General features: G+C 64.0%; 59 protein-coding genes (2 of these 59 running past the window's edge). 23 read left to right on the forward strand and 36 right to left on the reverse strand.

Going from position 1 to position 55782, the window contains the following annotated elements:
* On the forward strand, nt 1-782 hold the end of the coding sequence (locus tag ACSQ3Q_RS21375) for an ATP-binding cassette domain-containing protein (protein ID WP_436136329.1). It extends 1117 nt beyond the left edge of the window; 782 of the gene's 1899 nt are visible here — the last part of the coding sequence; its start codon lies beyond the left edge, outside the window; it ends in the stop codon at nt 780-782.
* A gap of 102 nt (nt 783-884) precedes the next feature.
* Here the strand turns inward: ACSQ3Q_RS21375 and ACSQ3Q_RS21380 are convergent, their stop codons facing one another.
* The 7 genes from ACSQ3Q_RS21380 to ACSQ3Q_RS21410 all read right to left on the reverse strand — a co-directional run bounded on the left by ACSQ3Q_RS21380 (nt 885) and on the right by ACSQ3Q_RS21410 (nt 7343).
* Nucleotides 885-1985 (reverse strand): protein-glutamate methylesterase/protein-glutamine glutaminase, encoded by a 1101-nt coding sequence (locus ACSQ3Q_RS21380; RefSeq protein WP_436136330.1) that lies wholly within the window; start codon nt 1983-1985, stop codon nt 885-887.
* Between the two features lie 15 nt (nt 1986-2000).
* Nucleotides 2001-2750: a chemoreceptor glutamine deamidase CheD gene (cheD, locus tag ACSQ3Q_RS21385; RefSeq protein ID WP_436136331.1), complete on the reverse strand. Its 750-nt coding sequence runs from the start codon at nt 2748-2750 to the stop codon at nt 2001-2003.
* A gap of 29 nt (nt 2751-2779) precedes the next feature.
* Nucleotides 2780-3679: a CheR family methyltransferase gene (locus tag ACSQ3Q_RS21390; RefSeq protein WP_436137049.1), complete on the reverse strand. Its 900-nt coding sequence runs from the start codon at nt 3677-3679 to the stop codon at nt 2780-2782.
* Between the two features lie 103 nt (nt 3680-3782).
* A complete protein-coding gene (locus tag ACSQ3Q_RS21395) occupies nt 3783-4271 on the reverse strand; it encodes a chemotaxis protein CheW (RefSeq protein WP_436136332.1) in 489 nt (162 codons plus the stop codon).
* A gap of 53 nt (nt 4272-4324) precedes the next feature.
* Nucleotides 4325-6445, reverse strand: coding sequence for a chemotaxis protein CheW (locus ACSQ3Q_RS21400; RefSeq protein ID WP_436136333.1), 2121 nt, complete (start codon nt 6443-6445; stop codon nt 4325-4327).
* A 39-nt stretch (nt 6446-6484) separates the two neighbouring features.
* The gene (locus tag ACSQ3Q_RS21405; protein ID WP_436136334.1) at nt 6485-6847 is read right to left on the reverse strand and encodes a response regulator; all 363 of its coding nucleotides are present in this window, start codon (nt 6845-6847) and stop codon (nt 6485-6487) included.
* Nucleotides 6848-6896: 49 nt separating this feature from the next.
* Nucleotides 6897-7343 carry a hypothetical protein gene (locus ACSQ3Q_RS21410; RefSeq protein WP_436136335.1) on the reverse strand — a complete coding sequence of 149 codons (447 nt, stop codon included), beginning with the start codon at nt 7341-7343 and terminating at the stop codon, nt 6897-6899.
* Nucleotides 7344-7529: 186 nt separating this feature from the next.
* Between ACSQ3Q_RS21410 and ACSQ3Q_RS21415 the strand changes: the two genes are divergently transcribed.
* Nucleotides 7530-8636, forward strand: coding sequence for an ATP-binding protein (locus tag ACSQ3Q_RS21415; protein ID WP_436136336.1), 1107 nt, complete (start codon nt 7530-7532; stop codon nt 8634-8636).
* Entirely contained in the window at nt 8633-9262 is a 630-nt protein-coding gene (locus ACSQ3Q_RS21420; RefSeq protein WP_436136337.1) for a response regulator, read from the forward strand. The genes ACSQ3Q_RS21415 and ACSQ3Q_RS21420 overlap by 4 nt, the downstream gene beginning before the upstream one ends.
* Before the next feature lie 16 nt (nt 9263-9278).
* On the opposite strand, the gene fliR is transcribed toward ACSQ3Q_RS21420, so the two are convergent.
* From fliR to fliF, 13 genes are all read right to left on the reverse strand, one after another.
* Nucleotides 9279-10049, reverse strand: a complete 771-nt coding sequence (gene fliR, locus ACSQ3Q_RS21425; RefSeq protein ID WP_436136338.1) for a flagellar biosynthetic protein FliR — start codon at nt 10047-10049, stop codon at nt 9279-9281.
* Nucleotides 10050-10124: 75 nt separating this feature from the next.
* The gene (gene fliQ, locus ACSQ3Q_RS21430; protein ID WP_436136339.1) at nt 10125-10394 is read right to left on the reverse strand and encodes a flagellar biosynthesis protein FliQ; all 270 of its coding nucleotides are present in this window, start codon (nt 10392-10394) and stop codon (nt 10125-10127) included.
* Between the two features lie 11 nt (nt 10395-10405).
* Nucleotides 10406-11137, reverse strand: coding sequence for a flagellar type III secretion system pore protein FliP (fliP, locus tag ACSQ3Q_RS21435; RefSeq protein WP_436136340.1), 732 nt, complete (start codon nt 11135-11137; stop codon nt 10406-10408).
* Nucleotides 11138-11174: 37 nt separating this feature from the next.
* A complete protein-coding gene (locus tag ACSQ3Q_RS21440) occupies nt 11175-11534 on the reverse strand; it encodes a FliO/MopB family protein (protein ID WP_436136341.1) in 360 nt (119 codons plus the stop codon).
* A 7-nt stretch (nt 11535-11541) separates the two neighbouring features.
* On the reverse strand, nt 11542-11979 hold the full coding sequence (gene fliN / locus ACSQ3Q_RS21445; protein WP_436136342.1) for a flagellar motor switch protein FliN: 438 nt from the start codon (nt 11977-11979) through the stop codon (nt 11542-11544).
* A complete protein-coding gene (fliM, locus tag ACSQ3Q_RS21450; protein WP_436136343.1) occupies nt 11969-12973 on the reverse strand; it encodes a flagellar motor switch protein FliM in 1005 nt (334 codons plus the stop codon). Before fliM ends, fliN begins: the two co-directional genes overlap by 11 nt.
* Nucleotides 12974-12991: 18 nt before the next feature.
* Nucleotides 12992-13570, reverse strand: coding sequence for a flagellar basal body-associated FliL family protein (locus tag ACSQ3Q_RS21455; RefSeq protein WP_436136344.1), 579 nt, complete (start codon nt 13568-13570; stop codon nt 12992-12994).
* 236 nt (nt 13571-13806) lie between these two features.
* Nucleotides 13807-15096, reverse strand: coding sequence for a flagellar hook-length control protein FliK (locus ACSQ3Q_RS21460; protein ID WP_436136345.1), 1290 nt, complete (start codon nt 15094-15096; stop codon nt 13807-13809).
* 2 nt (nt 15097-15098) lie between these two features.
* Nucleotides 15099-15563 carry a flagellar export protein FliJ gene (gene fliJ, locus ACSQ3Q_RS21465; RefSeq protein ID WP_436136346.1) on the reverse strand — a complete coding sequence of 155 codons (465 nt, stop codon included), beginning with the start codon at nt 15561-15563 and terminating at the stop codon, nt 15099-15101.
* A 20-nt stretch (nt 15564-15583) separates the two neighbouring features.
* On the reverse strand, nt 15584-16978 hold the full coding sequence (gene fliI / locus ACSQ3Q_RS21470; RefSeq protein WP_436136347.1) for a flagellar protein export ATPase FliI: 1395 nt from the start codon (nt 16976-16978) through the stop codon (nt 15584-15586).
* Complete coding sequence (locus ACSQ3Q_RS21475) at nt 16968-17687, reverse strand: FliH/SctL family protein (protein WP_436137050.1); 720 nt, start codon at nt 17685-17687, stop codon at nt 16968-16970. The genes fliI and ACSQ3Q_RS21475 overlap by 11 nt, the downstream gene beginning before the upstream one ends.
* Nucleotides 17674-18669: a flagellar motor switch protein FliG gene (fliG, locus tag ACSQ3Q_RS21480; protein ID WP_436136348.1), complete on the reverse strand. Its 996-nt coding sequence runs from the start codon at nt 18667-18669 to the stop codon at nt 17674-17676. Before fliG ends, ACSQ3Q_RS21475 begins: the two co-directional genes overlap by 14 nt.
* A gap of 74 nt (nt 18670-18743) precedes the next feature.
* Entirely contained in the window at nt 18744-20447 is a 1704-nt protein-coding gene (fliF, locus tag ACSQ3Q_RS21485) for a flagellar basal-body MS-ring/collar protein FliF (RefSeq protein WP_436136349.1), read from the reverse strand.
* 171 nt (nt 20448-20618) lie between these two features.
* Here fliF and fliE point away from each other — a divergent pair, with 171 nt between their 5' ends.
* Nucleotides 20619-20930, forward strand: coding sequence for a flagellar hook-basal body complex protein FliE (gene fliE / locus ACSQ3Q_RS21490; RefSeq protein ID WP_218296968.1), 312 nt, complete (start codon nt 20619-20621; stop codon nt 20928-20930).
* Between the two features lie 411 nt (nt 20931-21341).
* On the opposite strand, the gene ACSQ3Q_RS21495 is transcribed toward fliE, so the two are convergent.
* The 4 genes from ACSQ3Q_RS21495 to ACSQ3Q_RS21510 all read right to left on the reverse strand — a co-directional run bounded on the left by ACSQ3Q_RS21495 (nt 21342) and on the right by ACSQ3Q_RS21510 (nt 25290).
* Nucleotides 21342-21641: a flagellar protein FliT gene (locus tag ACSQ3Q_RS21495; protein WP_436136350.1), complete on the reverse strand. Its 300-nt coding sequence runs from the start codon at nt 21639-21641 to the stop codon at nt 21342-21344.
* Between the two features lie 3 nt (nt 21642-21644).
* A complete protein-coding gene (fliS, locus tag ACSQ3Q_RS21500) occupies nt 21645-22103 on the reverse strand; it encodes a flagellar export chaperone FliS (RefSeq protein ID WP_436136351.1) in 459 nt (152 codons plus the stop codon).
* A gap of 64 nt (nt 22104-22167) precedes the next feature.
* Nucleotides 22168-23601, reverse strand: a complete 1434-nt coding sequence (gene fliD, locus ACSQ3Q_RS21505; protein WP_436136352.1) for a flagellar filament capping protein FliD — start codon at nt 23599-23601, stop codon at nt 22168-22170.
* A 198-nt stretch (nt 23602-23799) separates the two neighbouring features.
* A complete protein-coding gene (locus ACSQ3Q_RS21510; protein WP_436136353.1) occupies nt 23800-25290 on the reverse strand; it encodes a flagellin in 1491 nt (496 codons plus the stop codon).
* Nucleotides 25291-25614: 324 nt separating this feature from the next.
* Here ACSQ3Q_RS21510 and ACSQ3Q_RS21515 point away from each other — a divergent pair, with 324 nt between their 5' ends.
* Complete coding sequence (locus tag ACSQ3Q_RS21515) at nt 25615-27105, forward strand: flagellin (protein ID WP_436136354.1); 1491 nt, start codon at nt 25615-25617, stop codon at nt 27103-27105.
* 116 nt (nt 27106-27221) lie between these two features.
* Nucleotides 27222-29405: an O-linked N-acetylglucosamine transferase family protein gene (locus tag ACSQ3Q_RS21520; protein ID WP_436136355.1), complete on the forward strand. Its 2184-nt coding sequence runs from the start codon at nt 27222-27224 to the stop codon at nt 29403-29405.
* Nucleotides 29406-29454: 49 nt separating this feature from the next.
* Here ACSQ3Q_RS21520 and ACSQ3Q_RS21525 read toward each other — a convergent pair whose 3' ends face one another.
* Genes ACSQ3Q_RS21525 through rfbF form a run of 9 tightly spaced genes read right to left on the reverse strand, consistent with a single transcriptional unit; the run spans nt 29455 to nt 36892 of the window.
* Nucleotides 29455-30243 (reverse strand): TylF/MycF/NovP-related O-methyltransferase, encoded by a 789-nt coding sequence (locus ACSQ3Q_RS21525; protein ID WP_436136356.1) that lies wholly within the window; start codon nt 30241-30243, stop codon nt 29455-29457.
* Nucleotides 30240-31073, reverse strand: coding sequence for a phytanoyl-CoA dioxygenase family protein (locus ACSQ3Q_RS21530; protein WP_436136357.1), 834 nt, complete (start codon nt 31071-31073; stop codon nt 30240-30242). The genes ACSQ3Q_RS21525 and ACSQ3Q_RS21530 overlap by 4 nt, the downstream gene beginning before the upstream one ends.
* Nucleotides 31074-31100: 27 nt before the next feature.
* Nucleotides 31101-31889: a cephalosporin hydroxylase family protein gene (locus ACSQ3Q_RS21535; RefSeq protein WP_436136358.1), complete on the reverse strand. Its 789-nt coding sequence runs from the start codon at nt 31887-31889 to the stop codon at nt 31101-31103.
* Nucleotides 31886-32743, reverse strand: a complete 858-nt coding sequence (locus tag ACSQ3Q_RS21540; RefSeq protein ID WP_436136359.1) for an NAD-dependent epimerase/dehydratase family protein — start codon at nt 32741-32743, stop codon at nt 31886-31888. Before ACSQ3Q_RS21540 ends, ACSQ3Q_RS21535 begins: the two co-directional genes overlap by 4 nt.
* Nucleotides 32744-32745: 2 nt before the next feature.
* Nucleotides 32746-33234, reverse strand: coding sequence for an acyltransferase (locus ACSQ3Q_RS21545; RefSeq protein ID WP_436136360.1), 489 nt, complete (start codon nt 33232-33234; stop codon nt 32746-32748).
* A complete protein-coding gene (locus ACSQ3Q_RS21550) occupies nt 33235-34476 on the reverse strand; it encodes a methyltransferase domain-containing protein (RefSeq protein WP_436136361.1) in 1242 nt (413 codons plus the stop codon).
* Nucleotides 34473-35033 (reverse strand): dTDP-4-dehydrorhamnose 3,5-epimerase family protein, encoded by a 561-nt coding sequence (locus tag ACSQ3Q_RS21555; RefSeq protein ID WP_436136362.1) that lies wholly within the window; start codon nt 35031-35033, stop codon nt 34473-34475. Before ACSQ3Q_RS21555 ends, ACSQ3Q_RS21550 begins: the two co-directional genes overlap by 4 nt.
* A complete protein-coding gene (rfbG, locus tag ACSQ3Q_RS21560) occupies nt 35030-36088 on the reverse strand; it encodes a CDP-glucose 4,6-dehydratase (RefSeq protein ID WP_436136363.1) in 1059 nt (352 codons plus the stop codon). The genes ACSQ3Q_RS21555 and rfbG overlap by 4 nt, the downstream gene beginning before the upstream one ends.
* Nucleotides 36089-36121: 33 nt before the next feature.
* The gene (gene rfbF, locus ACSQ3Q_RS21565; protein WP_436136364.1) at nt 36122-36892 is read right to left on the reverse strand and encodes a glucose-1-phosphate cytidylyltransferase; all 771 of its coding nucleotides are present in this window, start codon (nt 36890-36892) and stop codon (nt 36122-36124) included.
* 473 nt (nt 36893-37365) lie between these two features.
* Between rfbF and motA the strand changes: the two genes are divergently transcribed.
* The 9 genes from motA (at nt 37366) to ACSQ3Q_RS21610 (ending at nt 47053) form a co-directional block, all read left to right on the forward strand.
* Nucleotides 37366-38226: a flagellar motor stator protein MotA gene (gene motA, locus ACSQ3Q_RS21570; RefSeq protein ID WP_436136365.1), complete on the forward strand. Its 861-nt coding sequence runs from the start codon at nt 37366-37368 to the stop codon at nt 38224-38226.
* Nucleotides 38227-38256: 30 nt separating this feature from the next.
* Nucleotides 38257-39189, forward strand: a complete 933-nt coding sequence (gene motB, locus ACSQ3Q_RS21575) for a flagellar motor protein MotB (RefSeq protein WP_436136366.1) — start codon at nt 38257-38259, stop codon at nt 39187-39189.
* A gap of 72 nt (nt 39190-39261) precedes the next feature.
* Nucleotides 39262-39648 carry a chemotaxis response regulator CheY gene (cheY, locus tag ACSQ3Q_RS21580; protein ID WP_010466076.1) on the forward strand — a complete coding sequence of 129 codons (387 nt, stop codon included), beginning with the start codon at nt 39262-39264 and terminating at the stop codon, nt 39646-39648.
* A gap of 4 nt (nt 39649-39652) precedes the next feature.
* Nucleotides 39653-40279, forward strand: coding sequence for a protein phosphatase CheZ (locus ACSQ3Q_RS21585; RefSeq protein ID WP_436136367.1), 627 nt, complete (start codon nt 39653-39655; stop codon nt 40277-40279).
* A gap of 246 nt (nt 40280-40525) precedes the next feature.
* Nucleotides 40526-41680, forward strand: a complete 1155-nt coding sequence (locus ACSQ3Q_RS21590; protein ID WP_436136368.1) for an EscU/YscU/HrcU family type III secretion system export apparatus switch protein — start codon at nt 40526-40528, stop codon at nt 41678-41680.
* On the forward strand, nt 41677-43758 hold the full coding sequence (flhA, locus tag ACSQ3Q_RS21595; protein ID WP_436136369.1) for a flagellar biosynthesis protein FlhA: 2082 nt from the start codon (nt 41677-41679) through the stop codon (nt 43756-43758). Before ACSQ3Q_RS21590 ends, flhA begins: the two co-directional genes overlap by 4 nt.
* Nucleotides 43755-45278: a flagellar biosynthesis protein FlhF gene (gene flhF / locus ACSQ3Q_RS21600; protein WP_436136370.1), complete on the forward strand. Its 1524-nt coding sequence runs from the start codon at nt 43755-43757 to the stop codon at nt 45276-45278. Before flhA ends, flhF begins: the two co-directional genes overlap by 4 nt.
* Nucleotides 45271-46068 carry a hypothetical protein gene (locus ACSQ3Q_RS21605; protein WP_436136371.1) on the forward strand — a complete coding sequence of 266 codons (798 nt, stop codon included), beginning with the start codon at nt 45271-45273 and terminating at the stop codon, nt 46066-46068. The genes flhF and ACSQ3Q_RS21605 overlap by 8 nt, the downstream gene beginning before the upstream one ends.
* 271 nt (nt 46069-46339) lie before the next feature.
* Nucleotides 46340-47053 (forward strand): RNA polymerase sigma factor FliA, encoded by a 714-nt coding sequence (locus tag ACSQ3Q_RS21610; protein WP_436136372.1) that lies wholly within the window; start codon nt 46340-46342, stop codon nt 47051-47053.
* A gap of 263 nt (nt 47054-47316) precedes the next feature.
* Here ACSQ3Q_RS21610 and ACSQ3Q_RS21615 read toward each other — a convergent pair whose 3' ends face one another.
* The 3 genes from ACSQ3Q_RS21615 to flgA form a co-directional block, all read right to left on the reverse strand.
* Nucleotides 47317-47715 (reverse strand): hypothetical protein, encoded by a 399-nt coding sequence (locus tag ACSQ3Q_RS21615; protein ID WP_436136373.1) that lies wholly within the window; start codon nt 47713-47715, stop codon nt 47317-47319.
* Between the two features lie 24 nt (nt 47716-47739).
* On the reverse strand, nt 47740-48060 hold the full coding sequence (flgM, locus tag ACSQ3Q_RS21620) for a flagellar biosynthesis anti-sigma factor FlgM (RefSeq protein ID WP_436136374.1): 321 nt from the start codon (nt 48058-48060) through the stop codon (nt 47740-47742).
* 93 nt (nt 48061-48153) lie between these two features.
* Nucleotides 48154-48966: a flagellar basal body P-ring formation chaperone FlgA gene (gene flgA / locus ACSQ3Q_RS21625; protein ID WP_436136375.1), complete on the reverse strand. Its 813-nt coding sequence runs from the start codon at nt 48964-48966 to the stop codon at nt 48154-48156.
* Nucleotides 48967-49178: 212 nt separating this feature from the next.
* Between flgA and ACSQ3Q_RS21630 the strand changes: the two genes are divergently transcribed.
* From ACSQ3Q_RS21630 to ACSQ3Q_RS21665, 8 genes are all read left to right on the forward strand, one after another.
* The gene (locus tag ACSQ3Q_RS21630; protein ID WP_436136376.1) at nt 49179-49679 is read left to right on the forward strand and encodes a flagellar basal body rod protein FlgB; all 501 of its coding nucleotides are present in this window, start codon (nt 49179-49181) and stop codon (nt 49677-49679) included.
* Nucleotides 49680-49712: 33 nt separating this feature from the next.
* On the forward strand, nt 49713-50117 hold the full coding sequence (gene flgC, locus ACSQ3Q_RS21635; protein ID WP_436136377.1) for a flagellar basal body rod protein FlgC: 405 nt from the start codon (nt 49713-49715) through the stop codon (nt 50115-50117).
* 17 nt (nt 50118-50134) lie between these two features.
* Nucleotides 50135-50791: a flagellar hook assembly protein FlgD gene (locus tag ACSQ3Q_RS21640; RefSeq protein WP_436136378.1), complete on the forward strand. Its 657-nt coding sequence runs from the start codon at nt 50135-50137 to the stop codon at nt 50789-50791.
* Nucleotides 50792-50840: 49 nt separating this feature from the next.
* Entirely contained in the window at nt 50841-52121 is a 1281-nt protein-coding gene (flgE, locus tag ACSQ3Q_RS21645) for a flagellar hook protein FlgE (RefSeq protein WP_436136379.1), read from the forward strand.
* Nucleotides 52122-52176: 55 nt separating this feature from the next.
* Nucleotides 52177-52917, forward strand: coding sequence for a flagellar basal-body rod protein FlgF (gene flgF / locus ACSQ3Q_RS21650; RefSeq protein WP_436136380.1), 741 nt, complete (start codon nt 52177-52179; stop codon nt 52915-52917).
* A 33-nt stretch (nt 52918-52950) separates the two neighbouring features.
* A complete protein-coding gene (gene flgG, locus ACSQ3Q_RS21655) occupies nt 52951-53733 on the forward strand; it encodes a flagellar basal-body rod protein FlgG (RefSeq protein ID WP_436136381.1) in 783 nt (260 codons plus the stop codon).
* 29 nt (nt 53734-53762) lie between these two features.
* Nucleotides 53763-54452 (forward strand): flagellar basal body L-ring protein FlgH, encoded by a 690-nt coding sequence (locus tag ACSQ3Q_RS21660; RefSeq protein ID WP_436136382.1) that lies wholly within the window; start codon nt 53763-53765, stop codon nt 54450-54452.
* A 433-nt stretch (nt 54453-54885) separates the two neighbouring features.
* On the forward strand, nt 54886-55782 hold the 5' portion of the coding sequence (locus ACSQ3Q_RS21665; protein WP_436136383.1) for a flagellar basal body P-ring protein FlgI. 246 nt of this gene lie beyond the right edge of the window; only the first 897 of its 1143 coding nucleotides appear in the window; its start codon is at nt 54886-54888; its stop codon lies off the right edge, out of view.

Genomic DNA, 55782 nt, shown 5'->3' on the forward strand with positions numbered 1-55782 from the left:
CCAACCTGCAGGTTGCGTATTTCGACCAGATGCGCCACGCCGTGAATCTGGATGCAACCCTTGAGGACTTCATCAGCCCCGGCAGCGAGTGGATTGAAATCGGAAATCAGCGCAAGCACGTCAAAAGCTACTTGAGCGATTTCCTGTTTTCACCAGCACGCGCGCACTCCCCCGTCCGCTCCCTGTCGGGTGGCGAGCGCAACCGCCTCCTGCTGGCGCGGCTGTTTGCCCGGCCGGCGAATGTGCTGGTGCTGGACGAACCGACCAACGACCTCGATATCGACACGCTCGATCTGTTGGAGGAATTGCTCGAGAACTACGAAGGCACGGTCTTTCTCGTAAGCCACGACCGGACCTTCCTCGACAACGTGGTCACTAGCACGATTGCCTTCGAAGGCAATGGCCTGTGGCGGGAGTACGAAGGTGGCGTGCAAGACTGGCTCTTGCAGTCCAAGCGCAGCCGGGCGCTCCAGGCGTCGAGTACGTCCCCAGTGCGGCCGGGCAAAGAAAATTCAGACGAAAATCTGGCCCAGCGCTTACCTAATAAGCCTGAATTGCTATCAAAAAAGAAGCGCAGCTACAAAGAGCAACGTGAGTTGGACCAGTTGCCGGCTTCGATTGCTGCACTGGAAAAAGAGCAGCAAGAGCTACAAAGCGCATTGGCCGACGGGAGCTTGTACAGCACAGACCCCGCACGCGCTGCAGTACTGACCGCCAGGGCAAGCGTCATCGAGGACGAACTGATGGGGGCGTTGGAACGTTGGACAGCTTTGTCTGACTGAGTGGTTGACGGCTTGGTCGCCCGCTGGCACCACGCGGGCCGCTCAGGCTACAGCGCTCGGGCCCGCTGTTACCCGCCACCCCAACGTTAGGCACACACATCATCAAATTCGATGGTGCAGCCGATCCGTCGCACCGCGCAGGCGCGCAATCAACGCCGGTGCGATCTGCCCCAGCGGCAAAACCTCATCTGCAGCTCCGTGCGCGATGGCCTCGCGTGGCATGCCGAACACGATGCAGCTGGCCTCGTCCTGCACGTAGTTGTAGCTGCCAGCATCCTTCATCTCTCGCATCGCGGCCGCGCCGTCATTCCCCATACCGGTGAGCATGATGCCGAACGCGTTGCGCCCGACCACTGCCGCAGCTGACTTGAACAGCACCTCGACAGAGGGTTTGTGGCGATTCACCGGAGGACCATCGTCGACGACGGCGACGTAGTTGGCACCGCTGCGCGCCACATGAAACTGTGTACCACCCGGGGCGATGTAGGCGTGGCCGGGCAAGATGCGTTCACCGTTCGCCGCTTCCTTCACCGTAATCTGGCAGAGGCCATTCAACCGCGCCGCAAAACTGGTCGTGAAACCCGAGGGCATGTGCTGGGTGATGACAATGGCTGGCGAATCCGCAGGCATGTGCACCAGCACCTCCTTGATAGCCTCTGTGCCGCCCGTGGATGCGCCGATGCAAATCAGCTTCTCGGTAGAAAGACGGCCCAGGAGTGCCGAAGGGGGCGCTGTAGAACCTGCACTGCCCGCGCCGCCACCGGCAGGCGCAGCGTCGCGCGCAGGCGCACGGCGAACCTGCGCGACCGCAGCCACCCTGATTTTGTCGACGATTTGCGTGGCCAGGTCGTTGAGACCGCTCGCCAGACCGACGCGTGGCTTGGCCACAAAATCAACGGCGCCCAGCTCCAGTGCCTTCATCGTGACCTCGGTGCCGCGCTCTGTCAGCGTCGAGATCATGACTACGGGCATCGGCCGCAGGCGCATCAGGCGGCCGAGGAAATCGATGCCGTCCATGCGCGGCATTTCCACGTCCAACGTGATGACATCGGGGTTGAGTTCGCGGATCATCTCGCGCGCTATCAAGGGATCATTGGCCGTGCCGATGCACTCCATGTCCCGCTGCCGGTTGATGATCTCCGACAGCAGACTACGGACCAGCGCCGAATCGTCCACCACGATCACCCGGATTTTCCTGCTCATTAACTCGCACCCTCTTCAAAACAGATCGACAGAACCACCCAAGGTCGTCTTCGCCACCGTCGCCGCATTGCCCTTGACCTCCTGCGCCACGAGGGCTTCAGGATGTGCATGGGCCAGCCGCTTGACCATGGCTTTGCCAGTCACGGGGAAAAAAACCACCTTGCGCGGGTAAATATCCAGGACATCCTCGGAAACGATGGGAATGCGCTCCGTGTGCAGGTAGTTCAGAACAAAGTTGGTGTTGCGCTCGCCAACATTCATGGTCGTGAAGTTGGCCATGACCTGGGCTCCGCCAAAAATCTTGGCCTGCATGGTTTCCCGGCGGGCGCCCACCTTGAGCATTTCATTGATCAGCAATTCCATGGCGTACGAGCCATAGCGCCCCGAAGAGTCGCCCACGTCACCGTCAGGCAGCATGAAATGGTTCATTCCGCCGACCCGTGCGCGGCTGTCCCACAGGCAGGCCGCGATGCACGAGCCCAGCACCGTCATGATCACCATGCTTTCGTCGCCAACGAAATACTCGCCGGGGAGAACTTTGACAGCGTTGTGCTGGAAGTGGTGGTCCAGATAGAAGAACGACGCCTCGCCGGGCTTGCGGCTGCGCGCTTTGAGTTCCGTCAGCGACGACTCCCGCGCCGGGCCGGTGCCCGTGGAATAGATGTCCGCACTCAGGGGCGCAATGCGAGGAGCCCGGCGCCGCTCGGACGCGCCGGAAGCAGCGGCAGCCAAAGAGGGGGTGGGTCCGGTTGGAATGTTGGTCATGGGTGCTAGGTGCGGGGCAACATGGCGGGTCAGCGACGCTCGTACACCGTCTTGCCGCGAAGCGTAAACAGGTCTCTAGACTCGCTGAAATTTTCGGCATGCCCTACAAACAGCATGCCGCCGGGTTTCAGCACCCTGTGGATCCGCTCCAGCACCCGCCTTTGCGTGGCTGCATCAAAGTAAATCATCACGTTGCGGCAGAAAACCACATCGAAAGGCTCCTTGAAAGGCCAGTCGTCGCGAATGAGGTTCACGCTCATGAAGTCGATTGCGCGCCTCAGCTCAGGCTTTGCGCGAACCATGCCCAGGTTTCCGCCTTTTCCGCGCAGAAAGAACTTTTGCAAGCGCTCGGGGCTCAGGCCTTTGAGGCCATCGAGGCGATAGACCCCCTGCCCGGCGGTCGCGAGCACCTTGGAGTCGATATCGCTGGCAGTGAGCTTGAAGGAGGCGTTGGCGCCTAGCGATTCCAGCGCCGTGATGACGATGGAATAGGGCTCTTCCCCGGTGGACGCGGCGTTGCACCACACACGCCAGTTGTTCGAGGGCTGGCTTCGCAGGTGCGAGGCAAAGATCTCAAAGTGGTGCTGCTCGCGGAAAAACGCCGTGAGATTCGTGGTGAGCGCATTGATGAATTCTTGCCACTCCGGGCCATCGTGCGTCCCAAGCCATCCAAGATAGTCGTGAAAACTGCTGTGCCCCGTATCACGCAACCGGCGCGACAGGCGGCTGTACACCATGGCATGTTTGCCATCGTGCAAGCTGATGCCAGCGCGCTGATAGATCAACGCTTGCACCCGCGCAAAGTCGGCGTTGGTCCAGACAAACTCGCGGCCCTGAGCCAAAGGCCCAGCCGGCGCCGCAGCGTAGGCTGAGTCTGCCCGGGCAGCGGATGGCCGGGCAGTAGAAGGCGCACTGGTGGGTTGGGCCATATTGATCGTCAGACGGGAAGTCTTGTTCGCTCCAAGAGATCTGTAAGCCGCGCCTGCACCGCAGTACGAGCGCTGGATCCACCACTTTGGTGACGGTTGAGCGCTATTCGTCGGCGGTCGCCAGCCCCATATCAACGCCGGACATGAGCTTCTCAATGTCCAGCAGGATCAGCATGCGTTCACCCACAGACCCCAGGCCCAGAATGCAGCTGTTGTCGATGGCGCTTTCGATATCTGGGGCCGAGCGGATGCTCTCCGGCGTGAGTTCCATCACATCGCTCACGGAGTCAACCACGATCCCTACGACCCGGTTGCGGAGATTCAGGATGATCACCACCGTGAAGCTGTTGTAGTCCGCCTGCGCGCAGTTGAACTTGAGCCGCATGTCCACGATCGGCACGATCGTGCCGCGCAGATTCACCACACCTTTGATGAAGTTGGGGGCATTCGCAATCCGCGTGGGCGGCTCGTAGCCGCGAATTTCCTGCACCTTCAGGATATCGATCCCGTACTCTTCCTGGTCCAGGCGGAACGTCAGATATTCGCGAGTGCCCGTTGGCACGGCCTCTGCAGTTTTACCCATCACACTCATGGTGCATTCTCCTTACATGACAGCGCCACGCCCTGGAGGCGCAGCGCCTGAATCTAATGGCGCGCCCGCCGCACCAAGCCGCCCGTGTCCAGAATGAGCGCGACCGTGCCGTCGCCCAAGATGGTGGCCCCTGATACGTTAGGAACCTTGCGGTAATTGGATTCGAGGTTCTTGACCACCACTTGATGCTGGCCCAGCAGTTCGTCGACCAGCAGCGCAACGCGGCTGCCGTCCGCCTCGACCACCACCATGATGTTGCTCGACTTGTTCGGATCGAAACGGGGAACCTGGAAGATTTTCTCGAGCGCAATGACCGGCATGTACTCGTCTCGTACCTTGACGAGTTGCGACCCCTGAGCCACTGTGCTGACATCGTCCGATTTGACCTGGAACGATTCCACGACCGAAGACAGCGGAAGAATGTAGACCTCATCGCTCACGCCCACGGACATCCCGTCCATGATGGCCAGCGTCAGAGGCAGCCGCACCGACACCTTCATGCCGTAGCCCTCGGCTGAGTCGATCTCGACCGAGCCATTGAGCGCGGCGATGTTGCGCTTGACCACATCCATTCCGACACCGCGTCCCGAGACATCCGTCACCTCGTCGGCTGTGGAGAACCCGGGCGCAAAGATCAGCTGCCACACCTCAGCGTCGGTCATCTGATCCGACACCTCAAGGCCCCGCTCCTGGGCTTTGACAAGGATCTTCTCGCGCGACAAGCCCCGGCCATCGTCACGCACTTCGATGACGATGGAGCCGCCCTGGTGCGAGGCCGACAAAGTAATGGTGCCCAGTTCGGGTTTGCCCTTGGCCAAACGGTCCGCGGGCATCTCGATCCCATGGTCGCAACTGTTGCGCACCAGGTGCGTCAGCGGATCGGTGATTTTTTCAACCAGCCCCTTGTCGAGCTCGGTCGCTTCGCCAAGTGTCACCAGCTCCACCTTCTTGCCCAGTTTGTTGGCCAGGTCACGCAGCATGCGGGGGAAGCGGCTGAAGACGATCGACATGGGAATCATGCGGATCGACATGACCGATTCCTGCAGATCGCGGGTATTGCGATCGAGGTCCGCCAGCCCAGCCAGCAATTGCTGGTATGCGCCCGCATCCAACCCCCGGCTGTTCTGCGCCAGCATGGCCTGCGTGATCACCAGTTCGCCCACCAGATTGATGAGCTGGTCGACCTTTTTCACATCCACGCGGATGGTGGTGGATTCCATCTGCGCCTGGGCCGCCACTTTGGGCTCGGCAGCCTTGGGCGCTTTCTGGACAGGTACGGCCGTTTGGGCAGCTGATGGGGGCGCTTCAGAGCCCGGGGCGCCAGGGGCATCGCTAAAGAAACCGTAAGCTTCGCCGGAAGCGATGTCGCCGGCTGAGACGGCCTCATCATCCGCCTCAGCGTCGCCCGCCGCCGTGTCGCGAATGACCACCTGGTCCTTGGACACGTGAAAGGCAAACAAGTCCAGCAGGTCATCGTTGGTGGAGGTCGTCTCCACCGCAAACAAGCGCGTATTCGGCTCTCGGCTTTCAATGTCCCGGATCGCACCGAGACCAGGAATGTCGCGGAACAACTCCTTGATGGCGTCGGCCTGCTCAAGACGGTCCAGCGGACCAATTTGAATCTCGAGCGCGCGCGCTTGGCCCGCCACAGCGGGTGTCACCGGCCTGGCAGCAGGCGCAGCGGCTACTTGGGGCGCTGGCGCGGGGGGGGCGGAGGGCGCAGGCGCCGCTGCGGGCATGTCGCCTGGTACCTGACCGGCCGCCAATTCACTGATGCGACGGACCAGGGCCGTGGTCGAGACCGCCTCTCCTTGGCCGCCCGCCTGGTGGCGAGCCAGAAGGCTGCGCGACGCGTCAGCGGATTCGAGCAGCACGTCCACCATTTGGGGAATGGGCTGAAGTTCATGCCGGCGCAAGCGGTCCAGCAAGGACTCCATCTGGTGCGTCAATTCCGCGACGTCCGCAAAGCCGAACGTGGCTGATCCGCCTTTGATCGAATGGGCACATCGGAAGATGCCGTTGAGTTCTTCGTCGTCAGCGCTGCTCAGATCCAGGTCCAGAAGCATCTGCTCCATCTGATCGAGGTTCTCGCCCGCCTCCTCGAAAAAGATCTGATAGAACTGACTCAGGTCGAAGTCAGCACCTGCGCCTGATTCTTGGTGGGTATCCGCCATCGTGGGCTCCTGTAAACGTTGTGATCCTGGCAACCCGACTCAGCGGATCACTTTCTGGATGACTTCGATAAGGCGGTTGGGATCGAACGGTTTGACCAGCCAGCCGGTGGCTCCTGCAGTCCGCCCAGCTTGCTTCATCTGATCGCTCGACTCGGTGGTCAGAATCAGGATGGGGATCGTCTTGAATTTTGGATTTTCCCGGAGCTTGCGTGTCAGCCCGATCCCATCAAGCCGTGGCATGTTCTGATCCGCAAGCACAAGATGGATCTCATGGGTTTCGGCCTTTTCCAAGGCATCCTGCCCATCCACCGCTTCTACGACGTGATAGCCGGCACCGGTGAGAGTGAACGCCACCATTTTGCGCATGGACGGTGAGTCGTCTACGGCGAGGATCGATTGCATGTAAGGCTCCAACTGACTTGAATAGTTTGAATAACCAGCGATGGGAAGGTCAAAACAGGTCTACAGAACCCGCATCCATCTCGCTTTGCGTTACGGGGTTGGGCCGGTCGGGTGCCATCTCGGCAAACGGGGCGGCTTCTTCGCCATCCTCGCTGCCCATGGCTTCGGAGGCTAAGCGAAAAGCGCACCCTTGAAGCACCTTGGTGGTATGCCAGATCAACTGTGACGCCATGTCCTGAAACTGCAATTCCGTCACAGCGCAGCGCAGCGCCACGCGGGCAGCCACCAACTGCGGAGAATCGGCCACGGCAGCATCTGTCAGTACCGCATTGGCCTCTCCAAAGCGCTCCAACAAATTGTCTGTGGCGTGGTTGAGCAACCCCTCCAACCGGTGCAGGTCATGCATCACGACCAGCAACGAATCCTGCAGCTCTGCCGCAACCATGACGGGAACCTGGACTGCAGGTCCTCCAGACGTTGTTAGCGTAGATTGCATCGTTTCTCCATCGCGGCACGCAGCAGTAAAAGCACGCCAAATAACACGGGACTACGATCCTCCGGTACAAGCACGGAAGCTTGCGGACGGCGTGGGATTGATGTCCATTGGACGCTGACGCTGAAATCATCCCAGTCGGAAAAACACCCTTGTTTGTTCCAATTTGTATCCTATGATAGCGCTCCTATGGTCACCATAGCATCAGACCAGACCCTCAGCATCCTGCATCTTGAAGATTCCCTGGCAGATCATCAGCTGACCGCCCTGGTACTGCGCCGAGCAGGGCTCCATTGCAACCTTCGCCGGGTGGATTCGCTCTCTGAATTCCAGCATCTCACTGATCACGAGCCCTTTGACATCATCCTGGCAGATTACCGCCTGCCGGGCTTCACTGCGCTGGACGCTTGGTCACATGTGGCGCAAAAACCGCAGCACCCCCCTTTTGTGCTTCTTTCAGGGGCTATTGGTGAAGCGGCCGCTGTGGATGCCATCCGCCTGGGCATTGCGGACTACCTGCTAAAGGACGACCTTCAACGCCTGCCTCACGTCATCGCACGGGCCCTGGAGGTCCACGATGCCAGACAAGCGCGCGAACAGGCCGTCGCGCAGCTGCAGGCATCGGAGCGCAGCCTTGCTGAATTGACAGAGCATCTGCAAACGTCGATCGAACAAGAGCGCGCCTCCATCGCCCGTGAGATCCACGACGATATCGGTGGCGCTTTGACTGCCGTACGGTTCGATGTGGCGTGGATCGGACGCCACAGCACAGACCCCGAGATGCAAGACCATGCAGCTTCCGCCGCGGAAATGCTGCAGCACGCCATTGGTGCCAGCCAGCGCATCATGATGAACCTGCGCCCTCCCATTCTTGAGCAGGGGCTGGTGGCAGCGGTCCAATGGCTCGCGGCGGGCTTCGAGCGGCGCTCGGGCATACCCGCGCGGGTATTGAGCAGCAGTGAGACCGTGCAGGTCGCGGCAGACGTGCAGCTGGTGGCCTATCGAACTGCGCAGGAAGCCCTGACCAATATCGCGAAGCACGCCCATCCCAGCACCGTGCGCATCGAGCTGTCCGACACCGAAGGCGTGCTGACGCTGGAGGTGACCGACGACGGCCGGGGTATTGACCCCGCAATGCTCGACAAGCCCAAGGCCTTCGGACTCAAAGGCCTGCAAGAGAGAGCCCGCACGGTGGGGGGCTGGCTGGATATCAGCAGCCGACCCGGCCACGGCACCTCCGTCATACTGTCGGTACCGCTAACATCATCCCCACCACAGTCCCAGGAGATGCCGTGATTCATGTGGTCTTGTGCGATGACCATGCCGTCCTTCGGCGCGGAATACGCGACACCTTGGCAGACGCGCCCGACATTCAGGTGACCGGGGAAGCTGGCGGATATTCAGAGCTTCGCGAAGTCCTGCGCAGCGCGGCTTGCGACGTTCTGCTGTTGGACCTGAACATGCCGGGCCGCAGCGGCCTCGAAGTGCTGACGAGCCTGCGCGAAACCCATTCGGCCATCAAGGTGCTCGTGGTGTCGATGTATCCCGAAGATCAATACGCCCTGCGCTGTTTGAAGGCCGGCGCACAGGGGTACGCGAACAAAGCTGGAGATCCCGTCGAGCTGATCGCTGCTGTGCGGACCGTCATGCAAGGGCGAAAGTACCTCACTGCGGAAGTTGCACAGATGCTGGCAGACAGCCTGGCGCAGCCCACTCCGGAGGCGCCACATACGACCTTGTCCGAGCGGGAGCTGCAGACACTGGTCAAGATCGCCTCGGGCCGCAGGCTTTCGGACATCGCCGAGGAACTCATGCTGAGCCCGAAGACGGTAAGCGTTTACCGTTCACGCGTACTGGAAAAGCTCAAGCTCTCCAACAACGCAGAACTGACGGTCTACGCAATTCGCAACCAGTTGGTCTGAGCTTGGTCGAAGCCCTTCACCTCTGAAGGGAAAATAGATCCACCGCCTGCTGCATCAAGGCCAGCACCGGTTGCTCCAGCAGCGGGAGCGTGGCCACGATTCCCAGCATGCCAACCGTGAGCGTGACGGGGAAACCCACCGAATAGATGTTCATTTGCGGCGCGACCCGCGAGATGATGCCCAACGTCAGATTCACGAACAGCAGCAGCGCAATCATCGGCAAGGCGATCCACAATGCGCTGGAGAACAGCGATGCGCCCAATTCATACAGCCGCATCTGCCCCAGTGCCTGCAGAAAATTCCCATTAACCGGAAACCGGTCAAAACTCTTGACCACGGCCATCAGGATCAGCAAGTGACCGTTGATCACCACAAAAAGCAGCATGGACATGTGGCCAAAAAAACGCGCCACGGCACTGATTTGCGCATTGGATGAGGGATCGAAAAACGAAGCGAAATTGAGCCCCATCTGCAGCCCAATGAGCTCACCCGCCAGCTCGACTGCAGCGAACACCAGCCGCACGGAAAAACCAATGGCGAGCCCCACCGCCACCTGCTGCGCAACAGCGCCAAAAGCCTCGCGTCCGTTGATGTTGATGACGGGCTGGTCGACCAGGACGCCTTGCGCGCACAACGCCACCAGAAAAGCCAAGCCCACCTTGACGCGCATCGGCACTGCCCGCATGGAGAACACAGGCGCGACTGAAAAAACCGCCAACACCCGCAGGAAAGGCCACAGGATGGGCGACAGCCATGCCATCAACTGTGCTTCCGAGAAAGTAATCAAGCTGTCCTCAACGAGTAACAAGGAGCCGAGCGAAAGAACCGCGGCTGGTGGCCAGCCGCCCGCCGCGCTTCGCGACTAGCCAATCATCGACGGAATGGACTCGATGGTTCTTCGGATGAAATCCACCAAGGTGCTCAACATCCAGGGACCGGCGATTGCGAAGACCACCATTGCAGCGATCAACTTGGGTACAAAAGCCAGTGTCGCTTCGTGGATCTGCGTCACCGCCTGAAAAATGCTCACGACCAAACCCACTGCCATCACGACGCCGAGTACGGGCATGGAGATCATCAGCAGCAGCGTCAGGGCGTCGCGCCCGATTGTCAGCACCATTTGCGAGGTCATTGCAGACTCCTTCAGGGCACGAAGCTGGCCGCGAGAGATCCGATCAGCAGGTTCCAACCGTCCGCCAGCACAAACAACATGAGCTTGAACGGCAACGCGACAAGCACAGGGGACAACATCATCATGCCCAACGACATGAGGATGCTCGACACCACCATATCGATCACCAGAAACGGAATGAAGATCATGAACCCGATCTGGAAAGCGGACTTCAGCTCGCTGGTAACAAACGCAGGCACGAGAACCCGGAGCGGGGCAGTCTCAGCAGTCACGTTGGAATCCAATCGCGCCAACCGAGAGAAAAGTGCGAAATCCGACTGTCGGGTCTGCTTGAGCATGAAGCTGCGCATCGGCGCCTCCGCCTTTTGTAGTGCCTGCTCAAAACTGATGGCGTTGGTGGTGTACGGCAAATAGGCGTCTTGGTACACCCGGTCCAGCGTCGGGCCCATCACAAAAAAAGTGAGAAACAACGACAGGCCGATGATGACCTGGTTGGGCGGCGCCGACTGGGTCCCCAAAGCTTGCCGCAAGAGCGACAGAACGATCACGATGCGCGTGAAACCCGTCATCATGAGCAGCACCGCCGGCAGGAAGGACATTGCTGTAAAAAACAGCAGCGTCTGAATGGGGACCGAATAGCTGTTGCCCGCAGGTCCGCTGCCTACGACCAACGGCAGCGCCCCCCCAGCGGGCGCAGCCTGCGCGAACACTGAGCCATGCACCGCAGCGCCCACCGCAACCATCGCGCCTGCCAACGCCCATCGGCGCACCACGGACGGGTTAAACATGGGAAGCGCTCTCCGGGGCCTTGGCAGCTGTCGCCATCTCTTGCGCGAACAGTGGATCTGCCCTGATAACTGCGGGCGGGGCGACCGGTGGCGCCACAGGCAGCACATGCAGGCAGCTCACCTGCTGGGCGGTCACCCCCAGCACCAGCCATGTCCGCGCGTGCTCAGGGCCCACTTCCACCGTAACCACGCGCTGCTGCGGGCCCACGGCCACCGCTGAAAGCACGCGCGACGCAACGCCGACACTACCCGGGCTACCCGCTGCATGGCGCTGCTGCACGCGGCGCACGAGCCACGGCAACAGGGCCATGGCGCCCACAAAAAGGACGACCACGACCAGCGTCTGGGTCATGCTGCCACTATCCACGGCTGACCCGCCTTAACCGCTCGGACGGAGTTACCACGTCGGTCAGACGGATGCCGAATTTGTCGTTCACCACGACCACTTCGCCCTGGGCGATGAGATACCCGTTCACCAGCACGTCCATGGGCTCGCCAGCGAGTGCGTCAAGTTCCACGACCGAGCCCTGAGCTAGTTGAAGGATGTACTTGATCGGCACCTTGGTGCGGCCCAGCTCCACCGAGAGCTGGACAGGGATGTCCAGCACCATGTTGATGTCGTTGACCGTACCGTCGCCTGCGCCCGAAAAAGGGCGCACGGGATCGCCGGACAACGGGCCGCCCTGCTCCGCCTCACCAGGCTTGTCGTCGGTGCGCTTCTGCTCTTCAAGTGCCTCGGCCCAGCCCGCGAACGGGTCGTCAGCGGCACCGTCCTTGTTATCTTCTTCAGTTGACATCTTTTTCTCCCAGCCAGCTCATGTCGGCATTGCGCAGACATTCCTCAATACGAATGGCGTACTTGGAATTGTGCGTTCCGTACTGGCATTCAAAAACGGGTACCCCACCAATCGACGCCCGAATGCGGGGCTCGCGGTCGAGCTCGATAAAGTCGCCCGGCTTCATCGCCAGCAACTGCTCCACGGTGGCGTCGGCGCGTGCCAGCTCCGCCACCAGGGTGACTTCGGCCGCCTGGATTTCGCGGGTCAGCACCCGCACCCAGCGGCGGTCCACCTCGATGGAGTCTCCCTGCGTAGAGGAATACAGCACGTCGCGAATCGGCTCCAGCGTCGCATACGGCATGCAAATGTGGATCGCACCCGAGAGGTCGCCAATCTCGAGCTGGAACGCCGTGGACACCACGATTTCGCTCGGCGTCGCGATGTTGGCGAACTGCGGCTGCATCTCAGACCGTTGGTATTCCAACTCCAACGGGTAGATGCCCTGCCACGCTTTTTTGTACTCGGTGCAGATCACATCGACCAGCCGATTAATGACGCGCTGCTCGGTAGGGGAAAAATCACGCCCTTCAATCCGCGTCTGGAACTTTCCTACGCCACCATACAGCGTGTCGATGATGCCGAATACCAATGAGGGTTCGCAGACGATCAGCCCGCTGCCGCGCAGAGGCCGGATGGCCACGATGTTGAAGTTCGTGGGAACTGCCAACTCACGCAAGAACGCGCTGTACCTTTGCACGGACACCGTGCCCACCGATATCTCAGGGCTGCGGCGGATGAAGTTGAAAAGCCCGATGCGGAAGTTGCGCGCAAACCGTTCATTGACGATTTCCATCGTCGGCATGCGGCCCCGGACGATGCGCTCCTGGCTCGAAATATCGTAGTTGCGGACAGAGCCCGCCTCCGCTACCTCCTCAACGGATTTCTGGCTCTCGCCAGTAACCCCTTCGAGCAGGGCATCAACTTCTTCCTGGGAAAGAAATGAATCACTCATGACTGGTCCTTGCCGGGGTCATTGGATGATGAAGCTTGAAAAAAGCACACGGTGCACCGGGCTGCGCTCGGTGCGGCTGCGCGCGGTGCTGCGCTCGTCCTCGTTCTTGTCGGCTGGTTTTGTCCGCTCGCGCTCCGCCGGCAACGCATAGCCCAGTGGCCGCGACACCTCCCGCAGAACGTCCGAAGCCAGCTTCTCCTTGCCTTCCCGCTGCAGCAGTTCTGCAGAAGTCCGCTGGGACACCAGCATCAAAATACCGCTGCGGATCGTGGGCAAGTACAGCTTCACTTGCTCGGCTGTCTTAGCGTCTTCCAATTCGAGGGTGATGCCGATCTGGGCAAATCGGTCTCCACCGGGGTCGGCAAGATTAACCACCATGTTTTCCATGGGGAAGAACGTGGGAGCTATCTTGGGTGCTTCTTTCCGCGCGGCGGTCGTGCCCTCTTCCTCGTCGCCATGCGATCGGCTGGAGATGAGCCACGCCGCTGCACCGCCACCCATCACCAGCACGGCCACCACCACACCGATGATGATGATGAGCCTCTTTTTGCTTTTGGCCGGCGCCGCGGCGGGGGTGGCTGGGGTATTCGCTGACACGATCGGTTTCCTTGCGGTGGGACCGGCCGCGCCCGCGCAATCAGTGGACGAGCAAAACCGGATGGCCCATTATTGGGCGAGGCTGCAACCAATAATAGCCAGAATAAGCTGCCAAAACCACGGCATTCACCACGCTAGACCGGCGGACTGCCATATCAAGCCAGGGCAAGCCACGCTGCGCATCTTCACAGCGGCCCAGTGTGCGGCGCAGCCCAGACCCCACCACACATTCAGGCTCATACAAAGACATCCACGGCACGATCCGGCGAACCACTCCGCAACAGCGAGCCCGTGCCAACGGGCGCTGCGGCTACCACTTGGGCCTGGCGCGCCCCTTGGCGCGGCTGGCCCTGCCGCTCCGAGTCTGCAGCACCATCACGTTGCCCCACCGACGTACCGACCGACATCCCTGAGAGAACCAACCCCTCACTGCGCAGGAGTTCACTCAGTTGCGCCATGCTCCTGTCCAGCAACTCGCGCGTCTGCGGTTGATCGCTACGAAAAGTCACATGGGCTTCATTGCCGGACAGGGACACCGAGACCTCAACGGCCTGTCCGTCACGGTTGAGCGTGAGCTCCGCGTTCTGTGTCTTCTGGTTGATCCAGTACGACACCTGCTCAGACACCTGGTCTTCCCTGCCGGCGTGGGCCGGGTCGGTAAACACAGTGGCGGTGTCAGTGGCCATGGGTTCCGCACCGAGATGACTTCCGCTGTCAAACCATGCGCCGCCCTCTGCACGTCCATCGCCAGAGCGAGGGCTGCCGCCTCCTGCCGCGTTGGCGCTGCCTGAGGGAGCCACGGCTGCCAACAGATTTTCTGCCACTACTGCGCCCGCCCCATCCAAAACAGCACCTGCCGATCCATTGCCACCGCGATCAGCAGCTGAGCCACCGGGCAGGCCCCCTGCCATGCGTTCACTGGACGCTTGCAACGCGGCAATCGCCCCGGTCAGATGCCCCTGCGATGGCAGCAGTACCGCCTCGCCAACCCGCAACCGCGCGCCAGCAGATTCGGCTGAATCCGCCCGTTGAGCCAACGCACTTTGCATGCGCGTAAACGCCTTGCCCTGCGCGGACCCTGTGGGGGGCACCAACCCACCGGTCAAGTCGGTCGACGCGTCAAGCGTGGCAGTCTCCGCCACCAGGCCTTGAGGCAAACCGTCAATGCCAGCAAGCGCCGTCGGCAACGTGACGAGACCGCCCGAAGCGGCACCTTGGCCCACTGCGGCGTCCACCCGGATGCCGGGGGTTTGCGGCAAAAGCCCCTGCCAAGCAGCCAAGGCCGCCGCATCCAATCCCTCTTTTGCGCCGTCGGCGGACAGCATCTCAGACGGGAGGACCTCAGGCGTCGCCGTCAAATCGACAGGCACGCCGCCGCCCTCCGCCGCATCCCCCAGCGCCGCCAGCAGTGCAAGAAAGCCGGTGGGCGCACCGCTGTTGGCGTCTGCCCCCTGCGCGGTGGAACGGGACCGCGCGGCGTTCGCCGGCTGGGTGCCCTGGGGTGAAGAAATTTTGCTGGATTCCATGGTCAATACTCCCGCTCCGCAGAGGCCTGGGTCGCGTTGCGGTACTGCAGCGCAGCCCGCTCGTCGGTTTGTTTCTGATCTCGTCGCATTTCTGCCATTTCGAGGTCATGGCGCCGCTTGTCCATGACCTTGCGCAGGCTTGCCAGCCGCAATTCCGCCTCCAGCAGGCCTCGGCGCGCAGCGTCCACGCGGTTCGCATGCTCGCCGACCACGCCGGTTTGCATACCCGCCGCATGGCCCAGGCGCTCCATGAACTGGTAGTGGTGGTACATCACCTCGGGTTTCATCGCCGTGTCAGCTTTCATGCCCCACCGCGCCTGGGTTTCCCGGGCGTAGTCTTCCAATTGATCCAGCTGCGCGCGGGCCGCCTGCTGCGCCGCCACGATGTCTTGCAGCACCTGGCGCGCGTCGTCGCGTTTGCGCGAAGCCACTTCGACGGCGACAGCGAGGGAATTGAGGGCGGACATGACAAGCTACCGGTGTGTGTTCAATGGTCCAGGACCGCCGCCATGCCCGCGACGCTCTGGTCCATGGAAGCCGCCTCGAACATATCCTGCTGCAAAAACGCCGCCATCTGCGGCTGCAGACGGATGGCCTCGTCCAGCGCGGGGTCCGAGCCGCTCATGTACGCCCCGACCTGCACCAGATCCCGGCTTTTCTGGTAGCGCGAATACCCCGCACGAAAGCGGCGTGCCAGGTCGAAGTGCCCGCGCGACACCACGTTGTGCATCACGCGCGATGCCGACTGCTCGATGTCGATGGCCGGGAAGTGCCCGGTTTCTGCCAAGGCACGCGACAGAACAATGTGGCCGTCCAAGATCGCGCGCGCGGCGTCTGCAATCGGGTCCTGCTGGTCATCCCCTTCCGACAGCACGGTGTAGAAGGCCGTGATCGACCCCACGCCGTGCAAGCCATTGCCGCTGCGCTCGACCAGCTGCGGCAGCTTGGCAAAACACGATGGCGGATAGCCCTTGGTGGCCGGCGGCTCGCCAATGGCCAGGGCGATTTCGCGCTGGGCCATGGCGTACCGGGTCAGCGAATCCATGAGCAGCAGCACATGCTGGCCCTTGTCGCGGAAATGCTCGGCCACGGCCGTGGCATATGCCGCACCTTGCATACGCAGCAGCGGCGGTGCGTCGGCCGGCGCGGCCACCACCACCGAGCGCGCGCGCCCTTCTGCGCCAAGAATGTCCTCCACAAACTCCTTGACCTCGCGCCCCCGCTCGCCAATGAGCCCCACCACGATCACATCCGCACGCGTGTAGCGGGCCATCATGCCCAGCAGCACGCTTTTACCGACGCCCGACCCCGCAAACAATCCAAGGCGCTGACCGCGCCCCACGGTGAGCAGGGCGTTGATGGCGCGCACGCCAGTGTCCAGCGACTCGCGCACGGGATCGCGGTCCATCGCATTGATCTGACGCCGCCCCATGGGCTCGGAGACGACATCTAGTACTGGCCCGCCGTGGTCGAGGGGCAAGCCTTGCGCATCCACCACCCGCCCGAGCAAGCCATCGCCCATCGGCAAACGCAGCACGCCGGCACGCTGAATGGGCCGAGCCGCCTCTCCCAGCCGCGGCATCGGAATGTAAGGCGCTGCGGGCACCACACTGGCCCCGCTGGAAAGGCCGTGAATGTCGCCAGCCGGCATCAAAAACGCGCGGTCGGCAGAAAAACCCACCACCTCCGCCAGCACCGGCGCATGCCCGGGCATCTGGACCAAACACTGCGAGCCCACGGGCACACGGATGCCCACAGCCTCCAGCACGAGGCCCGTCAGCCGCGTGAGCGTGCCCCGCGTCTCCAGCGGCGCGCCCTCGGCCACACGCTCCCGCGCATCGTCGATAAAGCTCTTCCAGGCGTTTGGTGTGTCAACGCTCATCGCCGGACTCCTCCTGCCACGGGGACTGCAGCCCCAGCGCGGCAATGGCACGCTGCCAGCGTTTGTCCAGACTGCCGTCCACCACGGTGCCGGCAGACTCCACCAGGCATCCGCCCTGCGGCACGGCGGCATCGGCCATCCATTGCACTCCCGGGGCGTCGATCTCTTCGCGCAAGGGTTGCGCCATGGCCTCCATGTCTACGGGATTCAACCGGACCGTGGCAGGCCGGCCTTCGGTGACCAACATCCCGACGGCCTCCCGCACCACGGGTTGCAACGCGTTGGGGTTGACGGACAGCTCCTGGCGCACGACCTGGCGCGCAATGTCGCAGGCCAACTCCAGCAGTTGCTGGGCCATTTGCTGTTGCATGTCGATGAGGCTGGCGTCAAGCGTCTGCATCACGCTCTGCAGCCGCTGGGCCGTCTCGTGTCCTTGCTGGGCGATGTACTCATCCATGCGGCGCTGCCATTCCAGCGCGGTTTGCGCCTGCCCTTGCGCAAAACCCTCGGCATAGGCATCGTCACACGCCTGCTGGACCATCGCCAGCTGCGCGGCGTCGTCGATCTCGACCGGAATCTCCGCCACCGGCTCGGGTTCCGGCTCGACCAGGTCAGAGCCGTCCACCGCACCAAACTTCCACTGCGTGAAATCGCCGACTTCTTCGCTGGGGATGAAGCGCGAGTACGAACGCTGGTTAGACGAAGGCATCATCACCGCCGGATCCAATCACGATCTGACCTTCGTCGGACAGGCGGCGCACGGTCTTCAAGATTTCCTTTTGCTGGGCTTCGACTTCGGATAGGCGCATCGGGCCGCGCGATTCGAGGTCTTCGCGCAGCGCTTCCGATGCCCGCGTGGACATGTTCGACAGGAATTTTTCGCGCAGCTCGGGCACCGCGCCTTTGAGGGCCACGATGAGCGTCTCGGACGCCACTTCCTTGAGCACGGTCTGAATCGCCTTGTCGTCGAGCTTGAGCACGTCCTCGAACACGAACATCTTGTCCATGATCTTCTGGGCCAGGTCGGGGTCGTACCCGCGGATGGACTCCAGCACCACGGCATCCATGTTGCCGCCCAGCAAGTTGATGATTTCGGCCGCGGCCTTGACGCCCCCCAGGGAGCTCTTGCGGATCTTGTCGCCGCCGGCGAGCACCTTGAACAGCACCTCGTTGAGGTCCTTGAGTGCTGTGGGCTGGATGCCCTCCAGCGTGGCCACCCGCAGCAAGATTTCGCTGCGCTGGCGGTCGGTGAGGTGCATCAGAATGCCTGACGCCTGGTCGGCATCCAGGTGGACCAAGATGGCCGCGACGATCTGCGGATGCTCGTTGCGCAGCAGCTCGGCCACCGACAGCGGGTCCATCCATTTCAGGCTCTCGATGCCCGATACGTCACCCCCTTGCAGGATGCGGTCGATCAGCAGGCCGGCCTTGTCATCGCCCAGCGCGCGCTTGAGCACGGCGCGCACATAGTTGCCGGTGTCTGACACCAGCAAACTCTGCGCGGCCGCAGCGTTTGAAAATTTGTTGATGACCCCGTCCACCTTCTCGCGCGACACGGAGCGCATGCGCGCGATGGTCTCACCGAGCTTTTGCACTTCCTTGGGCGAGAAGTGCTTGAAAACTTCGGCCGCCTCTTCCTCGCCGAGAGACATCAGCATGATGGCGGCGTCGTTAAGTCCTTGGTCGTCCATGGTCGTGGTCCGTGGGTTCAGAAGGCGTGGATGATGGCGGAATGGACGGGCACGGCGGGTGTGTGCACAACGTCTCAGCGGTCACCCGCGCCTTCGCCGTTCAGCCAACTCTTCAGAATATTGGCCACGGCGACGGGGTTTTCTTTGGCGAGGACACGCGCGTCTTCCAGGCGCAGTTGCTCTGGCGTCGCGGGCAATGCCTCGTTCTTCTTGGCGGGCGCAGGCAGCGCGGGGCGTTCGGGCGTCTCGGATTCCATCGCGTCGAGCTGGCCGCCGGCCACCGGGATCGCCCGGGCCTTGCCCGCGCCAGCGCCACCCTTGAGCGCAGGCCGCACCAGCAAGAGCAGCACCAGTGCCGCGAACAGCACGGCACCCACGGGCCAGGCAAAGGTCTTGGCCAGCTCGATCGTTTGGGGCTGCTTCCACAATGGCATGTCGTTGTTGGGAGCCACATCGACCTGGAACGGCGTGTTCATGAGATTGACGGAGTCGCCGCGGTCGCGGTTAAAACCAATGGTCTCGCGCACCAGCGCCGTCATCTGCTCGATCTGCTGGGGCGTCAGTGCCTTGGACACCGGCTTGCCCTTCTCTTCAGACGACTGGTAGTTCACCACCACCGCAGCGCTCACGCGCTTGAGGGCGCCGCTGCCACCCCGCGTCACGCGGACGGTCTTGTCGACTTCGTAATTGGTGATGGACTCGCGTTTGCTGCCCACGCCCTGCGCGCCCTGGCCTTGCTGGCCAGCAGCGGCTGGCGCAGGGTTGGCGCCATTGATCGGCGCTGTCGAAGGCGCGGGTGGCTGGTTGGACGTGGCGCCCGGCACACCCGTGGGCAGCGCATTGCCCTGGGGGCCGGAGCTTTCCACGATCTGCTGGCTGCGGATGGCGCTGGCATCGGTGGCCAGGTTGGGGCGGTGCTGCTCGGACGTGGATTCGGTCTGGGTGAAGTCCACATCGGCCGTCACTTGCGCCTTGACGTTGTTGCGGCCCACCACCGGCTCGAGGATGTCCAGAATCCGGCGGGTGTATTGCTGCTCGATCTGCTGCACGTACAGCAGCTGCTGCGCGTCCACGCCGTTGCCGGCGGCGCCATCGGGCGATTGGGACAAGAGCTTGCCGGTATCGTCCAGCACGCTCACGGCGGAGGGAGCGAGTTCCGGCACGCTCGAAGCGACCAGGTGCACGATGCCGGCCAGCTGGGCGCGGTCCAGGATGCGGCCGGGATGCAGGCTCACGAGCACCGAAGCCGACGGCTTTTGCTGTTCGCGGAAAAAGCCGTTTTGGTTAGGCAGCGCCAAGTGCACGCGTGCGCTTTGCACGGACGACAGCGCCTGGATGGAACGGGTGAGTTCGCCTTCGAGGCCACGCTGAAAGTTCAAGCGTTCCTGAAACTGCGTCATCCCGAACTTGCTGGATTCCATCAACTCGAAACCTGCCACGGAGCCCTTGGGCAAGCCCTGGGTGGCCAGGCGCAGGCGCACGTCGTGCACCCGGTCGGCCGGGATCAGGATCGCGCCACCGCCATCGGCGTGCTTGTAGGGAACGTTCATTTGCGACAGCTGGGCCACGATGGCGCCGCCGTCTTTATCGTTCAGGTTGGCAAACAGCACCCGGTAGTCAGGCTGGCGGCCCAGCACGATGGCCGCGATGGCCGCCACCACCAGGAGCGCCACGCCCACACCCAGCCGCATGCGCTGTCCCCTGTCGAGGGCAGACAGCCGCTGCAGCCAGTTGGGGCTGGCAGGGGGGGCGAGAGGAATTTCAGCAACTGCAGACATCTTGCTTTCCAGTAGGGCGGCCCGACAAGGACCAAAGCGTGGGGTCGATTATTCGGCCACGCCTTCTCAATGTTCGCTGGATAAGCCGCGCGTTTGGCCATCAATTCAGAGCGATGGACCTTGGCGCGATGGCTAGGATACGCAGCATACCCCCATCCCTCGGATACAGCCATGGACCTTCGCATCTCAAGCTCTACCGCCCCCCTGACGGGCGCAGGCGTGGCGCGCCGTGCTGCAGCGCCGCAAAACGACGCCAACGAAGTGGGTTTTTCAGGGGCGCTCAAGGGCGCGCTGCAGTCGGTCAGTGCGGCACAGAACCGCGCCTCCGACCTGCAGACCGAGGTCCAGATGGAGAACCCGTCCGTGAGCCTGGAAGAAACCATGGTGGCGATCCAGAAGGCCCAGATCGGCTTTCAGGCCACGCTGCATGTGCGCAACCGGATGGTGCAGGCCTACACCGACATCATGAACATGCAGGTATAGCAGCGACACCCCCTGAGGCGCTGCGCGCCTCCCCCCCGCTCTCAGAGCGCTGCGCGCTCCGGGCAGGGAGACGATGCCCTCGCTGCGGGGCGGCCCTTGCTTGGCATCTCTCGCCTATGGCGTGCCGGTATCGGGCAATCGGGGTCTATGTTGGCTCCTGATTTCGTAGCTGCTCGCGCCTTGTCAATAAGCGCTACGGGCACTTTTTACCCCCAAAGACACGCCACGCTCTTGGCACAGGGACTCAGCGAGGCATCGCTGGCCGTGGCACCGCGGTGCCAAGCGTCACAAACCAATTGCTCCTAATTTAATAGCAATATATCCTTTATAGGCAAGCGGTGGAGCCCTATTTCATCCATAAAAAAGCCGACCTCGTGGGGTCGGCTTTGTCTTGAAGCGTCAGCGCACGCCTCAGTGCATCATCTGTGGCTGACCTTCGAACAGATGTTCGAACTGTGCGAGCCAGGGCTCGGCCAGGCAGCGGATCTGGGCGTCGTTGCGCAGGATGCGCTGCATGATCCGGGTCTTCTCACGTTTGTGCTCAGGCAGAAGTTCGTGCTCTTGCGACTTGAAACGCAGCTGCTCGATCAGCACCGCACAGGCACCCTCGTAGCGCACCACGCCATCCCAATCCTTGAGCCGTGCAGCCTCCAGCATCTTGGAGCTGCTGTCCTCAATCGCCTTGTAGTAATCAATCAGCATGTGAGACATGGTTCAAGCCTCCACCAGCACGGGCTGGCCAGTGAGGGCGGGCGCATCGGCGGAAGGTGCCGCATTGCCGGTTTTCTTGATTTCGTTCCAGCCCTGGGCCACGGGCTCGATCAGGCGCATCACTTCCAGCATGATGGCGTCGTCGTTGCGGGCATTGGCCAGGATCAGGCGGCGCATGCAGTAGTCGTACAGCGCACCCAGGTTCTCTGCGAGCTCGCCGCCGTCGACCTTGTCCAGCGAGGTGCTCAAACCCTCTTCGAGGATGCGCACGGCTTTGGAGATGGCATTGACCTTGCCCAGCACATCACCGCGGGCCATGGACCCACGGGCGGTGGCGATGGAGGTGAGGACACCTTCGTACAGCAAGCTGACCAGCTGGTGCTGGTCCATGGTGTGCATGCTGGTTTCTACATTGATACGCTGGTACGCGTTGGCTGCACGGGGGCTGTAGGCGCTGAACATGCTGACATCCTTCCGAGGTATTGTTTAAGTTATCGGCGTGCGCCAGAAAAACTAAAGCCCCTGATTAACCGTTCGACTTGTTCCAAGCAGTGACCTGCTGCGAGATGTACGCATTGAGGCCATTCAAACTGCTCAGCTTGGTATCCAGCGCGTTATACCGCTGGGTAATGCGTTTTTCAAATGCATCGACCTTCTCATTCACCCGAGTCTGGTCTTGCGCATTGCGCTTGAGGCTCAGTTGCAAAGTGGCGTCCTTGGACTTGAAGAACCCGTCGTTGGACAGCAGCGTGGTGGTGACTGCCTTGAGCTGCACGGCAATGCCGTCGGCCGCGCCGCCGCCCGTGTTGCGAAACAGGTTCTTGACGTCATCGGGGTTCTCCGCCAACGCCTTGTTGAGTTTCGTTGAATCGACCACCAGATCGCCGCCCAGCTGCTGGGTGATTCCGATGTCCGCCAACCGCTGGTAGGCGCCGCCCCCGGTCGTGACCGATTGAATTGCGTTGCGCAGCGAGCTTTGGAGCGCCACGGCGGTCGAGTCGCCTTGCAGCAGTCCTGAGGATTTGGTCGCAGCGTCGTACTTCGTGGCGTCCTGCATCAGCTGGTTGATGGCGTTGTAGGCCTTCACGAACCCGTCGATGTTGGATTGGATCGCAGAGTTGTCCTTGGTGACCGCAACTTCGATCGGTGCAGTGGTTACTTGCTCGGCCTTGAAGGTCACGCCCGAGATCGTGGACGCAAACGTATTGGTGGCAGAAGACACGGCAATGCCGTTGACGGTGGCCTTGGCATTGGCGGCCGCCTGCGTGACCGTGGAGGCATTGACCAGGCGCGACAGGCCCGTGGCATCGTTGTTGCCAGCGCTCAGCGGATCGGTATCGCCGCCCTCCATCACGCTCATGCGGAAACCGAACTCCTCACCCGTGCTCTTGCTGCGCAGCAGCAGGCGCTCGCCCGAGGCATCGGTCAGGACCGACGCGCTCACGCCGGCATTGGCGCCATTGATCTTGCTGGCCACGTCCGAGAGCTTGTCGCTCGCGCTGATGGTGATGTCAACTGGCTGGCCGCTGCCGGGGGTGAAGGACGCGGGCGCGACGCTCCACTTGCCCAGTTCCAGGCGGAGCGTGCCGGCGCCCAGCGCGCCGCCCACGGGCAGCAATGCGGCCGATGCGGTGGCCTGCGCCTTGGCCAAGCTTTGAACTTCGACGCTGAACGTGGTGGGCAATGTGCCACCGACGGCGGTGGCAGTGACGAATTTGGTGTCAGAGGACGTGGTGGCCACGCCGTTCCAACCGGTCACGCTGGTGAGCTTGCCGGCTGCGTCCTGCAGCGTGGACACCAGCGACTTGATCTGGCCGAACGCGGAAATCTTGGTGTTGACCGTGGCCGCCTGCAGCTTGAGCGTGTCCAGGGGCTTTTTTTCCAGCGTGACCAACTGCGAAATGATGCTCTTGACATCCAATCCGTTGGTGCCGACGCCTGGTGATGAAATGGTGGCCATACAAACCTCCTGAACTGGTCCAACGGAAATTATCGCGCCGAATAGCGCTGAGGAACGTCCGTAAACACGCCAGGAAACCCGTCTTATTCCAGCGGTCCTGGCACCCGCCGTCCTAAAAGCCAAACGGCGGCGACAGAAATCTGCCGCCGCCTGGGGTTCGCCAGGGCGCTGCAACGCCCTGGCTGCCATGCCCGCTGCTTAACGCAGCAGGGCCAACACACCTTGGGGCAGCTGGTTGGCCTGGGCCACCATTGCCGTGCCGGCTTGTTGCAGGATCTGCGAGCGCGACAGATTGGCTGTTTCTGCGGCGAAGTCGGCATCCAGGATGCGGCTGCGCGAAGAAGACAGGTTTTCCGAGGTCACTTGCAGGTTGCTGATCGACGTTTCGAAGCGCGATTGCAGGGCACCGAGCTTGGCGCGCTCACCGTTGATGAAGGACAGGGCCGAGTCCACGGTCTTGAGGGCGTTGGTTGCGTTGCCGAACGTGGTCACGTCCAGGTTGGCCACCGTCTGCAGTGCCGAGCCGCCGGCGTCCAGCTGGTTGCTGGCGGAAGTGATCGCGAAGGACTTTTCCGAGTCCAGCGTGATGTAGCCTCCGGTGCTGACGTTTTCTGCCGTGGTATCGGCGGTCAGGGTGCGGGCGGTGCCGTTGCTGGCGCCAGCGGCGTCGTAACCCGTGACGGTGACAGCAGCAGCGTTGGCGTTGGAGGTATCACCCACCACGATGTCATTGCCCGTGGCGTTGTTCAAGACGATCTGCGTCCCGTCCGAGCTCAGCGAAGCATTGATGCCGGTCTTGGCAGCTTGGTCGTTGATGGCGGACACCGCGGCCGACAGACGATCGGTACCAGTGGCCGAGGTCAGCGTGAACGACACGGTACGGGCAGCACCTACGTTATCGCCTTCCAGGGTCAGCGAGTAGGAACCAGCCGATGCCATGCCACCCAGGCGCACTTCGGTACGGGCCGTAGCCGTCACACCGGTGCTGGCCTTGAGGCCGTTGATCTGGTCGGCCGTGGCCTTGGCGGTAGCGCTGGACGCCACAGTCAGGCTGCCGGTGCCCAGGTAGCCGCTGATGGACACAGCGCCAGCAGTCACGCCGTTGTTCACAGCCGTGGTGCCGCTCGCCGGGGCTTGTGCGCCGATGCCGGAGCCGTTGGAGGCGACGTTCTGGTTGTTGCCGTAGACGCTGGTGCGCAGGTTGCCGGTGGCAGCCACGATGGTCTGGTTGGCGTTGGCGCCCACTTGGAACTGTTGCGTACCGAACGAACCATCCAGCAGCTTGGCGCCGTTGAATTCCGTGGTTTGCGAAATACGGTCCAGTTCTGCAACCAGCTGGCCGACTTCCGACTGCAGGGCTTGGCGGTCGCCAGCGCTGTTGGAGGCGTTGGCCGACTGCACTGCCAGTTCACGCACCCGTTGCAGGATGTCGCCGGAAGCCTTCAGTGCGCCTTCAGCCGTTTGCGCCAGGGAGATACCGTCGTTGGCGTTGCGAACTGCTTGGTTCAGGCCGCGGATCTGGCTGGTGAAGCGCTCCGAAATCGCCAAGCCGGCGGCATCGTCCTTGGCGCTGTTGATGCGCAGGCCCGACGACAAGCGTTGGATGGAGGTGTTGAGGGAAGTCTGGCTCGTACCCAGGTTGCGCTGGGCGGTGAGCGAGGCGATGTTGGTATTGATGGTGGAAGCCATTGCAAATCTCCTGAAAGAACTGACTGAATATGGCGTTGCCGCCGGCCGGGGTCGCCAGCAACACGCTGGCCTCCTGGGGTTCGCCAGCGCTCTCGGGCCATCTGGTGAACGGCGGGCCGCTTACGGACCGTTGCAAATGTTTTCGGTGTGCCGTGGGAAAACTTAAGGGCTAAACGCACAAGTTGTGCGACTTTTTTGCCGCTTATCTCCCCAACGCCCAAAAGCAGCGTCTCCACAATTCGTCCATCGTTCCCCCATTGACAGCCGGACGGGTGCGCTTGAACCGGCAAACAGATCCGTCTAGCGACGTAAAGGAGTTTCGCCATGGCAGCAACCATCAATACCAACATCAGCTCGCTGACCGCGCAGCGCAACCTGGGCACCAGCCAAGCGTCGCTGAACACTGCCATCCAGCGGCTTTCTTCGGGCCTGCGCATCAACAGCGCCAAGGACGATGCCGCCGGCCTGGCCATTTCGGAGCGCTTCACCAGCCAGATCCGCGGCCTGAACCAGGCTGTTCGCAATGCGAACGACGGGATTTCTTTGGCCCAGGTGGCGGAAGGTGCCATGGGCGCCGCCGGCAACATTCTTCAGCGGGTGCGTGAACTGGCCGTGCAATCGGCCAACGCCTCCAACAGCGCCGGCGACCGCCAGGCCCTGCAACAGGAAGTCGGCCAGTTGGTGGCAGAACTTGACCGGATTTCGCAAACCACGGAATTCAACGGCCAAAAACTGCTGGACGGCACGTTTGGTACGCAACAGTTCCAAGTGGGCGCCAACGCCAACCAGACCATCGTGGCTGCCACCGGCAACCTGCGCACCAGCGTCTACGGCAACAACCAGAACGTCGCCTCCAACGGCTCCGGCATCGGCGCCCAGGCTCCTGTCAGTGGCACGACGGCGGTCACCAACGGCGTCACCGCCGGCTCGGTCGCCATCAGTGGCTATCTGGGCACCGGCACCATGACGGTGGCTTCTAATGCTACGGCCAAGACCACGGCCGACCAAGTCAACGCCCTGCAGGCCACTACAGGAGTCACTGCCTCGGCCCGGACTGAGGTTCGTTTGGCGGGCATGGCCTCGGCCGGCTCGTACTCGCTGACGCTGGAAGGCGACAACATCGGTGCCGCGCGAACCGTATCTTTCACGTTGACCTCGGCCACGGGCACAGACCGCCTGTCCCCAGCCGTCTCTGCCATCAACGAGCAATCGGCCAAGACCGGCATCAATGCCTCGCTGAGCTCGGACGGCACTCAGATCATCCTGACCAACGCCACGGGCAATAACGTTGTGATCGGAGACACAGTCAACGCCAATGCCGCGGCCGTGACGGTGACGGGCTACGACGCAGCTGGCGCCAGCAACGGTACCGCCCGCACGCTGACCGCTGACTCCACGGCTGAAAACATCGCCACAGGCGGCTACATCACCCTGGACTCCGAAAAATCGTTCGCCCTTACTTCCGCCAGCAACCAGCTGGACAACGGCGGGTCGTCGCTGCACACCGTGGCCAATCTTGACGTGACGACCTTCACCAATGCTACCGACGCGTTGAAGACCGTGGACTCGGCGCTGGCCTTCATCAGCGGCGAACGCGCCAAGCTGGGCGCCATGCAGTCCCGCTTTGAAACCAGCATCGCCAGCCTGCAGATCACGTCGGAAAACCTTTCGGCCTCCCGCTCGCGGATTCAGGATGCCGACTTCGCTGCCGAGACTGCCAACCTCTCGCGCGCCCAGATCCTGCAGCAAGCGGGCACGGCCATGGTGGCCCAGGCCAACCAGATCCCACAAGGCGTGTTGTCCCTGCTCAAGTAAGTAAACACCGGCGGCAATACATGCGTCACCAAGATAAAAGGGGTCCAGCGGACCCCTTTTATGCATGTCACACTCGGTGATACCCCGCCTTTTTTTCGTAGATTGGCAGCAGCACCGTGCAATCCAGACACACCGAACAAGACGCCGACCGCCTGCATGCTGCGCTGGTGGCTGCCGATTGGCCGCTCCTCACCCGCCTGTGCCGCCAAGCATTGCGCAAGAACGGCCGGCACCTCATGGCGCACCGCTTGCTGGGCTTCTCGCTCAACAAGCAACGTGACTACGAGGCTGCGCTCAAGGCCTACCAACAAGCCCAGGTGTATTGGCCAGACGATGCGGAACTGCTCGTCAACCATGCGAACATCCTGATCGAGCAAGCCCACAACAGCGAGGCGCTGCCCCTGCTCGAAAAGGTCTGCAAGTTGCGTCCGCAGCAGGCCATCGCCTGGATCAAGCTGGCCGAGTGCAGCTACCTCTTGAGTCTGCACGACAAAGGGTTTGCCGCCAGCCAGACAGCGGCCGGGCTGGCCGAGAACGTGCACGACCAGGTGGCGGCCCTGATGCAAAGCTCCATCCACCGGCGCGAACTGGGTCAGGTGCGTGAAGCTGTACAGGACTGTGAAAAGGCCATTGCGCTGCGGCCCGCCGACCCCGGCAACTACACCAACAAGCTGTTGTTCATGTTGGCCGACCCCGACGTGACCGCTGAACAGTTGTCAGCAGCGGCACGGCAATTCGGCTCCGTGTTCGAGCCGCCGCTGCGGCCCCACTGGCCGAACTTCGACGCCCACCGCGGCGAGCCCTGGCGGCGCCTGAAGATCGGGTTCCTGTCACCCGACTTCCGCGTGCATTCGGTGATGTACTTCGTCGAGGGGTTGCTCGCGCAGCTTGATCGGCGGCAGTTCGAAATTTTTGCTTTCTACCTGTTCCCGCGCGATGACCACGTCACGCAGCGTGTGGAGCGCCATGCCGATCACTTCGTGCGGCTCGCAGGCTTCAGTGCCAAGGAGCAGGCCGAGGCGATCCGCGCGCAAGGCATCGACATCCTGGTGGACCTGGCAGGCCATACGGGCCACAACGGCCTGATGGCAATGGCCCACAAGCCTGCACCCGTGCAGGTGTCGTGGCTGGGGTTCCCGGCCACTACCGGTCTCACGGCCGTGGACATGAAGTTCACCGACGAGGTCACCGATCCGCCCGACGTGGACGACCAGTACACCGAGCAGCTGTACCGCCTGCCCGTTTTCTTTACCTGCTACCGGCCCATGAGCCGCAACCCTCTGTGGCGCTACCAGCCGCGCTACCTCGTGCGCCCCACGCCCGCGTTGGAGAACGGCTTCATCACCTTTGGCTCCTGCAACAACCTGGGCAAGCTGACCGACGAGGTGCTCGCGCTGTGGGGTCAGGTGCTGGCGGCCGTGCCCCACTCGCGCCTGCTCATCGAGGGCAAGAACCTGGACCGGCCCGATTTCGCGCAGGACTACCGCGAGCGCTGCGCCCGCCTGGGCATCCCAGCCAGCCAGCTGGACCTGGTGGCGTTGCGCAATGACAACCAGTACCTTACCTACCACCGCATCGACATCGCGCTGGATCCGTTCCCGCTGACGGGTGGAACCACCACCTTCGATGTGCTTTGGATGGGCTTGCCTGTCGTCTCGATGGTGGGAGCCAGCTTCAAGAGCCGCATGGGCGTGGGCATGCTCAGCTACCTGGGCCGCACCGAATGGCTGGCCCACACGCCTGAGGACTACGTTCGCATTGCGCAGGGCCTGGCCGGTGATGTCCACGCCCTCAACGCGCAGCGACTGAACGGCCGCACGGAGCTGGAGCAGTCACCTCTGATGCGCGAGGACATCTACAGCCATTTTTTTGGCGAAGGGCTGCGCGCCATGTGGATCCAGTGGCTCGCGAGAACCGAGGCCCCTGGCGACCCAGAGGCGCAGCAGCAGCTGATGGCCGCCTGGTTGCCCGGCGTGCCAGAGGAATGGACCCAGCCCCCCACGCCCGGCGTGGGCCTGGCGCCCGGACAGCGCGTGAGCCTGCAGGAAGCCCATCAGCGCCTGCAGACCTTGGTGGACAAGGCCAAGGCGACCGATGCCGCGCCCGATGCAGTCAACAGCCAGATCCAGAGCCGCACCTGGATCGACGTGACTGAACTGGCCGAGACGGTGCTGAGCGCTGTGCCACATGACGCCGTAGCGCTGGCCTGCCTGGCGGAAGTGGAGTTTGCCCACGGGCACCACGACTTCGCGGTCACGTACCTGCGGTACGCCACCGAGTCACTCGGAAGGCAGGGCTAGGCGACCTGCCCGCCGCAGCAGGCCCTTTCGCAGGCCCGCTGCGCTGGCGCTATTCCAGCACCGCGTAGCTCACGTGCGGTTCGTAGGGAAACCGCTGGATGCGCAGGCGCGGCAGCCCCAGGGTCTCCATCACCGCACGCGTCTCGCCAGGCCAGGTGCGGTTGTTCAACTCATCGAAAACAATCACGGCGCCTTTGGGCATGCGCGGCACGAAATGCTCGATGCACACCTTGGTCGGCTCGTACAGATCGAGGTCCAGGTGCAGCAGGGATACCACGGTCTGCGGTTCCCGCTCCAGATAGGCGGGCACTGTCTGCGCCACGTCGCCCGCCACCAGCTCCACCTTCTGGATGTGGCCGATAAAACGGTTGGAGTCGAACAGCGCCACGGTCTCGCGCAGGTCCTCCAGGCTGTCGGCCTTGTAGCCGCCGGCGCGGCGCTCCGCCGTCTGGATCACTGCATGCTCATCCTCGGGCGAGACCGACTCGAACCCGCTGAAGGTGTCGAAGCCCACGATGCGCCGCTGCAGGTTCACCGGCTCCCAGATCGCACTGAGCTGCGCAAACGTCATGAGCCCGCCGCCCCAGTTGACGCCGCACTCCATCACGTCGCCCTGCACGTTCAGCGCCAGCTTGAAGATCTCGCTCAGGCACAGAAAACGCGCCATCGACTGGCGCGGCACGTAGCAGGCAAAGTTTTCGAGCTTTTCGACCTGGCTGCCGCGCGCGTTGGTGAACAGCGCATCCAGCGCGCCGCGGTAGCCGACCTCGCCGGAAGTGCTGCGGCCAGCCTGGCGATAGCGCGACGGGTCCTGGTCGTTCGTCGGTGGGGTGGTCATGCGGCGACGGCTCCTGGTTGTGGACGTGGTTGCGGAGACTGCTGCTCCTGCGCGCGGCGGGCAGCGCTGTCGTGGCCGGGGTAGTCCACATAAAAGATGTTGGTCTTGTCCCCGGTTGGAAAGCGCTGGCGCCGGTGGTCCGGGTCCGCCAGGTCGGTGATGCGCAGCTGGGCGGTCCAGCGGATCTGGTCGCTCAGGTTGGCGGTGCTGCGGTGCAGCAGCATCTGCTTGAACACCACCAGGTCCCCACGCTTGGCTTCGATGGTCACGGGCTCCTCGGTCACCTCTTCCGCCAGGCTGAGGTCGCGCTGCAGCATGGGCACATACGGCGCGATCACCTTGTCGCTGATGCGCTTGAACGGCGCCAGCCCGCGCCGGTGGCTGCCGGCAATCACCTGGATGGTGCCGTGGTGCAGGTTCACGTCCTGCAACGGGATCCACACCGTGACCGCGTTCACCGACCCCAGCAGGTACACCGAGTCCTGGTGCCAGGCAAAGAGGTGCCGGGCATCGTGCGGCTTGTCCAGCCGCATGTTGCAGCACCCCATCAGCGACGGATGCTCCAGGCCGAAGTCGCGGCACATGCTGCGGATGGCCTGGCTGCCCGACATGCACGAAAGGGCAGGCAAGTATTTAAGCCGGTCGTACAGCATCGATTGCTGCTCGGGCGTCATCTCGTAACGGGCGCGGTCCACGGAACTGAATGCCGGGCCCACCACGAGCCGGCCCAGCTCGTCGAGCTGTGCCTGCAAGGCGTCGAGCTCGCCATCGGGCCAGAAGTCCCGCAGCACCACGTAGCCGTTGTCTTCAAAGGATTGCAGGTTGTCCATGATGTGTCTCCTTGCTCTGCCTGAGCATCAGCATCCATCCGCACGCCGGCGCAGAAACCCATGCGGCGCCACCGTCACCTGCAGGCGCTGCTCCATCTCGGCGTCAACCTCGAACTCGGCATGCCCGCCCAGCCACTGGCGCACCGCCGTCTTGGGGTTGTTGCCCACGTCCCAGGGGCGGTCGGCAAAGAACTTCGGCGGCATGTCTTCCACAAAGGTGTCGAACACCACGCAATAACTGCCGGGCGTGACCAGCGGCGCGTAGGCATCGAGCTCTCCCAGCACATGGTCGTGGGTGTGCATGGAGTCCAGGCACACCAGCACGCGCTGGTAGCCCTGGGCAAAGTCGCGCACCTGCTGCACCACGTCGGACGCCACGGCCGAGCCCTGGACCATGGCGATGCGGCTCGCCATGGGGTGGGATTCGATGGCGGCGCGGTTGTGGGCGCGGATGTCGATGTCCACGCCCAGCACCTTGCGGCGCGAGGCGCGCGGGTCGATCGTGGTGCCGGCCTCGATGGCGTCGCTCATGTCCAGCAGCGCGAGCAGCGAAGCGCTGAGCACCAGCGAGCCGCCGTGCGCGATGCCGGTCTCGATGATGAGGTCGGGGCGCACGCGCCACACCAGCTCCTGCATCGCGACCATGTCCTGCGGGTACTGGATGATGGGCCGACCCATCCAGTCGAAGTTGTAGACGTACTGCCGCTGCATCGAGGCCTGCAGCCAGTCGCGCGACAGGGTCTGGAACGCGGTGTCCTGGGCGTAGCCGGCCAGGCGCTCCTGGCGCTCCTTGGCGAATTGGTCGACAGGGGTCATGACTGGGGTACTCCAACAGGGTCGTTCAAAACGGGGGCGTGCGATGCCACGGGGCGCAGCAGGTCATCGGCCAGCACGGCGCGGGGCGTGGCGCCCCATTCCGCGCGCAGCCGCTGCACATCAATGGGGGGAAATCGCTGCAGCGGCGCGTCGGCAGCCACCTCCACCGTGCAGCCCGTGCGCGCTTGCAACCAGGCGAGCCACTCGGCGTGGGTGGTCTGCCGGCCGCTGGCCACGTTGTAGGTACTTGCGCGGCCGGTCAAGACAATGCGCGGCAGCCAGTCGAGCAGGTCGTCAATGTGCACGTAATCCTTGGCCGACTGCGGGTCGGAGCGCAGCACGATGCGCCCACGCTGCGCCTGGTGCACCAGGTCGGCCACGAGGTTGCCAGAGGCCGCGTCCATGCCCGGCCCGACCACGTTGGACAGCCTGGCCACGCGCACTTCCGGCCGGCCGCTGGCATGGCACAGCGACTCGCCGGCCAACTTGGTCAGGTTGTAAAGATAAGACGGGTCGCCCGGCAGCACCGTGAGCGGCGCGTCCTCGTGTGTGGAGGACGACCCCATGTAGACACGGGTCGACGAAAGGTACAGCAGCGAGTCGAAGCGCGCATGCTGCAGCACCTCGGTAAGCAGCCCCACATGGGCATCCGCGGTGTCGAACGGGCGCGAGCGGAAGTCCGCGGTGAGGCCCGCGCAATACAGCACGTGGCCCAGGGGACGTTGGAGCAGCTTGGCATCGCCGCGCGCCGGCGCCCACACCGTGTGCCCCTGCGCGCGGAGGTGGGCCGCGAGCCGGCTGCCGATGTAGCCGGAGGCCCCCAGCACCGTGAACGTGGAAAGAGACAGGCCCATCGTCACCGCCGCTCTCCCACTGCCACCAAGGGCTGGCCCGCATACACGGTGTAGGGCAGCAATTCGCCCCGCACGATGGAGCCCGCCCCCACCACGCAGCCGCGCCGCAGCACCGCGCCATCGAGCAGCACACAGTTGGCGCCGATCCACACGTCGTCTTCGATCACGATGCCGCCCTTGCTGGGCAGAAAGCCCTGCTCGCGGATCAAGCGGCTGCGGTCGGCATAGGCGTGGTTCACCGGCGCGAAAGTGCAATTGGCCGCGATCGCCACGTAGTTGCCGATGCGGATGCCACTGCCGGTGTAGAGCACGCAGCCTGCGTTGATGACCACATGCTCGCCCACCACCAGGTTGCCCTGTCCGCCCGCAGGCTTGACCTTAACGAAGCTGTCGATCACCGAATGTGCGCCCACCACGATGCGCGTGCCGCGCACCGAGTCTTCGATGTCGGCCAGGTGCGAGACCTTCGCGGTGGCGTGCAGTTCAATCACCTAGAACACCTCCAGCCGCGGCACCGCCACGACCATCTTTGAGCCCCAGCTGCGCGTGTAGTCGAGCTGCTCGGCCACCTCGCTGCGCAGGTTCCAGGGCAAGATCAGGATGCGCTCGGGCCGGTGGGCGCGCAGGTGCGCCTCGCTCACCACCGGGATGCGGCTGCCGGGCAGGTACTGGCCCTGCTTAGCGGGGTTCTTGTCCACGGCGTAGGGCAGCAGGTCGGGCCGCACACCGGCAAAGTTGAGCAAGGTGTTGCCCTTGGCAGCGGCCCCGTAGGCCCCCACGGTGATGCCGTTGGCCTGGCACTGCAGCAAAAATGTGAGCAGCTCGCGCTTGACGCGCAAGGCCTGGGACTGGAAATCGCCATAAAAATCGGCGCTGAGCAGGCCCGCGGCGGCCTCGGTGGCCAGGAGCTGCTGCACGCGGGCCGCCCCGTCACCCGTGGCTTGGGGATGGCTTGCCGCGTCGGCGCGGCCGGCGAACACGCGCAGGCTGCCGCCGTGGGTGGGCAGCTCCTCGACATCCAGCACCGTGAGGCCGTTGGCCGCAAAGATGCGCTGCACGGCCGTGAGCGACAGGTACGAGTAGTGCTCGTGGTACGCCGTGTCGAACTGGCAGCCCAGCACCATGCGCAGCAGGTGCGGAAACTCGAACGTCGCCATGCCGTGGGGCTTGAGCAGCCGCGCAAAGCCGCCCACGAAGTCGTTGATGTCGGGCACATGCGCCAGCACGTTGTTGGCGGCGATCAGGTCGGCCTGGCGGCCGGCAGCCACTAGCTCGTCGGCCAGGGCCACGCCAAAGAAGCGCTCGACCACCTCGATGCCTTTGGTGCGGGCCGCCGCCGCCGTGCTGGCCGTGGGCTCGATGCCATAGCAGGGGATGCCGTCCGCCTGCACGTACTGCAGCAGGTAGCCGTCGTTCGATGCGACCTCGACCACGCAGCTCGCAGCGTTGAGCGCCAGCCGCTCGCGCATCGCCTCGACATACGCCTTGGCGTGCGCCAGCCACGAGGACGAGAACGAGCTGAAGTACGCGTAGTCGTCGGTGAACAGCGCCTCGCGCCCCGCGTGGTCCTCGGTCTGCACCAGCCAGCAGGCCTCGCACACCAGCAGGCGCAGCGGGAACCACGTCTCGGGCGCGCGCAGGGCGGCCTCGGGCAGATAGGCGTTGGACGGGGGCGCGCTGCCCAGGTCCAGGAACGGCAGTTGCAGCGGGCTGCCGCAGTGTCGGCACTTCACAGGCGCACTCCTTCGAATTCTTCGGTCATCCAGGGCTGGCCAGCATCCCGTGGCGACAACTGGCCAGCCGGCTGGGGCCAGGCAATGGCAAGCCGCGGGTCCAGCGGGTTCAGGCCCGCTTCCGCACCACTCGCGTAGGCGGCGGAGTGGCAGTACAGCAGCTCGGCGTGGTCGGAGAGGGCCTGGAAGCCGTGGGCGAAACCCGGCGGGATGAGCAGCGCGTTGCCGTTGTCGGCCGACAAGCGCTCGGCATGCCATTGCAGAAAGGTCGGCGAGCCCTGGCGCAGGTCCACCGCCACGTCAAAGACTTCGCCGCGCAGGCAGCTCACGAGCTTCATCTCCGCATGCGGCGGGCGCTGGTAGTGCAGGCCGCGCACGGTGCCGGCCAGGGCCGTGTAGCTGTGGTTGATCTGCGCGATGGGCGCGGACCAGCCGGCGGTGGCCAGCTCGTCGGCGCAGAACATGCGCGAAAAGAAACCGCGCTCGTCCACCAGCGGCTGGCGCTGCACCCGGAACAGCCCGGCCAGCGGCAGCGGGGCCCACGCCAGGCGGCTCATGCCTGGGCCTCCCAGGCGTCGATGTCGGCCAGGCACAGCGCGCGGGCATCGGCGCCGCCGTGCTGCTGGCGGTACCAGTTCATGGTGCGCGCCACCGACGTGGTCAGCGCCCAGCGGGGAGCCACGCCCAGGGTCTGGCGGGCGTGGGCGGTCTCCAGCGCAAGCCAGCCGGCCTCGTGCAGGCCTTTGCTATTATTTTCATAGCTAACAGCGCTTGATGGATAAGCGCTGGAGGCCATTTCAACCACATTTTTGACCGTGGCAGCCTCGTGCGGCAGCGGGCCGAAGTTGTACGGGCCGGCCAGCGCAGGCGTGTCCCACAGGCGCTGCGCCAGCCGCAGGTAGGCAGCCAGCGGTTCCAGCACGTGTTGCCAGGGGCGGGTGGCCTCGGGGCGGCGGATGTGCAAGGTGGCGCCCTTTTCCCAGGCGCGCACGGCGTCGGGCAGCAGGCGGTCCTGCGCCCAGTCGCCGCCGCCGATCACGTTGCCGGCCCGGGCCGTGGCCACGGCCGTGCCCTGAGCGGCCAAAAACGCATCGCGGTAGCTGGCGGTGACGAGTTCGGCCGCGGCCTTGCTCGCGCTGTAGGGGTCGTGCCCGCCCAGGGGGTCGTCTTCGCGGTAGGGGTAGGCCCATTCGCGGTTGCGGTAGACCTTGTCGGTGGTGACCACCACGGCCACACGGGTTTCGGGCAAGCCGCGCAAGGCATCGAGCACGTGCGCCGTGCCCATGACGTTGGTGGCAAAGGTGGCCAGCGGGTCGGCATAACCGGGGCGCACCAGCGCCTGCGCGGCCAGGTGCAGCACCACGTCGGGCCGGGCGGCGCGCACGCGCATGGCCAGCGCCTGCGGGTTGCACACGTCGCAAAAATGGCTGTCGATGCTGTCGGCCACGCGCGCCAGCGTGAACAGGTTGGGCTCGGCCGCGGGCGGCAGCGCGACGCCGGTGACCTGGGCGCCCAGGCGCTGCAGCCACAGGGCGAGCCAAGCGCCCTTGAAGCCGGTGTGGCCGGTGAGCAACACGCGCTTGCCGCGCCAGAAGTCGGGATCAGGGCGCATGGTGGTCCGGTGTGAGGGTGGCGGCGGCCGGCATCACCAGCACTTCCAAGGCGCCTGGCCGCTTTGCCAGAGCTCTTCCAGGAGGTTCTTCTCGCGCAGCGTGTCCATGGGCTGCCAGAAACCGTGGTGCTCGTAGGCCATGAGCTCGCCTTCGCGGGCCAGGGCGTCCATGGGCTCGGCTTCCCAGGGGGTGGCGTCGCCCTCGATGCGGTCAAGCACGCGGGGCGACATGACGAAGAAGCCGCCGTTGATCCAGCCGCCATCACCGCGCGGCTTCTCGATGAAGCCTTGCACCCGATCACCATCGCGTACCAGCGCGCCGTAACGCCCCGGCGGCAGCACCGCCGTCACCGTGGCGAGCTTGTTGTGTGCGCGGTGAAACGCAAACTGCGCGCCCATGTCGATGTCGGACACGCCATCGCCATAGGTAAAGCAAAACGGCTCGTCGGGTTCGAGGTACTCGCCCACGCGCTTCAGGCGGCCCCCCGTCATCGTGCTTTCGCCGGTGTCCACCAGCGTCACGCGCCAGGGCTCGGCGTGGCGGTGGTGCACTTCCATGCGGTTGTTGGCCATGTCGAAGGTCACGTCGGACATGTGCAGGAAGTAGTTGGCGAAATACTCCTTGATCACATAGCCGCGGTAGCCCAGGCAGATGATGAAGTCGTTCACGCCATGGGCGGCATACATCTTCATGATGTGCCAAAGGATGGGCCGCCCACCGATCTCGATCATGGGCTTGGGACGCAGGTGCGACTCTTCCGAGATGCGGGTTCCCAGCCCCCCCGCGAGCAGTACGGCTTTCATGCCCTCAGCATAGTGCAGCCCCCGCCGCGCCAAAAGGCCCTGCCGGCGCCGAAAAGCGGCCCAAATGCAGGGATTGGCGCGAGGGCCAGGTGTGGACGGGCCGGGCCCAAACACCAGTTTGCTATTATTTTTATAGCTATAAGCGCTTATCAATCAAGCGCTGGCGGCCTATTTCATTGAAATTTCGACTTCAGATAAGGCGAGAGACCGCTCGCGGCACTGGCGCAGCAGTCTGCGCGGCCCCCGTGCACTACTCCGCACGCTGCAAGGCGCTGCGACGCGGAGGACCGCCACGGCTTGTGGTCAATCCGCCATTCCCGCAAGAAGCCCCGTGATGGCAGCCCTCTTGAGGGCATTCCGCACTCATCAATCCGATACATTTGCAGTAACCTTCGGTAAGCCGCGCAGCCAGCGGCCGTGCCCACCCGCCGTTTCCCGGCCTCGCTCCAGCTGCCGCCCAATACGTCTAAAGCATGTTTGTCATCATTGGTTACGTCGTCTGCCTCGGCTGCATCTTCGGCGTGTACATCGTGCACGGGGGAAACATCAGCGTGATCCTGAAGGCTTTGCCTTTTGAGATCGTCACCATCCTGGGCGGCGCGCTGGGCGCGTTTGTGGTGAACAACCAGCCCAAGGTGATCAAGGCCACGATGGCCGCCATCCCCATGGCGCTCAAGGGATCCAAATACACCAAGGCGCGTTACATGGAGCTCATGGCGATGCTCTATGACATCCTGCAAAAGGCGCGCAAGGAAGGGCTGATGGCCATTGAAAAGGATGTCGAGGCCCCGCACGAATCCGAGATCTTCAAGAAATATCCCACGGTGGGCAGCGACCACCATGTGATCGAGTTCACCACCGACTACCTGCGCATGATGGTGTCGGGCAACCTCAACTCGCACGAGATCGAGGCGCTGATGGACAGCGAAATCGACACCCACCACCAGGAGGCCCATGCCCCCGTGGCCGCGCTGGCCCGCCTGGCCGGCGCCCTGCCCGCCTTCGGCATCGTCGCCGCCGTGCTGGGCGTGGTGAACACCATGGGCTCGGTCGGCCAGCCGCCGTCGGTGCTGGGCGGCATGATCGGCTCGGCGCTGGTGGGTACCTTCCTCGGGATCTTGCTGGCCTACGGCGTGGTGGAGCCTCTGGGGGGCCTGGTCGAGCAAAAGACCGAAGACGCGGCCAAAGAGTTGCAGTGCATCAAGTCCACCCTGCTGGCCAGCATGCAGGGCTACAACCCCGCCACCGCCATCGAGTTTGGCCGCAAGGTGCTGTTCTCCAATGTCCGCCCCAGCTTCTCGGAGCTGGAGGGGCACGTGAAGGGGAAGAAGTAGCGACGGCGGCGCCGCGAAGCCCACAACACCATGGCAGAAAAAAAGCTCCAGCCGATCATCATCAAGCGCATCAAGAAGGGCGGCCATGCCGTGCATGGTGGCGCCTGGAAGATCGCGTACGCCGACTTCGTGACGGCGATGATGGCGTTCTTCCTGCTGATGTGGCTGCTGGGCTCCACCGCCAAGGGCGAACTGCAGGGGATTGCGGCGTACTTTGCCTCGCCGCTCAAGGTCGCGATGACCGGGGGCGACGGCTCGGGCAACAGCTCGAGCGTGATTCCGGGCGGGGGCAACGATTTGTCGAAGGTGCACGGCCAGGTGCGCCGCGCCGATGTGGAAGCCGCCCGGCAACGCCGCATGAGCATAGACGCCGCCAAGGCCGAGCAGGCCAAGCAGGACACCCAGCGGCTCAAGGCGCTGGAGGCCAAGATCGACGCGCTCATCACCGAAAACCCGCGCCTGAACGAATACAAGTCGCAGATCCGCATCGACATCACACCCGACGGGCTGCAGATCCAGATCATCGACGACCAAAACCGCCCCATGTTTGACAGCGGCAGTGCGTTGGTGAAACCCTACATGCGCGACATCCTGCGCGAGATCGGCGCGGCGCTCGGCGCCGTCGAAAACCGCATCAGCCTGGCCGGGCACACCGACGCAGTTCCCTATGGCAACAGCGACCGGGGCTACAGCAACTGGGAGCTGTCGGCCGACCGCGCCAACGCAACGCGCCGCGAGCTGGTCTCTGCCGGCATGCCAGACGCTAAACTGGGACGTGTGGTGGGCTTGGCGGCCAGCGATCTGCTGGAGCCAAAGAACCCGCGCGCCCCCGCCAACCGGCGCATCACCATCACGGTGCTGACCCGCGAGGCCGAAGAACGACTCATGGGCAAAGGGATCCCCGAAATCACCTCAACAGAACTGTTGAATGAAAAGCGGGAAAATCCCCCCCCAATCAGGTAAACGTTACGACTTGTCACCGAACCTGCTGCCCATGACAATACTTACAGCTATTTCCGACCGAAAGGGTCCCACGTGACCACAGCCCTTCGTTTTTTGATTGTTGACGACTTCTCCACCATGCGCCGCATCGTGCGCAACCTGCTCAAGGAAAGCGGGTTTGCCGACGCTGACGAGGCCGAGGATGGCGTGGCCGCGTTGAACAAGCTGCGCAACAGCAAGTTCGATTTCGTGGTGACCGACATCAACATGCCCAACATGAACGGTTTTCAGTTGCTGGCCGAGATCAAGAAGGACGACAAGCTCAAGCACCTGCCCGTCCTGATGGTGACCGCGGAAGCCCGCAAGGAAGACATCGTGGCCGCTGCCCAGGGCGGCGCCGCGGGCTACATCGTCAAACCCTTCACCAAGGCCACGCTCGAAGAGAAAGTGACCCTGATCCTGAAGAAGATGGGGCTATGAGACCATGGAAGCCACAACGGACCACAGCCTGCCGCCTGCCGATGTCCACCACAAGATCGGACACCTGACCCGCCAGCTGCACGACTCGCTCAACGAGCTGGGCTACGCCGACAAGCTGCGTGGCTCGATGGGCGAGCTGCCCGACGCGCAAAGCCGCCTGTCGTACATCGCCCGCCTCACGGGCGAGGCGGCCGAGAAAGTGCTCAACCGCGTCGAGCAGGCCAAGGCGCAGCACGACTACATCGCCGCCGAGACGCGCCGTGTCGTGACCTCGCTGGTCAAGGACCCGGTGGCGGCGGTCGCCAAGGGGGAAATCATGAATTTCCTCACCGATGTCGAGCGGGTGACCAAGGAAGCGGACGCCCACCTCACCGAAATCATGATGGCGCAGGACTTTCACGACCTCACAGGGCAAGTGATTGCCCGGGTGGTGAACCTGGCTGCCACCATCGAAGACCAGCTGGTGCAACTGCTGATCCAGACCGCCCCACCCAACGCGCAGGTGGCCGCCGTGGTGGAGCCCGCCCGCAGCCAGCACCTGCAAGGCCCGGTGGTCGACCCTGAGCACACGGCCGACGTGGTGACCGACCAGTCCCAGGTCGACGACCTGCTGGCCAGCCTGGGCTTCTGACAGCCTGTCGCGGGGCGCCGTCCCGCGATTTTTATGATCAAATTGGCCTCTAGCGCTTGTCCATCAAGCGTTAGCAGCTATCAATTTTGATTATTTTCCCTTGCTTTGACTGATAGCCAGTGCGTGGATGTACGCGTGTGAAGCCGCTTCACGCCGCGTCGAAAAGGGGGGGCTGCCGCCTCCTTATCGGGCTTTAGATTTCCGGGGCGCTCACGACAATGGCCTGACACAAGTTGTCACGCCATCATGGAATCCAGTCAAGAAAAAAGCCTACCCGCGTCGGAGCGCAAGCTCCAGAAAACACGCGAAGACGGCCAGGGTGCGCGCTCTCGCGACCTCTCGCACCTGGCCATCCTGGGCGCCGGGGCGGGCTGCCTGCTGGTGCTGGCACCTCAGCTCATGGACCACATGCAAGTGGCCATGGGCCGGCAGTTGGCGTTTGACGCGGCCACCGTGATGGCGCCGGGCACCATGGTCAAGCGCCTGCAGGACATGGTGGTGGTGGGCCTGGTGGCCAGCGCCGTGTTTGCGGTGCTGACCAGTGCCGCCGCCCTGATCAGCGCGATTGCCGCCGGCGGCTGGATCCTGAGCATGAAGCCGATCAGCCCGCAGTTCAACCGCCTCAACCCGATCTCCGGGCTGGCCAATCTTTTCTCCAAGCAGCAGATGGCCAACGTGGCCAAGATGGTGCTGATGACGGTGATCCTGAGCTACGTGGCCTGGAAGTTCATGGGCAACAGCATCGACACCGTGGCCATGCTGGTGCTGCAGCCCTCGCCGCTGGCCATCCGCCAGCTGGCCGACTGGCTTGTCTCGGGCATGAGCCTGCTGCTTGTGGTGGTGTTTCTGGCAGCGCTGATCGACGTGCCCCTGCAGGCGTATTTCTTCAAGGCACGTTTGAAGATGTCGCACGAGGAAGTCAAGCAGGAGCACAAGGAATCCGACGGCAACCCCCACACCAAGGGCCGCATCCGCCAAAAGCAGCGCGAGATCGCCGAGCGCGCCAGCGTCGCCGCGGTGCCCCAGGCCGACTTCGTGGTCATGAACCCCACCCACTATGCGGTGGCGCTCAAGTACGACGACAAGACCATGAGCGCTCCGCAGGTCATCTCCCGCGGCACCGACCTGATCGCCATGCGGATCCGTGACCTTGCCCGCGAGCACAACGTGCCCGTGCTGCAGTCGCCCATGCTGGCACGGGCGCTGTACGCCCACGCCGAGCTGGACCAGGCCATTCCCGCCACGCTGTACACCGCAGTGGCCCAGGTGCTGGCTTACGTGTACCGCCTGAAGGCCGCCCTGCGCGGCGAGGGCCGCATGCCCGACAGCCTGGAGGAACCGTTTGTTCCGCCAGAGCTTGATCCGCTGAACCGCACCACCGTGCAAGGCGCCGCCGTATGAATACCTCTGTAAAGTCTGTCCGGCTCTGGGCGGGCAACCACTCCAGCGCCCTTCAAGGCATGTCGGCGCCGCTGCTGGTGGTCGCCATCCTGGCACTGATGGTGCTGCCAATCCCGCCTTGGCTGCTGGATGCGTTCTTCACGCTGAACATCGCAGTCGCCCTGATGGTGATGATGGTGGCTGCGTATATGCTGCGCCCGCTGGATTTCGCGGCATTTCCCGCTGTGTTGCTGCTGACGACGCTGATGCGCCTGTCGCTCAACGTGGCCTCTACCCGGGTCGTCCTCCTGGAAGGCCACACCGGCCCCGGGGCGGCCGGTGCGGTGATCGAAGCCTTCGGGCACTTTCTGATTGGCGGCAACTTTGCCGTGGGCTTGATCGTTTTTGCCATCCTGGTGGTGATCAACTTTGTGGTGATCACCAAGGGCGCAGAGCGTATTGCAGAAGTGTCTGCCCGGTTTGCGCTGGACGCCATGCCGGGCAAGCAGATGGCGGTGGACGCCGACCTGAACGCCGGGATGATCGACGAAAAGGAAGCCAAGCGCCGGCGCGCCGAAGTCGCTGAAGAAGCGAACTTCTTCGGCTCCATGGACGGTGCGTCCAAGTTCGTGCGCGGTGATGCTGTCGCCGGCATCCTGATTTTGGTGATCAACATCGTGGGCGGGTTTGCCATCGGCATGCTCCAGCACGGCCTGTCGGCCGGGCAGGCGGCCGACAGCTACATCTTGCTGGCGGTGGGCGATGCGCTGGTGGCGCAGATCCCCGGGCTGCTGATCTCGGTGGCGGCTGCGATGGTGATTTCGCGCGTGGGCAAAGACCACGACATGGGCCGCCAGATCGTGCAGCAGCTCTTCATGTCGCCCCGCGTGCTGGGTGTGACGGCCGGCATCCTGATCCTGCTCGGACTCATTCCCGGGATGCCACACTTGGTCTTCCTCACCATGGGCGGCCTGCTGGGCTACGCCGCGTGGGTGCTGTACGAACGCCAGAAGGTGCCGCCTGAAGTCGAAGCGCCCCCTGCCCCGGTCGCCGATGGCGAAGCCACCTGGGACGACCTGCAGCCGGTGGACCTGCTCGGCCTGGAGCTGGGCTACCGCCTGATCAGCCTGGTGGACAAAACCCGCCAGGGCGACCTGCTCACCCGCATCAAGGGCGTGCGCCGCAAGTTTGCGCAAGAGGTCGGCTTTCTGCCCCCTGCCGTGCATGTGCGCGACAACCTTGAGCTCAAGCCCAGTGGCTACCGCATCACGCTGCGTGGTGTGGTCGTGGGCGAAGGCGAGGCCTTCCCCGGCATGTTCCTGGCCATCAACCCCGGCGGCATCACCACGCCGCTGATTGGCACGCCCACCACCGACCCGGCCTTCGGCCTGCCCGCCCACTGGATCGACGATCGCCAGAAGGAAGCGGCACAAATGGCGGGTTTTACGGTCGTTGATTCAGAAACCGTGATGGCCACCCATTTGTCACACTTGATGCAAGTGCAAGCCGCCAAGCTCCTCAGTCGCACGGAAACGCAGCAACTGGTGGAACACGTGGCCAAACTGGCTCCCAAGCTCATCGAAGAAGTGGTCCCCAAAATGGTCTCCATCGCAACGTTCCAGAAAGTCCTCCAGCTGTTGCTGGAAGAGTCTGTGCACATCCGCGATATCCGCACCATCATCGAAACACTGGCCGAGTTTGCCGGCGGCATCACCGACCCGGTCGAGCTGGCCCGCCGCGTGCGCATTGCGCTGTCGCCGGCCATCGTCCAGCAGATCTATGGCCCGACGCGCGAGCTCAACGTCATCGCCATCGAGCCCGGCCTCGAGCGCCTTTTGGTACAGGCCCTGGGCAACGCGGCCGGCCCTGCGCTGGACCCGGGTGTTGCAGACATCCTGACCCAGAAGGCCGCCGAAGTCGCACTCAAGCAGGAAGAAATGGGCCTGCCGGCCTGCCTGCTGGTACCCGACCAGATTCGCAATTCCATCTCCCGCCTGGTGCGCCGCGTCGCACCCCGCCTGCAGGTGCTTGCGCACAGTGAAATCCCAGAGACCCACACCATCCGTATTGGGCCGATCCTTAGAGGTGCATCAGCATGAACATCAAACGCTTTACCGCTCCCACATCCCGGGAGGCTTTGGCCAAAGCACGCATGGCCTTTGGGGACGGCACACTGATTCTGTCCAACCGCCCGACCGCCAATGGCGTGGAGGTGATGGCCACCGCCGAGGACACGCTGTCCTCGCTGGATGGTGGTGGCAGCGGCGCTGGCAGCCACAGTGCCTCCGCGTCTTCCAACCCTCCGCTGCTCGCGCCCACGCCGCCGCGCAGTGCCGCGCAGCGGGCCAGCCAGGCCGCCGCAGCAGCAGCCCAGAGCCGCAACCCGGTGGAAGAAGACACCGAGCAGCTGGCCATGAGCACGCTGTCGTTCCAGGACTATGTGCGCGAGCGCATGCTGCGCCGCCGCCACGAAGCCTTGAACGGCCCTTCGGAGCCCGCCACGCTGTCAGAGCGCAGCCGCGACCAGGAGCCCGAGCGCGAACGCATGCCCGCACCGGTCGTGGCGCGCCACAACCCGCTGCGCACGATCCCGATGGACATCCCGCCAGAACCTCCACGCCGCCGCCAAGAGCCCGTGATGAGCAGCAACGTGCTGCAGTCGACCGCCAACCAGCAAAGTTTGATGAGCGAGTTGAACGCGGTGAAAGAGCTCATCGAAGACCGCTTCAACACGCTCACATGGCTGGGGCAAGCGCGCCAGAACCCGATCCAGTCGAACCTGATGCTCAAGATGATCCGCGCGGGCTACTCGCCTTCGCTGGCCCGCGCCGTGCTCGAACGCATGCCCGAAGAGCTGTCGGCCGGCGAGTCGGTGCGCTGGCTCATGGAAGTGCTGGAGCGCAACCTCAAGACCGACCTGGCCGACACCCCGCTGTATGAGCAGGGCGGCATCTTCGCGCTGGTGGGCTCCACCGGCGTGGGCAAGACCACCACCACCGCCAAGCTGGCGGCCATGTGCGCGCGCATCCACGGTCCCGGCAGCGTGGGCCTGATCACCCTGGACACCTACCGCGTGGGCGCCCACGAGCAGCTGCGCACCTACGGTCGCATGCTGGGCATCGTGGCCCATCTGGCCCACGACCGCGCTGCGCTGCAGGACCTGCTGGGCTTGCTGTCCGGCAAGAAGATGGTGCTGATCGACACCACCGGCGTCGCCCCGCGCGACCCGCGCAAGCGCGACATGCTGGATGTGCTGGACCTGCCGAACGTCAACCGCCTTTTAGTGCTCAACGCCGGTTGCCACGGCGACACGCTGGACGATGTGCTCACGGCGTTCAAGACCGACGGCGCGCAACAGGCCATCCTGTCCAAGGTCGATGAAGCCGTGAAGCTCGGCCCCGCGATCGACGCCCTCATTCGCCACCAGATGGTGCTGCGCGGCGTGACCAACGGCCAACGCGTGCCCGAAGACTGGGAGCGTGCCGACGCCCACAAGCTGATCAATACGTCGATGCGCGCACCGGTCAAGTCGGCGTTTGATCCCAAGGCAACGGACCTCAACTTCTTCTTCTCGCACTCGCCAGACGGCATCAGCGAACGGGGACTGATCGATGCTTGATATCGGTTTTCACCAGGGCGCCGGCCTGCACAGCTTCACGCCGCAGTCAGAGCTGCGCGTGATCGCGGTCGCGAGCCAGGACAACGCCGCCACGGGGCTCGAAGCGCTGTGGCAGGTCTGCGCCATCCTGCAGCGGCTGGGCTATCCCGTCGTGGTGCTGGACGGCACCGCACACGAAACCGACGACAGCCCGGGCCTCTTGCATCTGCTGCAGCAGGCCCCATGGAACGAAGGCGGCCACCTCAACATGGGTGCGATGGCGTCTTCGCTGGCGGTGATCCCTGCCGCGAAGGGGCTGCTGAATGTGGCCCGCCGCGCCCAACGCAGCGACGCCCCCCCGCTGCAATTGCTGGTGCCGTATTTCAGGACCTATGGCTTGATGGTGCTGCACGCCCCCGCGGCCACGCTGGCCCCGCTGCTGACCCACACCGCGACCATTCCGCTCGTGGTCATGGGCAACGACGCTGCTGGTGTGCTGAACAGTTACAAAAGCCTCAAGCAGATCGCGGTGCACACCGGCCTGCCTTGCATGGTGGCTGGATTGCTGCACGGCAACACGGCCTCTGAGCGCCGTAAGACCCGGGCGGCGCTGCAGACCCTGCAGGAGTGTTCGGAGCAGCATCTGGGCGGCCCGGTGCGCACGACGACCATCGCCACGCAGAACCCCCAGGACCTTCAGCGCCTGGCCTTGCAACTGCTGGAGAATGCGGGCACCATGAGTGAATCGCTGACTGCGCTGCCCACCAGCAACTTGACAGGCATGCCTGCGCAATTTGTCCGGAGCCACTGAAGAGAGCGTGTTATGCACTTTTACGTACCCGCGTTGACCCCAGAGGCTGGTGATCGTAAGGCGCAGTGCGCCGCCAAGGCTCATGCCTTGGCAAGCGCTGCAACGCAGCGAGCACCTGCCTATGGGGCCAACCCGAAGGGAAAGCCGGGGCAAGGCCCGGCCACGTCGTTGCAGGCCGCTGGCAGTATCCATACTGCGGCGCGTCCTGCGCCTAGTTGCCGGGCCTTGCTCCGGTTTTCTCGGGCACGTAACAGTGCATAACACGCTCCCTATGTACACCGCCAAAGGCCAGCTCGATCGTGATGCGCTGATCCGCCAGCATGTCCCGCTGGTTCGCAGGATCGCGCACCACATGATCGCCAAGCTGCCCCCCAATGTGGAGCTGGATGACCTCATCCAGGTCGGCATGATGGGCCTGGCGGAAGCACTGTCGCGCTATGAAGTGGCCCAGGGTGTGCAGTTCGAGACCTTTGCCACCCAGCGCATCCGCGGCGCCATGCTCGACGAGCTGCGCGAGGGCGATTGGATGAGCCGCAGCTCGCGCAAGAGCCAAAAAGACATTGAGCACGCCGTGCACCGCCTGGAGCAAAAGCTCGGGCGCAGCCCGCTTGAATCCGAGATTGCGGATGAAATGGGCATGGAGCTGTCCGAATACCAGAGCCTGCTGGGCAAGGTCCGGGGCACGCAGCTGGTGTACCTGGAGGACATGACCCACAACGACGACGATGACGGTTTTCTGGACCGCCACGTCGCGGACGGCGACGCCGACCCGATGGAGATGCTGCGCGACCATCGGCTCAAGGTGTCGCTGGTCAACGCCATCAAGAGCCTGCCCGAGCGCGAACAGCACATCATGGGCATGTACTACGAGCACGACATGAATCTCAAGGAGATCGCGGCCGTGCTGGGCGTCACCGAATCACGGGTGTGCCAGCTGCACAGCCAGTCCATCGCGCGCCTGCGGGCGAAGATGCGGGCCCATTGACTCCCCCTGAGTCGCCTTCGGCGCCTTCCCCCTGAGGGGGACGCCACCCCTGGACTGGCAAAGCCAGATCCACGGTGGCACTGGTATTGGGCTGCGACCGTATCTACGGGCATGGCGCAACGCCGAACTCCAACGTACTGAACACAGGTTTGCTATCGATAGGATAGCTGTGCGTTTGGCTGGCGTTGGGTCCAACCGGTTTTTCTGCTCAAACGCAGGCGGAGCAAGCGCTGGCAGCTATCTTGTTTGAGTTACGGCTCGACTCAACCCGCCGACTTGTAGATACGTGCCACGCCGGGCTTGCCGGGCTGGGCGCCGCGGCCGTCGCCGTAAGTGGCGGGGGAGCCGGCCTGGGGCAGCAGGCTCGCGACCTGCCGGTCGGCATTGGCGGACAGCCGTGCCAGCCCTTCGCGTTGATTCGCCAGCATGGCGGCGATCGCATCCACGCGCTTTTGGAGCTGCGCGGGCACGGGCAGGCCGCGCTGCGCGGACTGCTCCAGCGCATACGTGAACTGCGCAGCAGCATCGCGCAGTGCGATGCTGTTTTTTTCCAGGGTTTGGGGATCTGCCGCCAGAAGCGCGGCGGAGACTTTTTCGATCAGCTGTTCAACAGCCGAGAGGGATTCTTCCAGCGACATGGCGCATTGTGCGCTGGATGGCATCCCCATGCCAAGCGAACCCAAGGGTCAACCGCGGGAGCGGGACAGGATCTCCTGCGCGTTGGAGAGCATCTTGTCGGCAATCGCCTCTGCATCGACCGAGAACGTGCCTTTTTCAATCGCGGCGCGCACCGACTTGACCTTGCCGGCATCAAAATCTGCGTTGCCGCGGGCTGTGGCGTCCAAGCCCCGCACGGTGGTCGACACGGTGACAGGCACGCCAGCGGCTGGCGCGGCCAGTGCGTCTTTTGTGGCTCCTTCAGCAGCGCTGGCAGGCGTCTTGGCTTGCTTGGCAAGTCCGGTCTGCGGCAAGGCGCCCGGGAGGTCCGGTTTTTGTCCAATCTTCATCGCTCTCTCCACCACCCCGTTTGATGTGGGGCACAGTAGCAATGTTTTCGACGTGTTGGGCCGGGACTTTAGGCCTTTCTCACTGGTACACCCTCAAAGAGCTACCACCACTGTCCCGGTTTCGTTGACAGTACCGCTGACGATCCGCCCATTGTCCATGCGGATGCGCACAATCTGGCCTGCAGCGCCCGCCGACATGGCCTGCCCTGCGGACGATACCGCATAGCCCACGCCTTGGGCCACGACCTTGACCTGTGCCCCTGCTTTGAAGAGGTTGGGCGCCCGGACCATGCTCTGGCGCAGGGCCTGGCCGGCCACCAGCTGGCGCGCGGCGATCTGCCCGACCCACATTTCGGGGTTGGCCATGACGGCATTGGATTCCTCGGCCCAGTCGACCTCGGCCTGGGTGGCGTCGTTGGCCGTCAGCACCGCCCCGGGTGCCACCGGGCTGGTCAGCACCCAGGCGGGGCCGAAGGCCTTGATGGTCACGGGCAGGTACACGTTCCACGCGGTCTGGCCTTCGACACAGCGCAGCCCGAGCCGCGTGCGGCCCCACAGGCGCGAACCCGCAGGCAGATAGGGCTCCACCCGGGCGCATGGGGCCAGCCGCAGCCGCGAATCGAGTGAGCCAACGCTCACTTCCATGCGCAACGGCATTCCGGCGGGTTGGTTGCGCGTGATGGCATCGTCCAGCCAACGCTGGGTGAGCGGCCCAAGGTCGGCCGCCGGATCGGCCGCGGCTTGCGCCTGGGCTTGGGCCAGTGCAGCGCCACTGCCGCCCAGCAGGGCCGCGAAAACCCCCAAGCCCAGCACCGCCGCCAGCGTGCGGCGCACCACGGCGCCCACGGGCGCGGCCGCCACGGCAGCGCCGACGGGAAGAACACGGGAAAACAAGATTGATGGCATGGGGGCCTCCTGGGCATCGCACGTCTTCCCGCAGCAGGCGGCAAAGACTATTTCACGCCTCGAACTATAGGCAGCCCAGCCCAGCGCAAAACCCGAAACTGCGCGCCCATTTCCGCGTTCTTCGCGCTTTAGAAAAACACGGCGGCTTTGACAATCGAGTCACGCCGGAAACCCCACCGGCCCCTATTGCAACCCCAGGGTGTGAGGCAACCATGCTTGACAAGATGACCAACCGGCTGGATTTCCACGGAAACGCGCTGATGCTGCGTGCCGAGCGCCAGCGTGCCATCGCCAGCAACATTGCCAACGCCGACACCCCTGGCTACGTGGCACGCGACTTCAGCTTTGGCGACGCGATGCGCCAGGCCACAGGCTCTGGCGTTACGCGCCTGGCCACCGGCGGCTCCGTGGGCACATCCGGTACGTCCGGCACCTCCTCCAGCACGCTCAGCATGGCCGCCACTTCCAACGCTGCCAGCGCGGCGGGCAACGCCGACGCGCGCCACATTCCCTTGCCGGGCGCGCGCACTGGCACCGGCGCGGCAGGCGGCCTGGGCTACACCGTCCAGACCCAGCCCAGCCTGGACAACAACACCGTCGACCTGGACCGCGAACGCGCCAACTTTGTCGACAACTCCGTGCGCTACGAAGCCACGCTGCGGTTCATCAACGGCAACGCCAAAACCATGCTCAGCGCCATCCAGGGCCAATAAGCGCCCCGTACCGAGCAGAAAGCGAGTCACCCCATGTCCATGTTCTCCATCTTCAATGTGTCGGGCAGCGCCGTCAGTGCGCAGTCGCAGCGGCTCAACGTGGTGGCCAGCAACCTGGCCAATGTCGATGCCGTGGCCGGCCCCGATGGCAAGGCCTACAAGGCGCGCCAGGTGGTGTTCCAGACCACGCCCATGGGCGGCGACAGCTCCGCCGGCGTGCGCGTGAGCTCGATCAGCGAAAACAACACCCCCGGCCGCCGCGTGCACGACCCGGCCCACCCCTCCGCCGACGAGCAGGGCTATGTGACGCATTCCAACGTGAACGCGGTGGAGGAGATGGTCAACATGATTTCCGCCTCGCGCTCGTACCAGAACAACGTCGAGGTCATGAACACGGCCAAGTCGCTGCTCCTCAAGACCCTGCAGATGGGCCAGTAATTTCAGGAAAGATCGCCATGATCCTCAGCGCCACCAATGCCCCTTCTGTCACGGATGCCACCGGCACCAAGGCCGCCACGGCCGCCACCGACCCTGCTGCCGCGCAGGACCGGTTCCTGAAGCTGCTCGTCGCGCAGCTGAACAACCAGGACCCGATGAACCCGCTGGACAACGCGCAGATGACGTCGCAGATCGCGCAGATCAACACCGTCACCGGCATCCAGCAGCTCAACCAGACGATGGCGAGCATGGCCACGCAGTTCAACTCGCTGCAGGTGATGCAGGGAACGGCGCTGATCGGCCGCAACGTGATGACCGAAGGCTCCACGCTCGCCGTGGCCGACAAGGCCGGCAAGGGCGGGTTCGAGATCGCATCGCCCGCCACCAGCGTCAAAGTGGACGTGCTCAACGCCAGCGGCCAGGTGGTCGAGTCGGTGGACCTGGGCGCCAAGGCGGCCGGCCGCCACACCTTCGAGTGGGACGCCAGCAAGTACACCGGCTCGACCGATGGCATGCAGTTCCGCGTCACCGCCACCAATGGCGCGACCAAGATCGACAGCACGGCGCTGGCCCTGTCCAAGGTCACGGCCGCCGGCGCCGAAGACGGCCAGCTTGTGCTGACCCTGGCCAACGGCAAGACCATCAAATACAGCGATATCAAGGCCCTGGTCTAACCGCCGGCCGATTCAGTCCATCAGTTACCGCCCCCATCAGGAGAACACCATGAGTTTTCAGCAAGGCCTCTCGGGCTTGAACGCCGCCAGCAAGAATCTGGACGTCATCGGGCACAACATTGCCAACTCCAACACTGTCGGCTTCAAGGCCTCGCGGGCGGAATTTGCCGAGATGGTGGCCTCTGCCATCGGCTCGGCCGGCGGCACCAACGCCGGCATCGGGGTGGAAGTGGGCGCGGTGTCCCAGCAGTTCACGCAGGGCAACCTCACCATCACCGGCAACAGCCTGGATGTGGCCGTCAACGGCAACGGATTCTTCACGCTCACGCTGCCCGACGGCACGCCCGCCTATACCCGCTCCGGCAACTTCAAGCTGGACAAGGAGGGCAACATGATCACCAACGACAACGCCAACGTCATGGGCTACCCGGTCGACCCTGCCACCGGCCTGCGTTCGGGCACCGATCCGATCCCGATGGTGTTCCCCACCGCCGAGCCCATCCCGGCCAAGCAGACCGCCACGATCACCGCGGCCTTCAACCTGCCCGCCACCGCCACGGATGCGGCCGGCGACCCGGCTGCCACGCCACCCATCCCGGCCACGCCGCGCGCCACCTACGGCACGTCGATCAACGTGTTCGACAGCCAGGGCGTGGCCAAGCCTGTGAGCCTGTACTTCCAGAAGACCGCCACGGACAACACCTGGGACGTGTACGACGCGCTCGACGACCCGACCGCCGTGCCCCCGGTGGTCGCCACCCCGATCGGCCAGATCGAGTTCGACAACAACGGCGCGATCATCGGCCCCGTGGCCACCCCACCTGCCACCGGTTTTGCGCTCACGCTCAACGTGAACCCGACCCCGCCCAACCCCAACAACCTGCCCGCGTTTGACGTGGCGGTGGGCCTGGACAAGGTCTCGCAAAGCGGCAGCAAATTCGCGGTGTCCAACCTGAGCCAGGACGGCTACACCACGGGCGAGCTCACCGGCATCAACATCGAGAACAACGGGATGATCATGACCCGTTACTCCAACGGCGTGACCCGTGCCGAAGGCCAGCTCGCGCTGTCGAGCTTTCGCAATACGCAGGGCCTGGCCTCGGTGGGCAGCAACAACTGGGTGGCGACTTTCGAATCGGGCCAGCCGGTGGCCGGCACCGCCACCGACGGCAACTTCGGCTCGTTGCGCTCGGGCGCACTCGAAGACTCCAACGTCGACCTGACCGCCGAGCTGGTGAACATGATGACCGCCCAGCGCGCCTACCAGGCCAACGCCCAGACGATCAAGACGCAAGACCAGGTGATGTCCACGCTGGTGAACTTGCGCTGATCGACTGAGCGCCTTCTTCCCGCACTGAATTCGCCCTGGACAACGGAGAGCCCCCATGGACCGCATCATTTACACCTCGATGACGGGCGCCAACGCGGCCGCCCACCGGCAGGCGGTGCTGTCCAACAACCTCGCCAACGCCTCCACCCACGGGTTCCGTGCCGAGATGTCGACCTTTCGCTCTGTGCCTATCCAGGGCGATGGTTCCACCACCCGCGTGTTTGCGCTCGAAGCGACTTCGGGCCACGTCAACACGGCCGGCCCCGTGCAGCGCACCGGCCGCAACCTCGACGCCATGGCCGTGGGCAATGCCTGGTTTGCGGTGCAGGGGCTTGATGGCACCGAGGCCTATACCCGAGCCGGTACCTTCGAAGTGTCTTCCGCAGGCCAACTGCTCACGCCCACGGGCCTGCCCGTGTTGTCCGACGGCGGCGCGCCCATCGATGTGCCTCCGGGCGCTGAGGTGTCGCTGGGCTCGGACGGTACCGTCACTGCCAAGGCATCGGGCCAGCCCGCCCAGGCGATCGGCCGGCTGAAGTTGGCCACTCCCACGCTGGAAGATCCGCTCAAGCGCGGCGACGACGGCCTGTTTCGCGCCACATCGGGCGACCCCATCCCGAGCGACCCCAACGCCCGCATGCTTGCTGGCGCGGTAGAGGGCTCCAACGTGAACCCGGTCGAAAGCATGGTCGGGATGATTGCCGCATCGCGCCAGTTCGAGCAGCAGATGCGCCTTTTGCAGACCGCTGAGACCAATGACAAGACCGCCAGCCAGTTGCTGAGCATGAACGGCTGAAGCGGCCCCGCCGCCAAGCCATAAGGAAGCACCATGATCAACTCCCTCTGGATCGCCAAGACCGGCATGTCTGCCCAGCAGACGCAGCTCGACGTCATCTCGCACAACCTGGCCAACGTCTCCACCACCGGCTACAAGCGCAACAACGCGGTGTTCGAAGATCTGATCTACCAGAACCAGCGCCAGGTGGGTGCCAACACCACCGAGCAAAACCAGTTGCCCACGGGCTTGCATCTGGGCCTGGGGGTGCGCACCGTGGCCACCAGCCGCAACTTCGTGCAGGGCAGTCTGCAGGAATCCAAGAACAACCTGGACGTGGCCATCAACGGCAACGGCTTCTTTGAAGTGACCATGCCCGACGGCACGCTGGGCTACACCCGCGACGGTTCCTTCCAGGTCGACGCGCAAGGCCGCATGGTCACCTCCAGCGGCCTGCCGGTGGCCAATGGCATCACCGTGCCCGCCAACGCCACGAGCGTGACGATCAGCGCCGACGGCGTGGTGTCCGCCACCGTGCAGGGCAACACCCAGCCGCAGCCGCTCGGTAATCTGGCGATGTCGGCCTTCATCAACCCGGCGGGCCTGGAGCCCATCGGCCAGAACCTTTTCAAGGAATCGGCCGCCTCGGGACAGCCCCAGCAGGGCACGCCCGGCACCAACGGCCTGGGCATCCTGAAGCAGGGCTTCCTGGAAGCCTCGAACGTGAACGTGGTGGAAGAGCTGGTCACCATGATCCAGGCCCAGCGCGCCTACGAAATGAATTCCAAGGCCATCCAGACCTCGGACCAGATGCTGGCCAAGCTCAGCCAGCTGTGATGACAAAGATGACGACAGGAGCATTTGCCATGCTGCAGTTCACCCGCCTTTTTACCCTTCCGCTTGCAGCCGGCGCGCTGTTGCTCACCGGTTGCGCCACCATGTCGCCGCCGCCGCCCGTGGACATCCTGCCCACCACTCCCCCGCCCATCGCCGCTGCGCCGCGCACGCCGCCGCCTGTCACAGGCGGGCTGTTCCACAACGCCAGCTACCGCCCGGCGTTTGAAGACCGCCGCGCCCGCCTGGTGGGCGACAACGTGACGGTGATGATTGTGGAGAACGTGACCGCAAGCCAGAAGTCCTCCTCCACGGTGGACCGCACGTCTGAAGCCTCGGCCGGCATCACCAACCTGCCCTTCGTCAAGCGCTCGCTCGCCGACCGCACCACCCTGGCTGCGGGTTCCGAGAACACCTTCTCCGGCAAGGGCGGCACCGAAAGCGCCAACACTTTCACCGGGTCCATCACCACCACGGTGGTCGATGTGCTGCCCAACGGCCACCTGGTCGTGACGGGCGAAAAGCAGATCGGCGTGAACCAGAACGTGGACGTGCTGCGCTTCTCCGGCACCATCGATCCGCGCGCGCTGCAGCCCGGCAGCATCGTGAACTCGACCCAGGTAGCCAACGTGCGGGTCGAATCCCGCGGCCGCGGTGCACAAGGCGAAGCCCAGGCCATGGGCTGGATGGGCCGGTTCTTCAACACCATCACGCCGTTTTAGGCTTCACCCCCTGAGGCGCTGCGCGCCTTCCCCCTCTCTCTACGCGCTGCGCGCTATGGGAGGGGGACGCCGCCAGCGCGGCGGGGCGGCCCTTGCGCGGCGGCCCTCGCTTGGGCCGCGCCAGTTTTTACGGGGGCGGGTTCAGGATGCGCCTAGCGGCTCCAATACCGGAAACATTGCGACTTTGTCCGTCTGGACGCTGTGGTGCTTGTCAACCATCATTGCTACATAATTTATAGCTACTAGCGCTTATCCATCAAGCGCTAGCGCCTATTTTTATTCATATTTTCCCCTGTAGCGCGGCCCCGGCGCCTGCCTGGCTTTCCGCGCACCACCGGCCGTTCCCCGCCCGCCCGGGAACCCACGCAATAGGCCGGTGAACCTGCTTCTTTTTGGGTTTTAGTTCTTGGCGGGGCCGCCCACAATCGGTGTCATGAAAGCCTTGTCCCCATCCCTCCTTCCGCGCTCTGCGCGCCTGCTGTGGCTGTTGCTGGCCCTTGCGGCCGCTGCTGCGGCGCTGCCCGCGCATGCGCTGCGCATCAAGGAAGTGGCGGCGGTGCAGGGCGTGCGCAGCAACCAGCTGACCGGCTACGGGTTGATCGTGGGCCTTGACGGCACGGGCGACCAGACCACGCAGATGCCCTACACCACGCAGGCGATGTCGAACTACCTGCAGCAGATGGGCATCAGCCTGCCCCCCGGCGCGGCCAACCAGCTGCAGCTCAAGAACGTGGCGGCAGTGATCGTCACGGCGCAGCTGCCTCCGTTTGCGCAGCCCGGCCAGATGATTGACATCAACGTCTCCTCCATGGGAAACGCCAAGTCGCTCAAGGGCGGCACGCTGATCGTCACGCCGCTGCGCGGCGCCGACGGCGAGATCTACGCGCTGGCCCAGGGCAATGTGGTAGTGGGCGGTGCCGGTGCTTCGGCCGGCGGCAGCAAGGTGCAGATCAACCACCTGAGCGCCGGCCGCGTTCCCCAAGGTGCGCAAGTCGAGCGTGCCGTGCCCACGCCGCTCAACGAAGGCGCCACCATCAACCTGGGGCTCAACGCCTCCGACTTCCAAACCGCGCGCCGCGTGGCCCAGGCCATCAACACCAAGCTGGGCAGCGGCCTGGCCACAGCGCTCGATGGCCGCACGGTGCAGGTGCGTGCCCCCATGGACCCCGGCGCCCGCGTAAGCTTCATTGCCGACCTGGAAGAGCTGGCGCTGGAGTCGTCCACGCCCGCGGCCAAGGTGGTCATCAATGCACGCACCGGCTCGGTGGTGCTCAACCAGGCGGTCACGCTCGGCCCGTGCGCAATTGCACATGGCAACCTGTCGATCACC

Source organism: Acidovorax sp. LjRoot129 (assembly GCF_964253765.1).
In the GTDB taxonomy this organism is placed as follows: domain Bacteria; phylum Pseudomonadota; class Gammaproteobacteria; order Burkholderiales; family Burkholderiaceae_C; genus Acidovorax.

Coding starts and splice junctions, on each gene's coding strand:
- ACSQ3Q_RS21380 (WP_436136330.1), bottom strand. CDS start 1,985: ATGAGCAGGAAAATCCGGGTGATCGTGGTGGACGATTCGGCGCTGGTC.
- cheD (WP_436136331.1), bottom strand. CDS start 2,750: ATGACCAACATTCCAACCGGACCCACCCCCTCTTTGGCTGCCGCTGCT.
- ACSQ3Q_RS21390 (WP_436137049.1), bottom strand. CDS start 3,679: ATGGCCCAACCCACCAGTGCGCCTTCTACTGCCCGGCCATCCGCTGCC.
- ACSQ3Q_RS21395 (WP_436136332.1), bottom strand. CDS start 4,271: ATGAGTGTGATGGGTAAAACTGCAGAGGCCGTGCCAACGGGCACTCGC.
- ACSQ3Q_RS21400 (WP_436136333.1), bottom strand. CDS start 6,445: ATGGCGGATACCCACCAAGAATCAGGCGCAGGTGCTGACTTCGACCTG.
- ACSQ3Q_RS21405 (WP_436136334.1), bottom strand. CDS start 6,847: ATGCAATCGATCCTCGCCGTAGACGACTCACCGTCCATGCGCAAAATG.
- ACSQ3Q_RS21410 (WP_436136335.1), bottom strand. CDS start 7,343: ATGCAATCTACGCTAACAACGTCTGGAGGACCTGCAGTCCAGGTTCCC.
- ACSQ3Q_RS21415 (WP_436136336.1), top strand. CDS start 7,530: ATGGTCACCATAGCATCAGACCAGACCCTCAGCATCCTGCATCTTGAA.
- fliQ (WP_436136339.1), bottom strand. CDS start 10,394: ATGACCTCGCAAATGGTGCTGACAATCGGGCGCGACGCCCTGACGCTG.
- fliP (WP_436136340.1), bottom strand. CDS start 11,137: ATGGTTGCGGTGGGCGCTGCGGTGCATGGCTCAGTGTTCGCGCAGGCT.
- ACSQ3Q_RS21440 (WP_436136341.1), bottom strand. CDS start 11,534: ATGACCCAGACGCTGGTCGTGGTCGTCCTTTTTGTGGGCGCCATGGCC.
- fliN (WP_436136342.1), bottom strand. CDS start 11,979: ATGTCAACTGAAGAAGATAACAAGGACGGTGCCGCTGACGACCCGTTC.
- fliM (WP_436136343.1), bottom strand. CDS start 12,973: ATGAGTGATTCATTTCTTTCCCAGGAAGAAGTTGATGCCCTGCTCGAA.
- ACSQ3Q_RS21460 (WP_436136345.1), bottom strand. CDS start 15,096: ATGGAATCCAGCAAAATTTCTTCACCCCAGGGCACCCAGCCGGCGAAC.
- fliJ (WP_436136346.1), bottom strand. CDS start 15,563: ATGTCCGCCCTCAATTCCCTCGCTGTCGCCGTCGAAGTGGCTTCGCGC.
- fliI (WP_436136347.1), bottom strand. CDS start 16,978: ATGAGCGTTGACACACCAAACGCCTGGAAGAGCTTTATCGACGATGCG.
- ACSQ3Q_RS21475 (WP_436137050.1), bottom strand. CDS start 17,687: ATGCCTTCGTCTAACCAGCGTTCGTACTCGCGCTTCATCCCCAGCGAA.
- fliG (WP_436136348.1), bottom strand. CDS start 18,669: ATGGACGACCAAGGACTTAACGACGCCGCCATCATGCTGATGTCTCTC.
- fliF (WP_436136349.1), bottom strand. CDS start 20,447: ATGTCTGCAGTTGCTGAAATTCCTCTCGCCCCCCCTGCCAGCCCCAAC.
- fliE (WP_218296968.1), top strand. CDS start 20,619: ATGGACCTTCGCATCTCAAGCTCTACCGCCCCCCTGACGGGCGCAGGC.
- ACSQ3Q_RS21495 (WP_436136350.1), bottom strand. CDS start 21,641: ATGTCTCACATGCTGATTGATTACTACAAGGCGATTGAGGACAGCAGC.
- fliS (WP_436136351.1), bottom strand. CDS start 22,103: ATGTTCAGCGCCTACAGCCCCCGTGCAGCCAACGCGTACCAGCGTATC.
- fliD (WP_436136352.1), bottom strand. CDS start 23,601: ATGGCCACCATTTCATCACCAGGCGTCGGCACCAACGGATTGGATGTC.
- ACSQ3Q_RS21510 (WP_436136353.1), bottom strand. CDS start 25,290: ATGGCTTCCACCATCAATACCAACATCGCCTCGCTCACCGCCCAGCGC.
- ACSQ3Q_RS21515 (WP_436136354.1), top strand. CDS start 25,615: ATGGCAGCAACCATCAATACCAACATCAGCTCGCTGACCGCGCAGCGC.
- ACSQ3Q_RS21525 (WP_436136356.1), bottom strand. CDS start 30,243: ATGACCACCCCACCGACGAACGACCAGGACCCGTCGCGCTATCGCCAG.
- ACSQ3Q_RS21530 (WP_436136357.1), bottom strand. CDS start 31,073: ATGGACAACCTGCAATCCTTTGAAGACAACGGCTACGTGGTGCTGCGG.
- ACSQ3Q_RS21535 (WP_436136358.1), bottom strand. CDS start 31,889: ATGACCCCTGTCGACCAATTCGCCAAGGAGCGCCAGGAGCGCCTGGCC.
- ACSQ3Q_RS21540 (WP_436136359.1), bottom strand. CDS start 32,743: ATGGGCCTGTCTCTTTCCACGTTCACGGTGCTGGGGGCCTCCGGCTAC.
- ACSQ3Q_RS21555 (WP_436136362.1), bottom strand. CDS start 35,033: ATGAGCCGCCTGGCGTGGGCCCCGCTGCCGCTGGCCGGGCTGTTCCGG.
- rfbG (WP_436136363.1), bottom strand. CDS start 36,088: ATGCGCCCTGATCCCGACTTCTGGCGCGGCAAGCGCGTGTTGCTCACC.
- rfbF (WP_436136364.1), bottom strand. CDS start 36,892: ATGAAAGCCGTACTGCTCGCGGGGGGGCTGGGAACCCGCATCTCGGAA.
- motA (WP_436136365.1), top strand. CDS start 37,366: ATGTTTGTCATCATTGGTTACGTCGTCTGCCTCGGCTGCATCTTCGGC.
- motB (WP_436136366.1), top strand. CDS start 38,257: ATGGCAGAAAAAAAGCTCCAGCCGATCATCATCAAGCGCATCAAGAAG.
- ACSQ3Q_RS21585 (WP_436136367.1), top strand. CDS start 39,653: ATGGAAGCCACAACGGACCACAGCCTGCCGCCTGCCGATGTCCACCAC.
- ACSQ3Q_RS21590 (WP_436136368.1), top strand. CDS start 40,526: ATGGAATCCAGTCAAGAAAAAAGCCTACCCGCGTCGGAGCGCAAGCTC.
- flhA (WP_436136369.1), top strand. CDS start 41,677: ATGAATACCTCTGTAAAGTCTGTCCGGCTCTGGGCGGGCAACCACTCC.
- flhF (WP_436136370.1), top strand. CDS start 43,755: ATGAACATCAAACGCTTTACCGCTCCCACATCCCGGGAGGCTTTGGCC.
- ACSQ3Q_RS21605 (WP_436136371.1), top strand. CDS start 45,271: ATGCTTGATATCGGTTTTCACCAGGGCGCCGGCCTGCACAGCTTCACG.
- ACSQ3Q_RS21610 (WP_436136372.1), top strand. CDS start 46,340: ATGTACACCGCCAAAGGCCAGCTCGATCGTGATGCGCTGATCCGCCAG.
- ACSQ3Q_RS21615 (WP_436136373.1), bottom strand. CDS start 47,715: ATGCCATCCAGCGCACAATGCGCCATGTCGCTGGAAGAATCCCTCTCG.
- flgM (WP_436136374.1), bottom strand. CDS start 48,060: ATGAAGATTGGACAAAAACCGGACCTCCCGGGCGCCTTGCCGCAGACC.
- flgA (WP_436136375.1), bottom strand. CDS start 48,966: ATGCCATCAATCTTGTTTTCCCGTGTTCTTCCCGTCGGCGCTGCCGTG.
- ACSQ3Q_RS21630 (WP_436136376.1), top strand. CDS start 49,179: ATGCTTGACAAGATGACCAACCGGCTGGATTTCCACGGAAACGCGCTG.
- flgC (WP_436136377.1), top strand. CDS start 49,713: ATGTCCATGTTCTCCATCTTCAATGTGTCGGGCAGCGCCGTCAGTGCG.
- ACSQ3Q_RS21640 (WP_436136378.1), top strand. CDS start 50,135: ATGATCCTCAGCGCCACCAATGCCCCTTCTGTCACGGATGCCACCGGC.
- flgE (WP_436136379.1), top strand. CDS start 50,841: ATGAGTTTTCAGCAAGGCCTCTCGGGCTTGAACGCCGCCAGCAAGAAT.
- flgF (WP_436136380.1), top strand. CDS start 52,177: ATGGACCGCATCATTTACACCTCGATGACGGGCGCCAACGCGGCCGCC.
- flgG (WP_436136381.1), top strand. CDS start 52,951: ATGATCAACTCCCTCTGGATCGCCAAGACCGGCATGTCTGCCCAGCAG.
- ACSQ3Q_RS21660 (WP_436136382.1), top strand. CDS start 53,763: ATGCTGCAGTTCACCCGCCTTTTTACCCTTCCGCTTGCAGCCGGCGCG.